Consider the following 57344-nt stretch of genomic DNA (forward strand, 5'->3'; position numbering starts at 1 on the left):
ACATGGTCGCTGCCCGGCGCGATCGCGATCTGGCTGCAGAACAGTTTCTACCTGACTCTGATCGCGATCAATCTGGACATCGGCGCGGTGGGCGAAGTCTCCGCCGCGCGCATGGCGATCATGCCGATCCTGATCGTGACTTCGGGACTGATCCGGTTGGCCCAGGTCAACGCCAGCCGCCGCCTTGCGGGAGAAGGCATAGCTGCCGCGCTGGCCGGAGCGCGCCGCCCGGCACTGCTGTGCCTGCTGGGCGGGGTGGTCGCCAGCCTAGGCTGCCTCATGCTGGGAACCACCGTGCTGGCCCCGTTCGTGCCGCCGAAATTCCCGCATCTGGCGCAGCTGGTATCGGTCTGGCTGCTGTTTGCCGCGGCCACGACGGCGCGCAGCATCTTCACTTCCCTTTACCAGGCGATGGGCCGGTATCGGGAACTGTTCGTATACAACGTGGTGATGCTGCCGTTCGTGGTCGCCGCAATTGCCTATGCGCCGAGGTATCTGGGGCTTCCGGGGGCGATCCTGCCGATGGCCGTGTCGGAGATCGTGCTGATGGCCGTACTCATCCTGCGGGTCGACAAGGCGGACGGCGTAAAAACCGCCGCCGCCTGAAGCCTCAGCGGCCCCATAGCGCCCTGCCGACCACCGCCGAGCGCCGGGTAAGCGCGATCACGGCCATGATAAGGACAAGCGACAGCGCGCAGACGGCGACGGCCAGGGCCAGCCTCGTGCCCAGCGCCGGCGCGTCCGGCCCCAGGAACGGCCGGGCAAGGCGGGGTGCTTCGGCAAAGAAGATGCTTTGGACCAGATAAATTTCCATGGTCACGACGCCGATCCGCTGAAGCATCCGCCCCGGCGAGGTGTTCACCACGCGCCGGGCGATCCAGTCGATGCCGATGGCGGCAAAGACGGTGGCGCATGCCGATCCTGCCAGCATCAGGGCGATCTGGCCGGGAGCGGCCATCGTCTGCAGGTGGTTGTTGTAGATGTAGGTATCGTGAGTCCAGTACCGATAGGCGATCGCCGTGCCCACTGCGCCTAGCGCAAATAGTACCCCCCTGTTGGCGCTGGCGAAGGCCGCAAGGGCAGGCTCGGTGCGCAGCAGCCGTCCGGCGACGAAGTAGGGGAAGATGAAGCCGAACTTGGCGATGCTGTCCGACGCGGTGCCTTGCAGCAGCAGCACCAGGAAAATGGCGGCATAGCCAAGCCTTGGCCGTCGCAGGACGCTTTCGCACAGATAGCAGGCGGCCAGCGAGAAGAAGATCGCCCAGATGAACCAGTAGCGGCTGACCAATATCTCTTTAAGAGCGGTCAGCGGCGCCCGGCTTAGGTCCGCCGTGATCGCCGCGTGGATGCACCAGGCGATCACCACCCATACGATCATCGGCAGAATCAGGGTGACGATCCGCTTCATCACGTCCTGCCGGATCACCGCACGACCGGGTGAGAAGTACCCGCTGTATGCCGCGAACAGCGGCATGTGGAACATGTAGATGAACTTGAACACCGGATCGGACCAGAACTGGCCGCTGCTTGCATACGAAAAATACTGGATGGAATGCCCGAACAGCACCAGGGTGATCAGGATCCCCTTACACGCATCCAGATGGAGCAGGCGGATCCCGGCTTTCTTCGCCATGTCAACGGCGATCGACCGGAGTGTCGGGTCCGCTCCGCCCACAGGCACGTCGACAGTGGTCATCGCAATTCCCCGCTCATTCGTATCCGTTCGACCTGATCGCGTGGCCGGGCCGCGCACATATCGCTAGTTCAGTCCGTTGTGGAGTGTTTATGGTCCGGAATCAATTTACCGCTTCGCTGGCCATGCTAAGGGGTTCAGGTTGAAACCGTATTTTCGCGTAACAGGATGGCCGCGCCATTCATGCATCCGCGCGATTTTCGAAACAGGGAAAATCCGATGGGGTCTTTAGCCCGGCGTGTTCTCGGGCCGGCATATCCGTTCGTCATTCGCACCATGACCAGTGAGCCGGTGCGGGAATTGACGGCGATTGCCGGACTGCCATCCTATATTGCCCGCCGGGGGAAGATGGGCGATGCGCTGTGCATCGACGTCCACCCCCGCATGGGCATGGGCGCCCTGATCGCCAAAGCGCTGCTGTTCCACGAAATGGCTGACCGGGCGGGCCTGAAGCCGGAAATCGTCTCGACCAACTCCCTCTACCTCTCGCCGGGATCGTCGGACGTGCTGGCCGACTATTTCACCGGGCGTCCGACGCAAGTCCGTTCGCGCCCGCTTTCGGGCAAGAGCTACATGTGGGCGCTACGCCACGGAGCGCCCCTGCACATGCCGCTGGACCGTGCAGCGCAGCTGTTCGCGACGCACTTCAACCCGGCCCCCGCCATCGTCGAGCAGGTCGATAAGGTTCTGCAGGGCCGCTCCTCGTTCGATCTCAGCATCCATTTCCGGGGAACCGACAAGGTGCTGGAATCCGGGACGCCCGACATGGACCGGGCACTGCAGCACATCGGCGGGTTCCTGGACGGGACGCGGGGCAAGGACGTTTTCCTCGCCACGGACGACAATGCGTTCCGCCGGGTGCTGACCACGCGCTACCCGCAGCACACCTTCTCCAGCTACGACCTGTCGGTGCTGCCGGACGATACGCCCCGCCATTTCTCGGCCATGTCGGCACGGGACAAGGCGGTGGAATCGCTGGTCAACATCTTCCTGCTGGCGCGCAGTCCAGTCATCGTGCGATCCAGTTCCTACATGTCGGCCATCAGCGTGCTGGCGAATCCGGCGATGAAGACGATCACCCTCAACAAGACGCTGACCGGACGGCAGATCTTCCCCGAGCACGAGATCATCGAGGCGGAGCAGGCCGCAGGCGGGCCGCAACGCTAGCGGCCCGCGCGCGACGGTTCAGGAGCAGGCAGGCTCCGTAGTGGGCTGCGTGGCAGGTTCAGGGGCGGCTTCCACCGGACCGTCCTCGTCTTCCAGCGTCCTGAGAAACTGGTCGAGCCAGTGGCTGACGTCTTCGTCGCGAACGGCGGCCAGCAGCTTGGCATGGCGACGCCGGCGTTCGTCCAGTGGCATGTCGAGAGCGCGCTGGATGGTCTCGGCGACCTGTTCCACCGAATGCGGGTTGACCAGTAGCGCGTCCTTCAGGCGCAGCGCCGCGCCGGCGAACTGCGACAGCACCAGCACGCCGGGGTCTTCCGGGTCCTGTGCGGCGATGTATTCCTTCGCCACCAGGTTCATCCCGTCGCGCAGCGGGGTCACCAGCGCGACGTCCGCCGCGCGGTAGAACCCGGCAAGCTGGTTGCGCGGGTAGCCCCGGTTGACGTAGCGGATCGGCACGAAGTCCACGTCGGCATGGGCGCCGTTGATGTGGCCGGTCTTGCGTTCCAGATCCTCGCGGATCTGCTGGTAGCTGGCCACGTCGCCACGGCTGGGCGGGGCAATCTGCAGCAGAACCACGTTGCCGGTGCGCTCGGGATGGTCGGACAGGAACCGCGCGAAGCTTTCGAAGCGTTCGCCCAGCCCCTTGGAATAGTCCAGCCGGTCCACCCCGATCAGGATCTTGCGACCGCGCACGCTGGCCTTCAGCCGGTCGTGCGCTTCGGCGGCGGCGGGGCTGGCGACGGCTTCGGAAAATTCGGGATAGTCGATGCCGATCGGGAAGGCGCGGGCGACGATGCGGCGGCCTTCGTACTCGATCGTGTTGTCCAGCCCGACCTTCAGGCCCATCTCCTTCTGGACATAGTGCAGGAAGCTCTCCAGCCATTCGGTCGTCTGGAAGCCGATGACGTCGTGCTGCAGCATCGAGGCGACCAGCCGGTCATGGAACGGCAGCGAGGCCAGCAGGCGCGTCGGCGGCCACGGCGTGTGCACGAACAGGCCGATGCGGTTCTGCACCCCCTTGCCCCGCAGGATGGAGGCAAGCGGCAGCAGGTGGTAGTCGTGAATCCACACGATGTCGTCCGGTTCGATCAGCGGGAAAACCGAATCGGCGAACCGTTCGTTCACCCGTTCGTAGCCCTCGCCGAAATTGCGGTCATACTCGGTCAGGTCGATGCGATAGTGAAACAGCGGCCACAGCGTGCGGTTGGCATAGCCGTTATAGTATTCGTCGATGTCCTGCGGTTCGAGGTCGATGGTGGCGGTGGTGACGCCATCGTTGCGCTGCATGTCGAGGTGGCCGGTGAATTCCGCCGTTTCCTGCCCGGACCAGCCGAACCAGATGCCGCCGTGAGTGCGCAGCGCAGAGTTCAGCGCCACGGCAAGCCCCCCTTGCGCACCGGCGGCCCCCGCCGCGCTGGGAACGCTGACGCGGTTGGATATAACGATTAGACGGCCCATGGCTCAGCCCTTCTTGTGCGCCCTGACAGGCCTGAAAGTGCGTGGGCGCGGCCATCCGGCCACGCGCAAAGGCGGGATGCCCCGACGCCGTCAGCGCCAGTCCCGCCACGACCGGGACAGCTGCCCGGCACAATTGATGATACCTACCAGCGAATAGGTCTGCGGAAAGTTCCCCCAAAGTTCGCTGGTTTCGAAATCCATGTCCTCGGAAAGCAGGCCCGACTGGGTGCGGTGGCCCAGCATCGCTTCGAACAGGCGGCGCGCCTCTTCGTCCTGCCCGCTGCGGTGAAGCGCCTCGATCAGCCAGAAGGTGCAGATGTTGAAGGCGGTTTCGGGCAGGCCGAAATCGTCTTCGCTGTCATAGCGCAGCATGTGCTCGCCGCGGCGCAGGGCTTTCTGGACGGCGGCAAGGGTGGAGCGGAAGCGCGGGTCGCCCGGCTCCAGATAGCGCAGTTCCACCATCTGCAGCAGGCTGGCGTCGAGCTGCGATCCGCCGAAGCTGGCGGCGAAGTGACCGCCCGCGTCGTGGCCCTCGACCGAGTGCCATGCACCGGCGTCGATGTTGGCGCGCACGGTGTCGGCACGCTCGCGCCACAGCGCTGCGCGGTCAGGCAGGCCGAGGTAGTCGGCGGCGTTCGCCAGCCTGTCGCACGCGGCCCAGCTCATGACGCTGGAGTAGGTGTGCACGGCGGTGCGGGTGCGCAGTTCCCACAGCCCGGCGTCAGGCTGGTTGTGGGTCTTCCACGCCATTTCGCCCACTTGTTCAAGGCTGCGGAAGTCGTCCTCGTTGGCGATGCGCAGCAGGCGCTGGTCGGAAAACGCCTGTATGGAAGGCAGCACGATCTGGCCGTAGCAGTCGTTCTGCACCTGATAGTAGGCCGCATTGCCTACGCGCACCGGTCCCATGCCACGATAACCGGCAAGGTCGGGCGCTTCCCACTCGATGATCTCCTTGGCCCCGCTGACGGCGTAAAGCGGCTGGACCACGCCGTCCGGCGCATCGGCAACGATGTTGCGCAGATAGGCGAGGTATTTTTCCAGCACGTCCAGCGCGCCCAGGTGGTTGAGCGCCTGCACCGTGTAATAGGCGTCGCGGATCCAGCAATACCGGTAGTCCCAGTTGCGCTGGCTACCCGGCGCCTCGGGGATGGACGTGGTGAGCGCGGCGACGATGGCGCCGGTCTCCTCGTGCTGGCACAGCTTCAGCGTGATCGCCGCGCGGATGACGGCATCCTGCCAGTCGAGCGGGGTGGCAAGGCCGCGCACCCACAGCCGCCAGTAGTTTCCCGTGCGCTGAAGCATCGTTTCCAGATCGTGCTCGACATTGCCGGCAAACGGCTCGTCGGGGCCGAGGAAGAAGTGTAGCGCCTTTTCCAGCCGGAACCAGCGCTCGTCCAGCACGTAGCCGACCGGGGCATCGGTGGTCAGGCGCAGCACGTTGCGCTCCACCAGATAGCGGATGTGGTTGGACCCCTGCGTGATCGGTGCCAGCTTGCTGCCGTAACCGCTCATCGGCGTCAGGATCGTGCGGATGCGCGGCGAACCCGACACCGGGCGCACGATGCGGGCGAAGGCGACCGGGCGGTACATCCGGCCCGACCGCTCGAAGCGGGGCGCGAAGTCGTAGATCTCCACCGCACCGCCGGTAGCGTCCTCCAGCCGGGTGACCAGAATCGGGGTATTGCGCAGGTAGTGCTGGTGCACCGCGACTTGGTTCTCCAGCTCGAAGCGCCAGGTGCCCGCGTCCTGCCCTTCGCCGCGCAGCAGGGCGCAGAACGTCGGGTCGCCATCCACGCGCGGCACGCAGCCCCAGACGATGGCCCCTGCGGTGTCGATAAGCGCGCTCACCTGACAGTTGCCGATGGGCCACAGTTCCAGATTGGTCGGTGCGGGTGAGGTCATGCGTGGATGTCTCCCTTGATCGCAGTATCGAACCCGGCCTTCAGCCAGCCGCGCACATGCGCGACGTCAGGCAGCCGGTAAGTAGCGGCAGTGGCGCGCATCGGGCCGACGAGCACGCCGTGCCCGCCCAGCGCCCGGGCGGCGCGGAACGCGTCTTCGTCGGTCACGTCGTCGCCCAAGAACAGTGGCACGGCGCCCCGGAACGCAGGCAGGCCCATGAACTGCGTCACCGCGCTGCCCTTGTCCGAGCCCGGCATCGCCAGTTCGATCACCTGCTTGCCGTGTTTCAGCGACAGGCCGAAGCGGGCGCCAAGCTCTTCGGCGCAGGCGAGCAGCGGCTCAAGCGCTTCGGGATGATGGCGGTAGTGGACGGCGACGCTGAAGGGCTTGGGCTCCACCAGCAGCCCGCCGTTGTCGCGGGCGCAGCGTTCCAGCGTGGCGACGACCTCGCCGGGCAGTGGCTCGGCCAGCGGCTGCACCCCGGCATCGGCGGAGGGGCGGAACTCGCCCCCGTGCGAACCGGCGACCGCCACGTCCAGCGTGCCGACAAGCCCTTCCAGCGCGGCGATGGAGCGCCCGGTGACGACCGCCAGCCGCCCCTTCAGCGCCCGCGACAGGCCGCTCAGCAGATCGGGCAGGTCATCGGGCACGACGACCGCATCGGGATGGTCGGCGATGTCCACCAGCGTGCCGTCGAAGTCGAGGAACAGGGCCGTTCCCGGCCCGATGGCAAGCGCGGGCGGGGTGGGCAGGTCGTCGACGGAATGGAAAACGGGATATTGGCCGTCGCTTGGGCCGTCGCTGGGATTGGTCATCAATGGTCAGCCTTGCGCCAGGGGTTCGTGCCTTCGGAGGAAGACGTGGGGTAAGGTTGGGGCACATGCTGCGCCGCGATAGCGATCGGGTCAACGAATGGAGCGGCGGGGTGTTCCTGCCCATCGGCGCAACCGCCGTTTCGCCTTGCGCAGCCATGCTTTCCTCCGAAGCCGCCACGCTTTAGGAAAGGGCGATGCCTGCCTTCTACCTGACCTTCCTTGCGGTGCTGCTGTCCGGCATCGGCGCGCGCGATCAGGGCACCATCGCCGGGCTGGCGCAGGCTCAGGGGCGCCGTCCGGCGGTGCTGTTCGTGGCCATAGCGGTGGGCGTAGTGACGGCGGTGCTGGCGGCATGGGCCGCGCACTGGATGCTGTTCCACCTCCCGCCCCCGGCCCGTGCGATATTCGCCGCGATCGCGCTGGCGATGGCAGGCCTCGAATCGCTGGTGATCGTGCGCCGCCGTGCCCCGCGAGAGCCGACCAATTCGCTGGGCGCGCTGGCCGTGGTGCTGCTGGCCGCGCAAGTGACCGACGCGGCGCGCTTCATCGTCTTCGCGCTGGGCGTGGGGCTTGCCGCGCCGATCGTATCGGGCGCGGCGGGGGCGCTGGGCGCAGCCATCCTTGCCGGTTTCGCCTGGGCTTGCCCTGAAGCCGTCACAAGTCCCGGTGCAAGGTGGGTGCGCCGAACCGCCGGGGCGCTGCTCCTTCTGGCGGCGACAGTGACGGCGTTTCGACAATTCGATATTCTGTGATCGAATTTTGCAATCGAACCCATCCTTTCCAAGCGCGTTTCCAGATCGTACTTCCGTTCACAATACGACACACAGAGGGAACAGACATGACTTCGAAGGACAATTCGCAGGCCGCCCTGATCGACAGCCTCAACGGGCTGCTGGCGGACACTTTCGCGCTCTACGTGAAAACCAAGAACTTCCACTGGCATGTGAAGGGCCCGCAGTTCCACGATCTGCACCTGCTGTTCGACGCGCAGGCGACCGAAATCTTTGGCCTGACCGACCTTATCGCGGAGCGCGTGCGCAAGCTGGGCGGCAAGACGCTGACCTCGATCGGCTCGATCGCCGCGAAGAGCACCATCAAGGACGAGGACGATACCTCGCTCGACGCCGCTGCGATGGTCAAGGAACTGTTCCAGGACAACACCGCCTATGTCGCTACGCTGAAGGCGACCAAGGAACTGGCCGGCGAAGCGGGCGACAACGCCACCGACGGCGTGATCGACGACTGGACCGATCAGGCCGAACAGCGTGCCTGGTTCCTGCGCGAGATCATCGCCTGACCGGTTCCGCTTGCGTGTGGGGAGTGCTAGAGCATTCCCCATGCTCAACGTCGAAGTGATCGAAGGCGCCGACGACGCCGCTATCGCCACGTGGTTCGCGGGACGCCTGCGCGCCGCACTGGCCGTCCATACCGAAATCGCGGTCACGGTGCCCGGCGGCTCCACCCCGTTCCCGATCTTCGACCGGCTGGCGGGCCAAGACCTGCCCTGGCCGCGCATCGCCGTCTGGCCGGGGGACGACCGCATCGTCGACGAGGATCACCCAGCCAGCAACGTCGGCAAGATCCGCGCCCGGCTGGAACCCGCCGGCGCCCGGATCGTGCCGCTGACCGAAGATGCGCAGCCGCCGCACTTCGCCATCGCCTGGCTGGGCATGGGCGGCGACGGGCACATCGCCTCGCTGTTTCCCAACACCGATCCGCAGGTGAACGACCGTCTGGCCGTCCGCCGCCTGACGCCCGACCCGCTTCCCCCCGAAGCGCCGTTCGACCGCCTCAGCCTGACCATTCCCTCGCTGCTCGACAGCGACGAGATCGTCTTCGTCATCCGTGGCGCAGACAAGCGCGCGGTGTTCGACGCCGCCGTCAGGGGCGAGCACGATCTGCCCGTCGCCCGCCTGCTCGGCGCGGTTCGCGGCAAAGTGACCTGCTTCTGCTGAACCTGATCCCCGTGCCGCTGCACCGGCTGCTCTATCGGCTGGCACATGCGGCGCGGATCCGGCTGTGGCGGCTGAGGGGCACGCGGGTGCGCGGGGTTCGCGTGCTGGCGCTCGACGACCGGGGGCGTGTGCTGCTGGTGCGCCACTCCTACGGCACGCGCAGCTGGATGCCTCCCGGTGGTGGCCTTGAACCGGGCGAGGATCCGATCGACACCGCCTCGCGCGAATTGCTGGAAGAGGCAGGCTGCCGCCTGCGCGATGCCCGGATCGTTCTGACCAGCGACGAATGGCTGCACGGCGTGCCGAACACGGTCAGCATCGTCGCAGGGCAGGTGGCGGGCGAAGTGCGCATCGACCGGCGCGAGATCGTGGAAGCGGCCTTCTTCGCGCCTGACGCGCTACCGCAGGACATGGCACGCACCCTGCGCGATCACGTCGGGGGCTGGCTGGCCCTTTACACCGGGACCATCGTTCAGAAGTAGATGTCGATGTAGTCCGTCAGGCCGTCGCACCATTCGAATTCGCGCAGGCGGTAGTAGGGCCGGTTCTGCGTCACCGCGAAGCGCCAGGTCTTGGTCCTGTCGCAGTGGCGCCCCTCGTCCGGGGTATCGGTGATGGCGATCCGGCCTTCGAACGTGAAGTAATCTGCGCCGATCTCGGTGATGGTGCCGTCAAGCAGCAGCCGCCCCGGCCCACCCGCCTCGGCCTGCGCCCCGCGCAGGCGCCAGACGCCGCCATCGCGCTTCACGGCAACGGTGCCGCGGGTGTTCCAGTCTATCCACTGCAGCGACAGGCCCTTGTTGGCGGCCAGCCGCTTGGCCGCCCCGGCATCGAGAACGCGGGTCGGTTCGACTGTGCCGGCAGAGGCGGCCATCGTCAGGGTGGCCAGCAGGCCGGCGAGGAGGAGGGAGAGGATGCGCATCGCACGATGCTACGCCGCTTTCGGGCTTCGTGGAAACCCGTGGCGGTGCGCCCGGACGCACAAAGTGGCCGAACCGCGTTGCCACGGCCGACCACTTCGCTTGAATCAGACGGATCCGATCAGGAGATCAGGAACCGTTCGACTTGTCGTCGTCACCGTCGGCAACCAGGTAGATACCCGTGCCGGCAGCTGCAACGCCCAGAACGGCGAGAGCGATGGTGCCGCCCTCGGCCTTGTTCTTCTTGGCAACGGCTGCCGACTTGCGGACGCCGAGGCCATTCACGGACGAGATCTTGCCGACCGAAGCCGACGCAGCGGTGCCGGCCTGAGCCGCCACCGGCGCAGCGACGAGAGCCGCAACGCTGAGGGAGAGAAGAGTCTTCTTAAGCATTCATTGAGTCCTTTCGACGTCGATGAAAGGCGATCCTCGTTGCCACCCCGTTTTCACCTTTGGTGAACTGCAACGCAAACGCTGATGAGGTGATCGCGAGGATCGGGCACTTTTCGTTGCAGTGCACCATGCCTGTAGAAATGCGTAGTCAACCACAAGGGTAAGTGGGACCAGCCGTGCCTCTGCATCGATAGAATGAGCTGCGAACGGGCTGGCGAGAAAAAGTGCGCACGCCAGCTACTTGGCGGGGGAGTTGATCGTATGAAACTGGCGAAAGATCGATAACGCGCGGCCAATCAAAACGATCCGGTCGCAAGTAGAAAATCTGCACCTTGCCAGTTGTCGCGCGTTTCAGCACGCCGGGTAGGTGCCGAAGGCCAAGAAAAACCCCGCCCGGTTCGCACCGGACGGGGTGATTTTCTGCAGCCTTGCGGGCTGGATCAGCTCGCGGCGAGGTTGCGCAGCACGTACTGCAGGATGCCGCCGTTATTGAAGTATTCCACTTCGTTGGCAGTATCGATGCGGCACAGCGCGGTGAAGGTGAAGGTCGAACCGTCGGGACGGGTCACTTCGACTTCCACGTCCTGACGCGGCTTCAGGGTGGCGACACCCTTGATGGTGAAGCTGCAGTCGCCATTGAGCGCGAGGCTGTGGCGGCTCTCGCCTTCCTTGAACTGCAGCGGCAGCACGCCCATGCCGACGAGGTTCGAGCGGTGGATACGCTCAAAGCTTTCGACGATGACGGCGCGCACGCCCAGCAGGTTGGTGCCCTTGGCCGCCCAGTCGCGCGAGGAGCCGGTACCGTATTCCTTGCCGGCGATGACGACCATCGGGGTGCCGTCGGCCTTGTGCTTTTCAGCGACGTCGTAGACCGCGCCCACTTCCTCGCCATAGCGGCTCATGCCGCCTTCGATGCCGGGGACCATTTCGTTCCGGATGCGGATGTTGGCGAAGGTGCCGCGCATCATCACTTCGTGGTGGCCACGGCGCGAGCCGTAGGAGTTGAAATCCGCCTTGGCGACCTGGTGCTCCATCAGCCACTGGCCGGCGGGGCTGTCGGCCTTGATCGAACCGGCCGGCGAGATGTGGTCGGTGGTGATCGAATCGCCCAGGATCAGGAGCGGCTTGGCCTCGATGATGTCGGTCACCGGGGCCGGGGTCATCTCCATGCCCTCGAAGTAGGGCGGGTTGGCGACGTAGGTCGAGCCGGCGCGCCACGAATAGGTTTCCGAACCGACGACGTTGATCGCCTGCCAGTGCTTGTCGCCCTTGTAGACGTCGGCATAGCGGGCCTGGAACATCGGACGGTCCATGCACGAATTCATGGTGTCGTTGACTTCGAGGTTGGTCGGCCAGATGTCCTTGAGGAACACGTCCGTGCCGTCCTTGCTGACGCCGATCGGGGTGGTGGTGAAATCTTCCACCACGGTGCCCTTCAGGGCATAGGCAACGACCAGCGGCGGCGAGGCCAGGAAGTTGGCGCGCACGTCGGGAGAGACGCGGCCCTCGAAGTTGCGGTTGCCCGAGATCACGGCGCTGGCGACCAGGCCGTTCTCGTTGATCGCCTTGCTGATCGGCTCGGCCAGCGGGCCGGAGTTGCCGATGCAGGTGGTGCAGCCGTAACCGACGAGGTTGAAGCCGATGTTGTCGAGGTGCGACTGCAGGCCGGCCTTGTTCAGGTAGTCGGTGACCACCTGCGAACCGGGCGCGAGCGAGGTCTTGACCCAGGGCTTGGGCTTCAGGCCCAGTTCGTCGGCCTTCTTGGCGACGAGGCCGGCAGCGACCAGCACGCTCGGGTTCGAGGTGTTGGTGCAGCTGGTGATCGCTGCGATCATGACGTCGCCGTCACCGATGTCGAAGTCCTTGCCTTCGACGGGGACGCGCTGCGGCGCCTTCTTGTAGGTGGCGGCCATGTCGGCGTTGAACACGTCGTCGACTTCCGGCAGCGCAACCCAGTCCTGCGGGCGCTTGGGACCGGCGAGCGAGGGCACGACGGTCGCCATGTCCAGCTCCAGCGTGCTGGAGAAGATCGGGTCGGCGGCGTTCGCCTCGATCCAGAAGCCCTGCTCCTTGGCGTAGGCTTCGACGAGGGCGATCTGGTCTTCCTCGCGGCCGGTGAGGCGCAGGTAGTCCAGCGTCTTGTCGTCGATGCCGAAGAAGCCGCAGGTCGCGCCGTATTCGGGGGCCATGTTGGCCAGCGTCGCGCGGTCGGCAAGGCTGAGCGAGGCGAGGCCGGGGCCGAAGTATTCGACGAAGCGACCGACGACGCCGTGCTTGCGCAGCATCGAGGTGCAGGTGAGCACGAGGTCGGTGGCGGTGACGCCTTCCTGCAGTTCGCCGGTCAGCTTGAAGCCGACGACTTCGGGGATGAGCATCGAGACGGGCTGGCCAAGCATCGCGGCTTCAGCCTCGATGCCGCCCACGCCCCAGCCCAGCACGCCCAGGCCGTTGACCATGGTGGTGTGGCTGTCGGTGCCGACGCAGGTGTCGGGATAAGCGACCAGCTGGCCGTTCTGGTCCTCGCTCGACCACACGGCCTTGGCGATGTTCTCGAGGTTGACCTGGTGGCAGATGCCGGTGCCCGGGGGAACGGCGTAGAAGTTGGCGAGCGACTTGGAACCCCACTTGAGGAAGTCGTAACGCTCCATGTTGCGCTGGTATTCGATCTCGACGTTCTCTTCGAACGCCTTGGGGTGACCGAATTCGTCAACCATGACCGAGTGGTCGATGACGAGGTTCACGGGGACCAGCGGGTTGATCTTGCTGGTGTCGCCGCCCAGCTTGGCGATCGCGTCGCGCATGGCGGCAAGGTCGACCACGCAGGGAACGCCGGTGAAGTCCTGAAGCAGCACGCGGGCCGGGCGGTACTGGATCTCGTCGCCGGTGACCGGGTTCTTCTGCCAGTCGACCACCGCCTGAACGTGATCGGTCGAAACGGTGAAGCCGCCATCCTCGAAGCGCAGCAGGTTTTCGAGCAGAACCTTCATCGAGAAGGGCAGGCGGGAAATGTCGCCGAGCTTCTCGGAAGCTTTCTTGAGCGAGTAGTAGGCGACGTCCTTGCCGCCGACGGTCATGGTGCTGCGGGTGCCGAGCGAGTCCTGTCCGACCTGAGTCATAGTGGGCGTTATCCCCTTCGTGTGATGCCTCTCGCAGGCTGCCTCGCGGCGCTCCTTTACCGTGCTGCAGTGCGACAGGCGGATTCGTTGCGCCGCCGATGCGCGCTTGTTGGCGCGCCGTCAAGGGGGCGCGGGGGTGGACTTAAGTGTCGTTTTGTGTCCCTCGGGTGCCGATATAGCAACCCACGACGATCAATGCCGCACCCGCGACGACGCCCACCCCCGGCGTCTCGCCGAACACCAGCCAGCCCATCAGCGCGGCCCACAGGAATCCGGTATATTCGATGGGCACCAGCACCTGCGCTTCGGCCCGCGCATAGCCCCAGGACAGGAACAGCAGCGCGATCGTCGCCAGCGCCGCACCGGCTGCCGCCCAGCCCATGCTCACGGCATCGGGCGCGTTCCAGTAGAGCGGCGCGAACAGCGCGAACAGCACCGTGACGTTGAGGTTCTGGAACATCGCGATCTCGACTGGCCCTGCCATCAGCGCCTGCCTGCGCTGCATCACCAGGTTCAGGGCATAGAACACCGCCGAGGCGACGATCGCGGCGGTGCCCCTGACTGCTTCCGCCCCGTATTCGCCCGCTCCGAAACGGTCGGCGCCGATCACCACCATGCCCACCAGGCCCAGCAGCGCCGCCACGATCGCGCGCGGGCGGATCGTCTCTCCCAGCAGGAGCGCGGCGAAGTAGAGCGCGATGATCGGCGCGAAGAACGAGATCGCCATCCCCTCCGCCATCGGGATGCGGACAAGCCCGTAGAAGAACAGCGCCGCCATCACCGAAGTCACGCAGGAGCGCTGGAAATGGAACAGCGCGACCTTGCGCGTGGGGATCGGACGGCCTCCGGCCAGCCACAGCGGCACCGTCAGCAGGGTGCCGAACAGGTTGCGCAGCAGCAGCGCGGTGCCCACTCCCAGCGCCAGCGAAGCCGCCTTCATCGTCGCGTCCATCACGCTGAACGCCGCGATCCCGGCGACGACCGCCAGCACGGGCAGCAGGGGGGAAGGGCGGGCGGCGGCGGTGGTCATCGGTTGCCGCCTGTCGCCCGGCGCAACGTTGTTCGCAAGCAATTCATGCTGACGTCAGGTGGCATGCTTGAAGAAAGACGCGTAAACGGGCACATCCGTTGCGCGCGTCGGCAACTTCGGAAGGCTTCGCGCGTCATCCCCCCAAGAGTTCCAGTTCGGGCAGGTTTCAAAAGTATATGGCGAGTTTCAAGCGGTTCGGTTCCGGCGTCGTCTCGGCGTTGACGCTTCTGGCTGTCGGCGTGCAGCCGGTGGCGGCGCAGAAGATCAAGACGGAAAAGATGCCCGAGGATCTGCTTCCGCCCACCATCGCCGCGCCCTCCGGTACGCCGACGCCGGTGCCGACATCCGGCGCCCGGCCCGCGCGCACCGCGCCCGCTGCGGTGCCGACGCGTGCGCCGACGTCCGCGGCTCCCACCACCATGCCGATGCAGTCGCCCGTCGGCACCCCCCAGGCGGTCTCGTCGCCGGTGGTGCAGGAAGTGGTCGTGACAGAGCCGGTCATGCCCTGGACCGTTGCGGATGCGCAGGCGCTGCTCAGCACCATCGGCTATATCGGCAAGGAGGGCCTTGTGCCCGCCGACTACCAGCCCGCCGCGCTCAAGGCCGCCATCGCCAGAGGTGAAGGCGATGCGCTGGACGCGCTGGCCAGCCGTGTCTTCGCCTGGCTGATCGAGGATCTGCGCGATGGTCGCACGCCGATGACCGCGCGCGTCCAGTGGTTCGCCGTCGATCCCGATCAGGACACGATGCCCACGCAGCAGATCATGGCGCAGGCCCTGTCCGACCACGACGTGCCCGGCGTGGTGGCCAAGCTGGCGCCGACCAACCCGGACTATGCCGCGCTGAAGGACGCGCTGAACGCGACGCCGATGGCGCAGAAGGAGCGCCGCGCGCTGATCCAGGCCAATATGGACCGCTGGCGCTGGCTGGCCCGCGATCTAGGCACGGTCTACCTGATGACCAACGTGCCGGAATTCCAGCTGCGGCTGGTCGTCAAGAACAAGATCCTGCGCACGTACAAGACCGTGGTGGGCAAGCCGGGCCGCACCGCCACCCCGCAGCTGGCCGAGACGGTCAGCGCCGTCGTCTTCAACCCGACGTGGACGGTGCCGCAGTCCATCGTCAAAGGCGAGGGGCTGGGCGCGAAGGTGCTCAACAACCCGAAGTGGGCCGCCGCCAACCACTACAAGGGGTACAAGGCCGAAAACGGGATGATCACCGTCGTCCAGCAGCCGGGGCCGACGAACGCGCTGGGCCTGATGAAGATCGACATGCCCAATCCGCATGCGATCTACCTGCACGATACCCCGTCCAAGTCCTACTTCAACGCCGACGTGCGCGCCTTCAGCCACGGCTGCATCCGCACCGAGCGCGCGGTGGAACTGGGCATGACGATGGCGATCCTGGGTGCGGGCATGTCCGCCACCGACGCCGCCGAACTGTCGCGCGCGGGCGAATACAAGAAGGTCGCGATGACGCGCACCTTCCCGGTCTACCTGACGTACTTCACGTTCGCCCGGTCGATCGACGGTACGCTGAAGTCGTTCGCAGACCTCTACGAACGCGACGCGCCGGTGCTGGCCAGCTTCAAGGCCGCCCGCCAGCTCAAGACCACCCAGCGCGCCAGCGACGAGGCGATCATCCAGCTGGATAATCCTCTCTGATCCGGCCTCTCTGATCCGGTCCGCCTGATCGAAGCTCCACGCCGTCGCACGCCCGCCCTCCCGGACGGCGCGTGCAACGATTTGCCCTCTCGCGCCTTTGACATGGGCGTAGACAGAGGGGGTATCGGCACATGGATCAGGCTTCGGAAGGCAGCGAAAAGTCTCCCCGGACGCTGCAGCTGCGCATCCTGATCGGCTTCGTGCTGGGGCTGGTCTGTGGACTGCTGGCGTACACTTTCGCCCGCGATGCGCGCTGGGTTTCCGCCGTCATCGATTATGGCACGATGCCTGTCGGCCAGATCTTCCTGCGGCTGCTGTTCATGCTGGTGCTGCCGCTGCTGTTCTCGGCGCTGGTCATCGGCATCGCGGAGATGGGAGAGATCCGGGCGCTGCGCAAGGTGGGGCTGGCCACTCTGGCCTATACGCTGGTGGTGTCGGGCATCGCGGTGGCGATCAGCCTGGCGCTGGTGAACCTGCTGCGCCCCGGCAACGGAGTGGACCGGCAGGCCGCGCGCGACCTGCTGGCCCAGAGCGCCGATTCCGCCGGCAGCATCCTCCAATCGTCCAAGGACGCCCCGTCCGGCGTCGACGCCGTACTGGCGCTGGTGCCGTCCAACGTCGTCACCGCGATGAGCGAGAACGACATCCTGGCGGTGATGTTCTTCGCGCTGTTCTTCGGCATCGGGCTGCTGCTCGTATCCAGCAAGCACACCGCCGTGCTCAAGGATTCCATCGAGGGCCTGTTCGAGGTGTCGATGCGGCTGATCGGCATCGTCATCCAGCTGGCGCCGGTCGCGATCTTCTGTTTCATGTTCAACCTCTCGGCGCAGTTCGGCTGGGATCTGCTGGCCAAGCTGGCGGCGTTCGTGGGCGTGGTGCTGCTGGCGCTGGGGCTGCAGATGTTCGGCGTCTATCCGCTGCTTCTGGCCTTCGTCGCCCGGCGCAGCCCGCTGGCGTTCTTTCGCCAGACGCGCGAAGTCAGCATGCTGGCGTTTTCCACTGCCAGCTCCAACGCCACGCTGCCCACATCCCTGCGCGTCGCGGACGAGGAGCTGGGCCTGCCCCGCCGCGTCGCCCGCTTCGTACTGACCATCGGCGCCACCGCCAACCAGAACGGCACCGCCATGTTCGAAGGCGTGACGGTGCTGTTCCTGGCGCAGTTCTTCGGTGTGGAGCTGAGCCTGGGCCAGCAGCTTTACGTGATGCTGATCTGCATCCTGGCCGGCATCGGCACTGCAGGCGTTCCCGCCGGGTCATTGCCGGTGGTGGCGCTGATCATGGGCAGCGTCGGCGTCCCGCCCGAGGGCATAGGGCTGATCATCGGCGTCGACCGCTTCCTCGACATGTGCCGCACGACGCTGAACGTGGTGGGCGACATGGTCTGCGCCACGGTGATCTCGTCCGTGAGCGGGGAGGACGCTTCGCCGTCCGGCGCGACTACTGTCAATGCTGCCGGATGACGTCCAGAAATGCCTCGCCGTAAGCCTCCAGCTTGCGGGTGCCCACGCCGCCCACGGTGCCCAGTTCCGCCAGTGAGGAAGGCCGCGCATTGGCCATGTCGCGCAGGGTGGAATCGTGGAAGATGACGTAAGGGGGCACCCCGGCCTCCTTCGCCAGATCGCGGCGCAGTTCGCGCAGCGCCTCGAACAGCGGATTGCCGACGGGGTTTGCGCCGGTATCGCCGCTGCGCCCGCGCCGCTTGCGCTCGGCCTTGGGCGGGATGACGATGGCGACGTTTGCATCGCCCTTCAGGATCTCGCGGGCGTCGCCGCCCAGCGCCAGCCCGCCGTGCTCGGTCGCAATCAGGCTGCCGCGCGCCTGCAGGGCACGGGCCAGCGCTTTCAGCAGCGGCTTTTCATCCTCGGTCATGATGCCGAAGACGGTCAGCTGGTCGTGCCCGCGCTGCAGCACGCGATCGTCGGACACGCCGGCCAGCACCTTTTCCAGATGCCCCAGCCCATAGGACTGCCCGGTGCGGAATACCGCCGAAAGCAGCTTGCGCGCCAGTTCGGTGACGTCCACCACGCCCACCGGTTCAAGGCAGTTGTCGCAGTTCCCGCAGGTCTGCGGCGGCGTTTCGCCGAAGTGGCGCAGCAGGACACCGCGCCGGCACTCGGCGGTTTCCACCAGCCCGGCCAGCGCGTCCAGCCGCTGCCGCTCGCTCTGCTGGCGGTGCGGCTCGATCTCCGACAGGCGCTGACGGGCGCGGGCGAAATCGTCCGCGCCCCACAGCATCACCGCCACCGAAGGATCGCCATCGCGGCCCGCGCGCCCGGTTTCCTGATAGTATCCCTCGATCGACTTGGGGATTCCCGCATGGGCGACGAAGCGCACGTCGGGCTTGTCGATGCCCATGCCGAAGGCGACCGTCGCCACCATCACCATGTCCTCGCTGGCGACGAAGGCGGCCTGATTGCGCGCGCGCACTTCGGGGGCAAGCCCGGCATGGTACGGCAGGACGCGCCGCCCGGTTTCGCGGGCAAGACTTTCGGCCAGCTGCTCCACGCGGGCGCGGGTGGGCGCATAGATGATGCCGGGGCCGGGGTTTTCCTCCACCACGGCCTTCAGCTGGCGGCCCACGCTTTCGCGGGGGCGGATGGCATAGCGGATGTTCGGACGATCGAACCCGGCGACGATCAGGCCATCCTCCGGGATGCCCAGCTGGGTCAGGATGTCCTTGCGGGTGTGATTGTCCGCCGTCGCCGTCAGCGCCAGCCGCGGCACTTGCGGGAAAGCGTCCAGCAGTGGGCGCAGCAGGCGATAGTCGGGGCGGAAATCGTGCCCCCATTCGGATACGCAGTGCGCCTCGTCGATGGCGAACAGGCCAACGCGCGCGCTTTGCAGCAGTTCGCGGAAATGCGGCTGGCTGGCGCGTTCGGGCGCGATGTAGAGCAGGTCCAGCTGGCCTGCACGAAAGGCGTCCATCGTCGCCCCGCGATCGGTGTCGGCGCTGGTCAGCGTGGCGGCGCGGATGCCGTTGGCGCGGGCCGAGCGCAGCTGGTCGTGCATCAGCGCGATGAGGGGGGAAACGACCACGCAGGTGCCCTGCAGCAGCACGGCGGGCAGCTGGTATGTCAGGGACTTGCCCGCGCCGGTGGGCATGATCGCCAGCGTGGAATGGCCGTGGAGCACGCGGTCCACCACCTGATCCTGCACGCCGCGAAAGCCGGAGAAGCCGAACACGTCGTGCAGCGCCTTCGACACCGCATCGTCGGTGGGCGGCGGCGCGGGCGTCCAGTCCACATCGGGGGCATAGGGATCGATCATGTCGGCGTCGGGTTCGCCGTAGAAGGTCGTCTCGAAAGGCCAGTCGTCGTCGTTCACGGACGCCGTTATGGCAGATCGGCGGGGCGGATGGGAACCGTCCGCCGCCCGATTTCCGCCGTTTTAATCGCGTTTCTCCCACAAGTGCGGGTGTTTCAGCAGCAGCGCCTGCGCCAGGATCAGCGTCTTGGCGTCCGTCAGCGCGCCGGACAGCGTCATGGCGCGCAGATCGTCGAGGCCGATCTCGTGGACGGTGATGTTCTCGTCCTCGTCATGCGCGCCGCCGCCTGCGGCCACGCGGTCGTGGTGGGCGTACTGCGCCAGGTATAGCTGCACCCGCTCGGTAGAGGCGGGGCACAGCGACCACATGTTGGTGACGGGTTCGAGCGCGGCGATGCGCAGCCCCCCTTCCTCGAACGCTTCTTCGACGATGCGGGCCTCGGGCGCGGCGCCGTCGAGGTTGCCGGCGATCGCCTCCAGCACCGGCGGCTCTCCTGCTGCCAGCACGCCCGCGCGTGGCTGGTCGATCAGCATGCACACGCGCCGCACCGGGTCATAAGGCAGCACCGCCACCGCCGATCCATTATCGAGCAGATGGCGCTCCACCATGGTGCCGTCGGGCATCTCCACATCGAGGCGGTAGAACTTGTACCATCCGTCGTAGACGAGGGTGCGGCGGGTGATGCGAGCAACGGTCATGGCGGCAGGGTGGGATCGGCGCAGCTATGTTGCAAGCGCGAATACCACCAGCACGCCACGGGTATTCACTTATCAGCCAGTAGCGATCGGTTCGCGAGGACGATGATACCCATGCGGTGCTGCAAACGATTTAACAGAGTCGGCCCGATTGCGGGAGGCAGCCTTTCAGGATGGAGAGTTCGATGGGTTGCCTGATGCACGACACTTTCGTGAAGACCGAGGAATACCGGCTTGCGTGGCTGAGCGAGATCGAGTTCGCGGAGACGGCGCATGTTCTCAAGATGCTGGCGCGCGAACTGGGGCAGGACACTGCGCCGGCCATAGACGAACTTGCCCGGCGTGGTCTGGACGCGGCGCTGGCAGTGCTGTCGGGCGCGGTGGGCTGGAACGTGTCCGATGCCTACTTGCGCCATCGCGCGCTGTGGCGCGTCGGTCGGGTGTGACGTGATCCTCCCAGCTTGACATTAAGAACCATTTAGGTTATATGCCGCAGCATCCGCCGAACCGAAGGCCTTCGGTTTCAGCGGTGTATCGGGTCGGTGTCGTGGGCGGTGTACGAGCGTCAAGCCGTGGACCACGCCACGAGCGTCCTCCCGGAAACGGTTCACCGGCCATGCGATCCCGTTCCCCGGCTCTTTCCGTGGAACCTCGCCTGCCCACCCAATCTGCCGCGCCGGAGCCTGTACCTTGCGAGGTCCAGCACGGCACAGCAGGCAGGATCGTCGCCGTCCGCGAGCCCGCGCCGACGATCCGAATCGTTTTCCGTCAAGGGTCGAGACGGGGTGTTGGTGGCCACTACCCGTCCGGTCGCATCATGCAGCGCCATGCTCCCTCGCACACCCGCAGGGACGCCCCGACGCCGACCCGATGTTACCCTTCGGTCGAGATCTACCCGGCGTAAGGTCCGCATTCGCCAGCGGACGATTTGGCACATCCGTCGTCCCGGACCTGATCCGGGACCGCTGGCGGTCTTTAGGCGCCAGCTATCGGCACGGCGCCTTTCCGCGATGTAGGCTGTTCACGGGCAGCGGTCCCGGATCAGGTCCGGGACGACGAAGAAGCATTTCGTCACGCTGAACAAGTTCAACGAAATGCAGCGTCTTGGCACGCGGCGCAAAACGTTGCGTCTTCTCACGCGGCTGTCCGTGGCGGGCGCGAAAGACGAAAACGGCCCGCTAGCGACTCGGCGACGCTAGCGGACCGTTTTCAACCGGTATCCCGAAAAAGGGGCCGGATCTGCGAATTACTGCGCTGCCGCTTCCGACGCCTCGGGTGCAGCCTCGCTGGCCCCTTCGGCTGGCGCGGCGGCGGCATCGGCGGCCGGGGCCGCTGCCTCGGCTGCGGGGAGGGGGAGGTTCGACCCCTGCGCATTGAGATAGGCGATGATGTTGGCGCGGTCTTCCGGCTTGGACAGGCCCGCGAAAGTCATCTTGGTGCCGGGCGCGAAGGCCTTGGGGCTCTTCAGCCATTCGTTCAGGCTGTCGAACGTCCAGTTGCCGCCCTTGCTCTTGAGCGCGTCGGAGAAGGCGAAGCCGCCCACGCCCTTGCCGATCGCCTCGCCCACCACGCCGTGCAGGTTGGGGCCGATGCCGTTGGCGCCGCCCTGGTTGATGGTGTGGCATGAGGTGCACTTGGCGAACGTCGCCTCGCCCTTGGCCACGTCGGCACTGGCGAGCATGGTGGCGATCGGCGGTTCGCCGCTGCCGGAACCTTCCTCTGCCACGCCCTCGACAGCATAGCCCGCAGTTTCGGGCGCGTGATGCTTGTCAGCCTGAAAATACATCGAGCTGGCTATCGTCAATCCCAGGCCAACGATGCCTGAAAACAGAGTCCAACCGGCGATTGTATTGAAACGATCGTCCATTCAGCATGCCCCGCGGGTGATTATTAGCTCATCCTGTTGGCCTTGGGGCTTAATCTGCACCTTGGTCCAGCGCAAGTACCGATGAGGAATTCGGCCATTGCAGAACATTGCGACGCCGCCTAATCGCCCGATTCTATGCACGCCTATCCACAGCCCGCCATCGCTCTAGTCGCTGATATGGAGGCCGCCGCCCGGGCAGAGCCCGCGCGCGCCGTGGCGTTTCAGGGTGCGCCGGGCTGTAACGGCCACCGTGCGGCGCTGGAACACGATGCGGATTGCCTGCCGCTGCCGTGCTTTTCGTTCGAGGATGCGCTGGATGCGGTGAAGGAAGGGCGCGCCGACCGCGCGATCATCCCGATCGAGAATTCGCAGCATGGCCGCGTCGCCGACATTCATTTCCTGCTGCCTGAAAGCGGCCTGTCGATCGTGGGCGAGCATTTCACCCCGATCAACCATGCGCTGATGGCGCTTCCCGGCGCAAAGGGCCCGTTCTCTGCGGCTTACAGTCACCCGCAGGCGCTGGGCCAGTCGCGCCATTACCTGCGGGAACGCGGCATCGTGCCGATGGCCTATGCCGACACGGCGGGCGCGGCGGCGCTGGTGCGCGAACAGGCCGATCCCGAAGCCTGCGCCATCGCGCCCCGGCTGGCGGCGCAGCTCTACGGCCTCGACATCGTGGAAGACAATGTGGAGGACGCGGCGGACAACACCACCCGCTTCGTGGTGCTGGCGCGCGAACCGCTCGACCCGTTCGACCTCAAGGATACGCAGGCGATGACGACCTTCATCTTCGAGGTGAAGAACATCGCCGCTGCGCTCTACAAGGCGCTGGGCGGATTCGCCACCAACGGCGTCAACATGACCAAACTGGAAAGCTATCAGATCGGCGCCAGCTTTGCCGCAACCACGTTCTATGCCGACATCGAAGGTGCGCCGGGCGAGGAGCGGATCGACCAGGCGCTGCAGGAACTGGCGTTCCATTGCAAGTACGTGCGCCCGCTTGGCACTTACCGGCAGGCGCGCAAGCGGGGGTAAGCGGGCGCGGTCGTCGGACGGGCGCACAAAAGCCTCCGCATCCGATACAACCGCCGTTTCAACCGCTTGCGCCCTTCGACAACGCATGCAATCCTGCCCGCGTGACGATGGCCGGGGGCAACATTGACGCGGGTTCGGCCGCACCCGCTGCGGACGACTGGAAGGCCGTGCGCGATGCCTCTGACATTCAGTATGCGCCGCTGCCCGCGCCGAAACCGCAGCCGCCTGCCGATATTCCCGAATGGCTGAAAGCGCTGAGCCGCTTCCTCGAATCGATCTTCGAGCCCATCGGCAAGCTGCTGGGCATGTCATGGCCGGTGTTCCAGTGGGTGCTGATCGGCAGCGCGGTGCTGCTGGCGGCGTTCATCCTGTGGCGGCTGGTGATCGAACCCGGCCTTGACGCCTGGCGCAGCCGCCGTCCCAGGGCAGAGGAGGTGCACTGGACCCCCACCCACGCCGAAGCCGTCGCCCTGCTTGAGGATGCAGACCGCCTTGCCGCGGAAGGCCGCTTTGCCGAAGCCGCGCATCTGCTGCTCCAGCGCAGCGTGCGGCAGATCTCCGATGCCCGGCCGGACTGGCTGAACGCGGCCAGCACCGCACGCGAGATCGCCGCGCTGCCGATGCTGCCCGAAACGGGGCGCAGCGCCTTCGACGTGATCGCCCGCCGGGTGGAGCGCGCGTATTTCGCCCTGCGCGATCTCGACGCGGCGGACTGGACCGCCGCCCGCTCCGCCTACGCCCGATTCGCGCAGATAGAGCTGCGGGCATGAACCACAAAAATCAGGGCGTCGCGGTCGGCGCCAACCCCTTTTCGGTGTGGTCGGTGCTGGCGATGGTGATCGTCGGCGGGCTGCTGTTCGTGGCGCTGCTGTGGATGATCGGCACCGGGACCGGAATGGGCAGCGCGAACGACGGCAAGGCCCATGCCGAGGGCAAGGGCCTGAACGGCTATGCGGCGATGGCCGGTTATCTGGAACGCCGCGGCTTCGCGGTGGAGACGACGCGCAATCCCGGCGCGCTGAACCGGCCGGGGCTGCTCGTGCTCACCCCGCCCGCCTACATGAAGGGCGACGAGATCGAGAAGATCGTGCTGGCCCGGCGCTATGTCGGGCCGACGATGGTGATCTCGCCCAAGTGGCTGGCCCTGCCGCCCGCGCGCGACCAGCGCGATAAGGCGAAGAGGGGCTGGGTACGGCTGGAGCCCGGAAGCGGGCTGGAATGGCCGGGCTTCCTTGACCAGCTATCGGTGCAGACAACACCCGTCCCTCGGGCCCAGGCGCGGTGGCGCGGGGCGGGCCTTTCCGGTGCGCTCCCCGACGGGCGCATCGTCATGTCGGGCGCGGGCACCGGCCTCGTGCGGCTGGTCGCCGGGCGGGGAGAGCGGTTGACGCTGGCGGGCTACATGGATGACGGCGGCTTCTATCCGGGGCTGGAGGACATGGCGCTCGACCGCGTGCTGCACTCCGGCGAGGACGAGGAACGCTACCCCGTCGTCCTCGTGTTCGAGCCGGACCTCGTCGACAATTACGGCATGGCGCGGCTTGAAAACGCGCGACTGGCAGAGGCGCTGGTGCGCGCCAGCGGGGTTGAGCCGGGCAATGCCGCCGAAAACACCGTCGTTTTCGACATGACGCTGCCCGGCTATGCGCGCGCGCAGAACCTGCTGACGCTGGCGTTCACCCCGCCGTTCCTGGCCGCCACGCTCTGCCTGCTGCTGGCCGCCATCGTAGTCGGCTGGCGCGCGTTTCTGCGCTTCGGGCCGCCGCTGGTGCCGGAACGCGCCATCGCTTTCGGCAAGCGCGCGCTGGTGAGCAACGCTGCCGGCTTCGTGCGCCGCACCCGCCGCCTGCATCTGCTCGGTCCCCCATACGCAGATCGCGCGCGCGAACGGCTGGCGGCGGCGCTGGCACTGCCTCGCAGCCTTGATGCCGAACATGCCGACGTCGCCATCGACCGGGCGCTTGCCGCCCGCGCACACGATGCCGAACCCTTTTCCGTGATTGCCGCCCGCCTGCGCGCGGCGCGGCGATCGCACGAACTCCTCAAGGCCGCGCGCGACCTCCACGCGCTCGAAAGGATGCTGACCCGATGACCGAGTTTCCAGATGCCCCGGCTGACATGGCGCCCGACATCGCTCCTGGTATCGCAAGTGTAGGTGCGCTGGCACGGGCGATTCGCGCCGAAGTGGCCAAGGGCGTGATCGGCCAGGCCGAGACGGTGGACCACCTGCTGATCGCCCTGATGGCGCGCGGGCACGTGCTGCTTGAAGGGCCTCCGGGCACCGCCAAGACGTTCCTGGCGCAGTGCTTCGCCGCCACGCTGGGGCTGGATTTCGGGCGCATCCAGTTCACCCCGGACCTGATGCCGGGCGATATTCTCGGCTCCAACCTGTTCAACTTCCAGACCAGCCAGTTCACGCTGACGCACGGGCCGATCTTCTGCGACCTGCTGCTGGCGGACGAGATCAACCGCACCCCGCCCAAGACGCAGGCCGCGCTGCTCGAAGCCATGCAGGAACGCCGCGTAACGCTGGACGGCACCGCGCATCCGCTGCCCGCGCACTTCACCGTGGTCGCCACGCAGAACCCGATCGAGAGTCAGGGCGTCTACCCGCTGCCCGAAGCGCAGCTGGACCGCTTCCTGTTCAAGGTGCTGGTCGACTACCCCAGCGCCGAGGAAGAGCGCCGCATCGTCGCCCGCTATGGCGAGAATCGCGGCGCGCCCACCCCGGCCGAAGTGGGCATCACCGCTGTCACCACGCCCGCCGGACTGGAGGCGGTGACGCGCACGGTAGCCTGCGTGAAGCTGGCGGACAGCGTCACCGACTACATCGTACGGCTGGTGCGCGCCACGCGCGAATCGCCTGACCTGTCGAGCGGGGCCTCGCCGCGCGCCGCCGTGCTGCTGGCCGGTGCCGCCCGCGCCCGCGCCGCGCTCGACGGGCGCGACTATGTGGTGCCTGACGACGTGAAGGCGCTGGCGACTTCGGTGCTGCGCCATCGCCTGCTGCTCAGCCCGGCGGCGGAGATCGAGGGCAAGCAGGTCGAGGCGCTGGTCGCCCAGCTGGTCGAACAGACCGAAGCGCCGCGCTGATCGGCGTGAAGGCGCGCGCCTTGTCCTCTTCCTGGGCTCCTGTCGTCCCTACCGCCCGCGCTGCGGTGACGCTGGCGATCATCGCGCCGGTGGCGCTGGTGATCGCGGCGGCCAGCCCGGCGCTGTGGGTGATCGCGCCCGTTGCGGGGCTGGCGGTGCTGGTCACGGTGCTGATCGACGCACTGCTGGCAGGACGCGTCGCGGACTTGCGCGTGATCGTGCCGGGCGACGTCGAAGTGGGCGCGCCGGGAGAGATGGCGGCGCATATCGTCTTGCGCCGGGGCCGCCCATCGCGCGCCGAAGTGGCGCTGGAATGTGACCCGCGCCTTGCGCCCGGCGGCCGGCTGGTGTTCCCACTGACGGGTGGTGATGATGGGTGGCGCGGTTCCGGCGCCTTTACCCCGTCGCGCCGGGGCACGGGCAAGGTCACCCGCGCCTGGCTGCGCTGGACCGGACCGTTGGGGCTGGGCGCGCGGCAACTGGCGGGCACGCTGGACGAAGCGGTGCGTGTATGGCCCAACGTCGCTGCCGTGCGATCGCCCACGCTGCAGACGTTCCTCAAGGATGCGCAGTACGGCCTTCTTGCCCGCCGCATCCGGGGTGAGGGTACGCAGTTCGAATCGCTCGCGGAATACCAGCCCGGCATGGACCGCCGCCGCATCGACTGGAAAAGCTCGGCGCGCCACGTCCACCTCTATGCCAAGGAGTACGAGGTGGAGCGCAACAACCAGATCGTCTTCGCCTTCGACTGCGGGCAGGCGATGTGCGAACCGGTGGCGGGCATGCCCCGGCTGGATCGCGCGGTGTCGGCAGCGCTGGCGACGGCGTTCGTGGCGCTGAAGGGCGGGGACCGGGTTTCGCTGTTCGGCTTTGCCTCGCGCCCCGAAGTGGCGACGCCGTTCATCACCGCCAGCAGCGATTTCCACCGCCTGCAAAGGGCCGCGGCGGGGCTTGAGTACCGCAGCGAGGAACCGAACTTCACACTGGCGCTGGCGACACTGGCCGGGCGGCTGCAGCGCCGGTCGCTGATCGTGATCTTTTCGGACTTTTCCGACCCAACCAGCGCCGAACTGATGATCGAGAGCATCGGGCGGCTGGTGGCGCGCCATGTCGTGCTGTTCGTGACGATGGCGGATGAGGAACTGGAGACGCTGTCCGCCGCCGATCCGGACGACATGGAAGTGCTGTCGATGGCGGTTGCCGCCGACGGGCTGCTGCGCCAGCGTGCGCTCGTCACCCGCCGGCTGCGGCAGATCGGCGTCGACGTGATCGAGGCGCCGTGGCGGCAGATCGGCACCCGGCTAATCGACGCCTACCTTGCCATCAAGCGGACGGGAGCGATCGGATGAACGCGATTTCGAATGCCGCCGTGGAAGGCGCGGCGCTGCGTTCCGACCGCTTCCGGTTGCAGCGCGAGGCCGACTGGCAGCGACTGGAAGCCATCGTCCTGCGCTTGGAAAAGGGCCGTCTGCGCGGCATTTCCGATGAAGACCTGCTGGCGCTGCCCGGCCTGTACCGTACCGTCGCATCCAGCCTGTCGATCGCGCGCGAAACGTCGCTGGACGCGGCGACGCTGGCCTATCTGGAGGCGCTGGTGCAGCGCGCGTGGTACGTCGTCTATGGCCCGCGCTCTTCGCTGTGGGAATGGCTGCGCGGGTTTCTGGGCGGCGGGTGGAGTGCGGCGGTGCGCGCCATCGGCTTCGAGATCGTCGTGGCGCTGCTGGTCATGGTGGCGGGCACGGTGGTCGGCTGGCTGCTCGTATCGCACGATCCGGAATGGTATTTCGCGCTGATGGGCCGCGAAATGGCGGGAGAGCGCGTACCCGGCGCCAGCGCCGAAGTGCTGCGCGGCACGATCTTCGGCCATTCCGAGAAGAACGGGATGAGCGTGTTCGCCGCGCAGCTGTTCAGCAACAACGCGCAAGTCTCGATCCTCGCGTTCGCGCTCGGCTTTGCGCTGGGCATCCCCTCGTTGCTGCTGCTGGTGCACAATCTGGCGGGGCTGGGGGCCATGGGCTGGATCTATTACAAGGCCGGCCTGCTGACCGATTTCGCGGGCTGGATCAGCATTCACGGCACGACTGAACTGTTCGCCATCCTGCTGTCGGGCGCGGCGGGGCTGCATGTCGGGCGGGCCATCGCGTTTCCCGGCAACCGTCCGGTGCTGACGGCGACGGCAGAGGCGGGGCGTCGTTCGGCGCTGGTGATGACAGGCGTGGTGCTGATGCTGGTGGTGGCAGCGCTGCTCGAAGGATTCGCGCGCCAGCTGGTTGACCAGACGCCCGCGCGCTTCGCCGTTGGCGGGTTCATGCTGCTGGCGTGGTGCGCATATTTCTTCGCCTATCGCGGCTCGGCCCTGCGGCGCAGGAGCGCACGATGAAGCGGGCGCGCAGGCCCCGCGTTCCGGGCCGTTCGGCCAAGGAGCGTATCCTCGTCACCCCCGAAGGCATTTCGCTGCCGGTCACCGTCGCCGGGCGCGGGGCGCGGGTGGGGGCGCTGATCCTCGACCTTCTCATCATCCTGGTGCTGATGGGGGTGACGTCCTACGCCCTGTTCACGATTGCTGGTGGCGCCGCCCGGATCGACCGGGTGATGGACGGAAAAGGCGCTGCGGCGCAGGCGCTGCAGTTCCTGTTCATCGTGTGGATCGTGGCGATGTTCCTGTTCCGCAACGCCTATTTTCTGTACTTCGAACTTGGCCCGCGCGGCGCCACGCCGGGCAAGCGGATGACCGGCATCCGCATCGCCGCGCGCGATGGCGGGCGCCTGACCGCCGAGATGGTGATCGCCCGCAACCTGCTGCGCGACATAGAAATGTTCCTGCCGATCCCGCTTATCGCCATGGCGGGCGCGGACAGCGGAATGGCGTGGCTGGCGGCGGCAGGGTGGCTGGCGATCTTCCTGCTGTTCCCGTTCTTCAATCGGGATGCGCTGCGCGCGGGCGACGTGATCGCGGGAAGCTGGGTGCTGGAACGGCCCCGGCAGAAGCTGCAGGCGGCGATGACGGCGGTCGAGGAGACAGGCGAAGCCGCGGCCGCTGCGGACCGCTTCACGTTCCGCTTCGAGGACGCCGAACTGGCGGTCTATGGTGAGTTCGAGCTGAAGGCGCTGGAGCGCGTCCTGCGCGAGGATCGCGCGGATGCCATCGAAACGGTGTACCAGACGATCGCCGAAAAGATCGGCCGCAGCGATGGCTGGGGCGCGGAGCAGCGGTTCCTGTCCGATTACTACACCCAGTTGCGGGCCCGGCTGGAAGCGGGCATGCGGATGGGCCGCCGCAAGGCCGACAAGCATTCGGGGGCAAGCGCGTGAACCTCACTATCCGGCCCGACGATCTTTCCGGCCCGGCGATCCTGGCCCTGCTGCACTTCCACCTCGACGAAATGCACCTCTGGTCGCCGCCCGAAAGCGTCCATGCCATGCCCGCCGAACGGCTGCGGCAAAGCGATGTCGCGTTCTTTTCCGCCTGGGACGGAGAGGTGCTGGCCGGCTGCGGCGCCATCAAGCATCTGGACGACGCGCACGGTGAGCTGAAATCGATGCGCGCTGCGCCTGAATATCGCGGGCGGGGCGTGGGCAAGGCGATCCTTGCGCACCTTCTGGATGAAGCTCGTTCGCGCGGCTACGTCCGCGTCAGCCTGGAAACCGGACGGCCCGAACCGTTCCAGCCCGCGCACGGGCTTTACCGCGCGAACGGGTTCGTGGAATGCCCGCCGTTCGGGGACTATGTCGCTGACGATTTCTCTATGTGCATGACGAAAGAACTGTGATGGACCTGCGCACCGCCACCCCTGACGATGCCACCGCGCTGGCAAAGCTGGGGCACGACAGTTTCGTTGCCAAGTTCGGCTATCTCTACACGCCCGAAGACCTCGCCTTCTTCCTCTCCACCGCGCACAGCAGGGACAAGGTGGCGGGCGAGATCGCCGACCCCAACATGCGCGTTATGCTGGCCGAGCAGGACGGCGTGCTGTTAGGCTACTGCAAGCTGGTGATGCTCTGCGGCTGGCCCGAGCACGCGCAGGGGCAGCGCGCCGTCGAACTCAAGCAGCTCTACACCGCGCCCGAGGCGACCGGGCAGGGTATCGGCAGCGTGCTGATGGACTGGGCACTGGGCGAGGCCGCGGCTTTCGGCGCGGACGAAGTGCAGTTGTCGGTCTACGCCCACAACTCCGGCGCGCAGAAGTTCTACGCGCGATACGGGTTCGCCAAGGTGGCGAACATCCATTTCATGGTGGGCCAGCAGCGCGACGAAGAGTTCCTGTTCGCACGAGTGATCTGACGCGGCTGCTGCGCCGGCGGCGACCTCAGAACCACTTCAACCGTCGCAGCAGCAGCAGTTCGACGGCCAGGATCGTGCCGCACAGGCCGGTGATGATCCAGAAGCCGTGCGACCCCGGTTGCGCCAGCGGAATGTCGCCGACGTTTATGCCCAGCAGGCCGGTGATGAAGGTGAGGGGCAGGAACACGCCCGCCACCACCGCCAGCACGTACTGCGTGCGCTGGGTGTTGGCCGCGGCGCGGGCGCGGATGTCGTCCTGCAGGACGAGGGCCGATTCCTTGCTGATGTCGAGGTCGTCGAGATAGCGGCGCAGGCGGGCTATGGATTCGGCGATCTCGCGCCGGTCGTGATCCTCGAACCAGCCGGGCGCGCCGTTGGCGATGGCGGTGAGCGCTTCGTGCTGGGGCGACATGTGCCGCTTCAGGGCCAGGCTCTGGCGGCGGATCGTGGCAATTTTATCCAGCGTCTGGTCGGAATAGGTGTCGGCAGTCTCGTCCTCCAACTCGTCGATCATGGCGTTCATGTCGACGATGGCGTGGCTCATGCGGTCGATCAGGTGCTCGGTCAGAGCGGTGATGAGCGCGCCCGCGTCTTCCGGCCCATCGCCGTGGTCGAGCGAATCGGCGACAAGGCGCGGCGTCTGCAACGGCGCGCGGCGCAGGGTGACCACGCGGTTGCCGTCGCTCCACAGTTGCAGCGAAAGCATGTCTTCCGGATCGGCGCCGGGGTTGAAGTTGATCCCGCGCAGCGTCGCCACCAGCGCCTGCCCTTCGCGAAAGGCGCGGGGGCGGTTGGCGTCGCTGGTCAGGAGCTCGGCGGTGGGTTCGGGCACAGCGCAGTGGGTTTCCAGCCAGACCTGCACGCCGGGATGCGTGCGCAGCAGGTGGATCCACAGCACTTCGCTTTCGATGCCCGGCTTCCAGCGCTGCGCCTCCTTCCAGTCCACGGCCCGCGCGCCGCCCCGCCCGTCCAGCACGCGACCGAACAGCAGGGGCAGTTCGCAATGATCGTCGTCGGTGATGCGCGCGGGCTGGCTGTCGGGGGTCATTGCGCTTCAATGCCCTAAATCATGCAAGGCTGCCAGCAGGCCACGCAAAGCGACTTCAAACCGCCGCCGGGAACGCCTATAGGGGGGCATGTCCTCTGTACGTCCCTGGCGCGATATCGAGCGCCGCAAGAGCCGCCAGATCATGGTTGGCAGTGTCCCCGTCGGCGGCGATGCGCCGATCACGGTCCAGACCATGACCAACACCCTGACGTCCGACGCCAAGGCGACGATTGAACAGATCCGCCGCTGCGAGGATGCCGGGGCGGATCTGATCCGCGTCTCGTGCCCCGACGTGGAAAGCACGGCGGCGTTCCGGGAAATCGTGCGTGAATCCCGCGTGCCTCTGATCGCGGACATCCATTTTCACTACAAGCGCGCGCTGGAAGCGGCGGATGCGGGCGCGGCGTGCCTGCGCATCAACCCCGGCAACATCGGCTCCGCAGATCGCGTGGCCGAAGTGGTGCGGGCTGCCAAGGCCAACGGCTGCGCGATCCGCATCGGCGTGAACGCTGGCAGCCTCGAGCGGCACCTGCTGGAAAAGTACGGCGAGCCGTGCCCGGAGGCGCTGGTGGAATCGGCGCTCGATCACATCAAGCTGCTGCAGGACCATGACTTCCACGAATACAAGGTGGCCGTGAAAGCCAGCGACGTGTTCCTGGCGGTGGCCGCCTATCAGGGGCTGGCCGATGCGGTGGACTGCCCCCTGCACCTTGGCATCACCGAGGCGGGCGGGCTGATCGGCGGCACGGTGAAGTCCTCCATCGGGATGGGCATGCTGTTGTGGTCGGGCATCGGGGACACCTTGCGCGTCTCGCTTTCCGCCGAGCCGGAAGAGGAAGTGCGCGTCGGGTTCGAGATGCTGAAAGCGCTGGGCCTGCGCACCCGCGGCGTGCGCGTGGTATCGTGCCCCAGCTGCGCCCGGCAGGGCTTCGACGTGATCCGCACGGTGGAAGCGCTGGAAGAACGCCTGCAGCATATCAAGACGCCGCTTTCGCTGTCGGTGCTGGGCTGCGTGGTCAACGGACCGGGCGAGGCGCGCGAAACCGACATCGGCCTTACCGGCGGCGGCAACGGCAAGCACATGGTCTACCTGTCCGGCGTTACCGATCACACGGTGCAGAGCGAGACGATGCTCGACCACATCGTGGCGCTGGTGGAAGCCAAGGCGGCGGAAATCGAAGCCGCCAACGCCGCACAGGAAGCCGTCGCGGCGGAATAGGAAGGGTCAGGGGCTGCGGCGCAACGCCGCCTTGATCGCCAGCGCCGCGAAGCCCAGCACCAGCCCCCAGAACGCCGCGCCCAGGTGCAGCAGCGTTAGACCCGAAGCGGCAGTCAGGAACGTGACGATCGCGGCATCGCGCTCGTCCACGGTGCGCAGCGAGGTCTCTATCGAGCCGACCAGCGCCGGGATTAGCGCCACGCCGGTCAGCGCCGCGATCACCGAATGCGGCAGCGCCAGGAAGAAACGTACCAGCAGCGGCGAGAATGCCGCCAGCAGCACGTAGAACCCCGCATAGAGCACGCCCACGGTCCAGCGACGGTTCCGGTCGGGATGGGCGTCCTCTCCGGTGCAGATCGCGGCGGAGATCGCGGCGAGGTTGACGGCATGGGCACCGAACGGGGCCATGACCAGCGATGCCAGCCCGACGCCGCCCAGAAGCGGGCGCGGGGCAGGGCGATAGTCGGCAGTGCGCAACACGACCAGCCCCGGCAGGTTCTGCGCCACCAGCGTCACCAGGAACAGCGGCACACCGATGCCAAGGATGATGCTGGGTTCGAACGTGGGCAGCGTTGGCGTCAGGTGGCCGAAGGTCGCTCCCGGCGGAAGGGCGGCAAGGTCGCCGCGCAGGATCGGCAGGCCTGCACCCACGGCAAGGACCAGAAGCAGCGCATAAAGCGGCAGGCGCTGGCGCGCGGCGAGGAACACCACGAGCACGGCAGCGACCAGCAGCGGATCGGTGCCGGCGACCTTGAACAGCCCAAGGCAGAACGGCAGCAGCACGCCCGCCAGCATCGCCGATGCGACGGATGCGGGAATGCGCTCCGCCAGCTTTCCCAGCGCGGGTACAACCCCCAGGCAGATCGTCAGCAGTGCGGCCACCATGAAAGCACCGATGGCGGCGGACCATGGAGTGCCCGGTGCGGTCGTTGCCAGCAGCGCCGCGCCGGGCGTGGACCACGCCAGCACGATCGGGATGCGCAGACGGAAGGAGAGGATGGCCCCGGCTCCGGCAATGCCCAGGCACAGCGCAGTCACGGCTGATCCCGCCTGCGCGACCGATGCGCCCAGCGCCTGTGTCGCCTGAACGATCAGCGCCACCGTTGCGCCGAAGCCGATCATCGCGCCGACGAATGCGGAGGTCCAGGACTGCAGGGGTGGAAGCGCGCGTATCATGCCGCCCGCCTAGCGGCTCGCCCGCCGTAATGCAAAAGCCCCGCCGGATCGCTTCGACGGGGCTTTCGCTGACTTAAAGGAACGCGCTTAGAAGTGCGCGATCACGCCGGCCATCGGACGGATGCTGTCGAAGTCGTAGGTGTCGACTTCGAAGCGCAGGCGCACGCCGCTGTTGCCGGTGATGCCGCCCAGACCGATGTCCTTGGGGCCGACTTCGACGCCGACGCCGTAGATCCAGTCCTTCTGGTCGGAATAGGCGCGCTTGCCGTTGACCCACTCGTAACCGCCGGTTGCGTAGATCATGCCGCTGTCGCCAGCGCGGGCGCCGATGCGGCCCTTGACGCCGTATTCCCAATCGATGTCGCCGAAGCCCTTGGCGACGTTGCCTTCCACGCCGACGAACGCCGGACCGATCGGAACGTTGACGCCGGCAACGCCCTGGATCAGCGCGCCGTTCATCTTGCCACCGCGCGGGCTGCCGAACTCGCTGCGCTTGTCGTAGCTGTCGTAGCCGCCCATGATGCCGACGTAGGGCTCAATGCCGAAGGCGGGCGTGCCGTCAGGCGCGGTTGCTTCGGTGGTCGTCGTGTCCGCGTCCTGCGCGAAGCCGATGGTGGGGACGGCGGCGATCAGGGCAGCCGCGCAAAGTGCAATCTTCTTCATAGTCTAACTCCATCAGAGCGTGCCGGGGGGAAGGCGCCGCCGTTTGTCTTTGCCGAGGGATCGCAAGTCGCGGCATCGGTGCCGGGTCCATCAGGACAGGCACGCGGCACCGCTTGTGCCGGGTCAACGAGGTCTGTGTGCTTTGGGGTTGAAGGGATGGGCGCCGTGTCCTCACGCCTTAGATCCGCCGTAGCGGGACGTGCCCATGTTCTCGATCAACAACAGTTCGTTTGTGTCAGCTACCTTCGATCATCTCGTGAGGGGAAACCCGGAGCCGGGAGGCTGGTTCCGCGCCCTTGGTCGATGGCGACGGAACTGTGACATTTATGCTACGGAACATGGTAGCAAAAAGCCCCGCCGGATCGCTCCGACGGGGCCTTTTCATTTACCCTGAGGCGGTGAGGCTTATTCGGCGTCGTCACCCTTGATCAGGTAATCGCCTGCATCGGCGTCGGTGCCGTGGGTCTCGCCCTCGACCGCTGCCAGCGGGCTGTCACCCAGATCGTCGGCCGCGTTGCGCAGCAGTTCGGCCTTGTGCTCTTCCTCTGCCGTGTTGGCGAGGATCATGGCTTCCTGCACGCGGCGGGTTGCTGCACGCAGCGCCGCGTCACGGCTGGAGGCCGCCACGCGGACGCGGTTCATGCCCGCACCCGTACCGGCCGGGATCAGACGGCCGACGATGACGTTCTCCTTGAGACCGATCAGCGAGTCCTTCTTGCCCTCGACCGCCGCCTGCGTGAGCACTCGGGTGGTTTCCTGGAACGACGCGGCAGAGATGAACGAACGGGTCTGCAGCGAGGCCTTGGTGATGCCCAGCAGCACCGGCTTGCCGACGGCGGGGCGCTTGCCCTCCGGCAGCTTGCCGTTGATCTCGGCCATTTCCTCGTAGTCGACCTGCTCGGCCGCGAGCAGCGTGGTGTCGCCGCCGTCGGTGATCTCGACCTTCTGCAGCATCTGGCGAACGATCACCTCGATGTGCTTGTCGTTGATCTTCACGCCCTGCAGTCGGTAGACTTCCTGGATTTCCGCAACCAGGTATTCCGCCAGCGCTTCCACGCCGAGGACTTCCAGGATGTCGTGCGGATCGGGCGAGCCCGAAACCAGATTGTCGCCCTTCTTGACCCAGTCGCCTTCCTGAACGTCGACGACCTTCGACTTCGGGATCAGGTACTCAACCGGATCACCCTCTTCCGGGATGATCGCGATCTTGCGCTTGGCCTTGTAGTCACGGACGAATTCGACGCGGCCCGAGACCTTGGCGATGACCGCATTGTCCTTCGGCTTGCGGGCCTCGAACAGTTCGGCAACGCGCGGCAGACCACCGGTGATGTCGCGGGTCTTGGCGGCTTCGCGGCTGGCACGTGCGACGATGTCGCCCGCTTCGACCGCCTGGCCGTCTTCGACCGAGAGCGTGGTGCCCGGAGCCAGCATGTAGCGGGCCGATTCGCCGCTCGCGTCGTCGAGAAGGGTGATGCGCGGACGCAGGTCTTCCTTCTTCTTGGCGCGGGCCGTCGAACGGTCCTCGGTGACGACGCGGCTGGTCATGCCGGTAGCGTCATCGACGTGCTCGGTCAGGGTGCGGGTGTCGATCAGGTCCTGATACTTCACGATACCGGAAGTTTCAGTGATGATCGGCAGCGTGAACGGATCCCACTCGGCCAAACGTTCGCCCTGCTCGACCTTCGAACCGTTCTTGTGCAGCAGCACTGTACCGTAAGGCACGCGGTGCAGAGCGCGTTCGCGACCTTCGGTGTCGAACAGCACGATCTCGCCGTTGCGCGCCAGCGAGAGCAGGCGACCACGCTTGTCCACGATCGTCGGGATGTCGCGATATTCGACATGGCCCGCACTGATCGCTTCGAGGTGCGAGGTTTCGTTCAGCTGCGCCGCACCGCCGATGTGGAAGGTACGCATGGTCAGCTGCGTGCCCGGTTCACCGATCGACTGCGCCGCGATGACGCCCACGGCTTCACCGATATTCACCGGCGTACCGCGAGCGAGGTCACGACCGTAGCAGGTGCCGCAGACGCCCTGGGTCGCTTCGCAGATCAGCGGCGAACGGATGCGTGCCGACTGCAGGCCGGTCACTTCGATCGCAGCTACGGCGGCTTCGTCGAGGAGCTGGCCCTTGGTCGCGATGACGTTGCCTTCCTTGTCGACGATGTCCTCGGCCAGGGTACGGCCCAGGATACGCTCGGCAAGCGAGGCGATCACCGAACCGCCCTGCACGATCGAGCGCATTTCCAGCGCACGGTCGGTGCCGCAGTCATCGACGACGACGACGCAGTCCTGCGACACGTCAACCAGACGGCGGGTCAGGTAGCCCGAGTTCGCCGTCTTGAGCGCCGTATCCGCCAGGCCCTTACGAGCACCGTGGGTCGAGTTGAAGTATTCAAGAACGGTCAGACCTTCCTTGAAGTTCGAGATGATCGGCGTTTCGATGATCTCGCCCGACGGCTTGGCCATGAGGCCGCGCATACCGGCAAGCTGCTTCATCTGCGCCGGGCTACCACGCGCACCCGAGTGGCTCATCATGTAGATCGAGTTGATCTGTGCCATGCGGCCGGTTTCGGGGTCGATCGGCTGGGCCTTGATCTCGTCCATCATGGCGTTCGCCACCTGATCGCCGCAGCGGCTCCAGGCGTCGATCACCTTGTTGTACTTCTCCTGCTGGGTGATGAGGCCGTCCTGGTACTGCTGCTCGTAGTCGGCAACCAGTTCCTTGGTCTCGTTCACCAGGGCTTCCTTCGAGTCCGGGATGATCATGTCATCCTTGCCGAAGGAGATGCCCGCCTTGAACGCGTTGCGGAAGCCGAGCGACATGATCGCGTCGGCGAACAGCACCGTGTCCTTCTGGCCGGTGTGACGGTACACCTGGTCGATGACGTCACCGATTTCCTTCTTCGTGAGAAGGCGGTTGACGACGTCGAAGGGCACCGTGTGCGACTTGGGCAGGCATTCGCCCAGCAGCATGCGGCCCGGCGTGGTCTCGAAGCGCTTCATGTACTGCTGACCGTTCTCGTCGGTCTGCGGCACGCGGGCCTCGATCTTCGAGTGCAGGGTCACGGCACCGACGTGCAGCGCCTGGTGCACTTCGGCCATGTCCGCGAACTTCATGCCTTCGCCCGGCTCGCCGTCGCGGTCGAGCGACAGGTAGTACAGGCCGAGGATCATGTCCTGCGAAGGCACGATGATCGGCTTGCCGTTTGCGGGCGAGAGGATGTTGTTGGTCGACATCATCAGCACGCGCGCTTCCAGCTGGGCTTCCAGCGAGAGCGGAACGTGGACGGCCATCTGGTCACCGTCGAAGTCGGCGTTAAAGGCCGAGCAGACGAGCGGGTGCAGCTGGATTGCCTTGCCTTCGATGAGGACCGGCTCGAACGCCTGGATGCCCAGACGGTGCAGCGTGGGCGCGCGGTTCAGCATGACCGGGTGCTCGCGAATGACTTCGTCGAGGATGTCCCAGACTTCCTTGCGCTCCTTCTCGACCCACTTCTTGGCCTGCTTCAGGGTCATCGACAGACCCTTGGCGTCCAGACGGGCGTAGATGAACGGCTTGAACAGCTCGAGCGCCATCTTCTTGGGCAGGCCGCACTGGTGCAGCTTGAGTTCCGGACCGGTCACGATGACCGAGCGGCCCGAGTAGTCGACGCGCTTGCCGAGCAGGTTCTGACGGAAGCGGCCCTGCTTGCCCTTGAGCATGTCGGACAGCGACTTCAGCGGACGCTTGTTGGCGCCGGTGATGACGCGGCCACGGCGGCCGTTGTCGAACAGGGCGTCGACCGCTTCCTGCAGCATGCGCTTTTCGTTGCGCACGATGATGTCCGGCGCGCGCAGTTCGATCAGGCGCTTCAGACGGTTGTTGCGGTTGATGACGCGGCGATACAGGTCGTTGAGGTCCGAGGTCGCGAAGCGGCCACCGTCCAGCGGCACCAGCGGGCGCAGTTCGGGCGGGATGACCGGCACGACGTCAAGGATCATCCATTCGGGGCGGTTGCCCGAATCGATGAACGATTCCACGACCTTGAGGCGCTTGATGATCTTCTTGGGCTTGAGTTCCGACTTGGTCGTCTCAAGTTCCTGCAGAAGGTCGGCGCGTTCCTGCTCGAGGTCGAGCGCGATCAGCATCTGCTTCACGGCTTCGGCGCCGATGCCGGCCGAGAAGGCATCTTCGCCATACTCGTCCTGCGCGTCGAGCATCTCGTCTTCGGTCAGCAGCTGGTACTTCTCGAGCGGGGTCAGGCCCGGCTCGATGACGATGTAGCTTTCGAAGTACAGGACGCGCTCAAGCAGCTTGAGCTGCATGTCGAGCAGCAGGCCGATGCGCGAAGGCAGCGACTTCAGGAACCAGATGTGCGCGACCGGGGCGGCCAGCTCGATGTGGCCCATGCGCTCGCGGCGCACCTTGGTCACGGTGACTTCGACGCCGCACTTTTCGCAGACGACGCCCTTGTACTTCATGCGCTTGTACTTGCCGCACAGGCACTCGTAGTCCTTCACGGGGCCGAAGATGCGCGCGCAGAACAGGCCGTCACGCTCGGGCTTGAACGTGCGGTAGTTGATGGTTTCCGGCTTCTTGATCTCGCCGAAGGACCAGGAGCGGATACGCTCGGGGCTCGCCAGTCCGATCTGGATCTGGTCGAACGTCTCGGGCTTGGCCATCTGGTTCGTGAACTTGGTCAGGTCGTTCATAGTTCAATCCCTCTGGGGGTGAATTCTTGTCTCTGGGCGGTGGAGGGGAGGGCGGAGCCGAAGCCCCGCCCGCGCATCCTTACTCCGCCGCCAGGGCCACGCCGTCGTCGTCCTCGGCATCGTCGTGGCTGGTCAGTTCGACGTTGAGGCCCAGCGAGCGCATTTCCTTGACGAGCACGTTGAAGCTCTCGGGAATGCCGGCCTCGAAGGTGTCGTCGCCCTTGACGATCGCTTCGTAGACCTTGGTGCGTCCGACCACGTCGTCCGACTTCACCGTCAGCATTTCCTGCAGGGTATACGCCGCGCCGTAGGCCTGGAGCGCCCAGACCTCCATCTCACCGAAGCGCTGGCCACCGAACTGCGCCTTGCCGCCCAGCGGCTGCTGAGTGACGAGCGAGTAAGGGCCGATGGAACGTGCGTGGATCTTGTCGTCGACAAGGTGGTGCAGCTTCAGCACGTACTTCATGCCCACCGTAACCTTGCGGTCGAAGCGGTCGCCGGTGCGGCCGTCGTACAGGTCCACCTGACCCGATTCGTCCAGCCCGGCCAGCTTCAGCATGGCCGAAACGTCCGCTTCCACCGCGCCGTCGAACACCGGCGAACCCATCGGCACGCCCTTGCGGACGGAGTCGGCGAATTCGACGATCTGGTCGTCCGTGCGCTCGGCGATGTCTGCGGCGTAGTTGTCGCCGTAGATCTCGGTGAGCAGTTCACGAACGGCCTCGGGCGGCTGCCCTGCGACCGGGTTCGGGTTGGCCACGCGCCATGCATCCAGAGCATCGCCGATGCGCTTGCCCAGACCGCGTGCGGCCCAGCCAAGGTGCGTTTCGAAGATCTGGCCCACGTTCATGCGCGAAGGCACGCCCAGCGGGTTCATGACAAAGTCGACGGGGGTGCCGTCTTCCAGGAAGGGCATGTCTTCCAGCGGCAGGATGCGGCTGATGATACCCTTGTTGCCGTGGCGGCCGGCCATCTTGTCGCCCGGCTGCAGCTTGCGCTTCACCGCAACGAAGACCTTGACCATCTTGAGCACGCCCGGAGCCAGCTCGTCGCCGCGCTCCAGCTTCTCCTTGCGATCCTCGAACTTCTCCTGGATCGCCTTGACGGTCAGGTCGTACTGGGTCTTGACCGCTTCGAGCTGCGACTGGACGTGGTCGTCGGCGACCGCGAACTTCCACCACTCGTGACGCTCAACCTCGTCCAGCACCTCGTCGGTGATCTCGACGCCCTTCTTGAGGCCCTTGGGCGCGGCAGTCGCGACCTGGCCGAGGAGCATGTCCTTCAGACGGTTGTAGGTGGCGCGGTTGAGGATGGCACGTTCGTCCTCACGGTCCTTGGCGAGGCGTTCGATTTCCTCGTTCTGGATCGCGCGGGTACGGTCGTCGACCTCGATGCCGTGGCGGTTGAAGACGCGCACGTCGACGATGGTGCCCGAAACGCCCGGCGGCAGGCGCAGCGAGGTGTCGCGAACGTCCGAAGCCTTCTCACCGAAGATGGCGCGCAGCAGCTTTTCTTCCGGCGTCATCGGGCTTTCGCCCTTCGGCGTGATCTTGCCGACGAGGATGTCACCCGGGTGCACTTCGGCGCCCACATAGACGATGCCCGCTTCGTCGAGGTTGCGCAGGGCTTCCTCGCCGACGTTCGGGATGTCGCGGGTGATGTCTTCCGGCCCAAGCTTGGTGTCGCGGGCCATCACTTCGAACTCGTCGATGTGGATCGACGTGAACACGTCGTCCTTCACGATGCGTTCGGAGATGAGGATGGAGTCCTCGTAGTTGTAGCCGTTCCAGGGCATGAACGCGACGAGCACGTTGCGGCCCAGCGCCAGTTCACCGAATTCGGTCGAGGGACCGTCGGCGATGATCGTGCCGGCTTCGACCAGCTCGCCCACCTTCACCAGCGGACGCTGGTTGATGCAGGTGGACTGGTTCGAACGCTCGAACTTCTGGAGGCGATAGATGTCGACGCCCGACTTGCCGGGTTCGATGTCGCCCGACGCGCGGATGACGATACGGGTGGCGTCCACTTGGTCGACGATGCCGGCGCGCAGGGCCGAGATCGCGGCGCCCGAATCGCGGGCCACGGTCTCTTCCATGCCGGTGCCGACGTAAGGCGCATCGGCCTTAACGAGCGGCACGGCCTGACGCTGCATGTTCGAGCCCATGAGAGCGCGGTTGGCGTCGTCGTTTTCCAGGAACGGAATGAGCGAGGCGGCAACCGAGACGAGCTGCTTGGGCGAAACGTCCATCAGCGTGATCTGGTCGCGCGGGCTCATCACGAATTCGCCGTTCTGGCGAGCCGAGACGAGTTCCTCGACGAACGAGCCGTCACCGTTCAGTTCGGCCGAAGCCTGCGCGACGGTGTGCTTCTGCTCTTCCATCGCCGACAGGTAGACGACGTCCTTCGTTACCTTGCCGTCGTTCACCTTGCGGTACGGGGTTTCGATGAAGCCGTACTTGTTGACGCGGGCGAAGGTCGACAGCGAGTTGATCAGACCGATGTTCGGGCCTTCCGGCGTTTCGATCGGGCAGATGCGGCCGTAGTGGGTCGGGTGAACGTCGCGGACTTCGAAGCCGGCGCGCTCACGGGTCAGACCGCCCGGCCCAAGTGCCGAAACGCGGCGCTTGTGGGTGACTTCCGAGAGCGGGTTGGTCTGGTCCATGAACTGCGAGAGCTGCGAGGAGCCGAAGAACTCGCGGACGGCCGCCACGGCGGGCTTGGCGTTGATGAGATCGTTCGGCATGACCGTCGACACGTCCACCGACGACATGCGCTCCTTCACGGCGCGCTCCATGCGCAGCAGGCCGACGCGGTACTGGTTTTCCAGCAGCTCGCCCACCGAACGCACGCGGCGGTTGCCGAGGTTGTCGATGTCGTCGATCTCGCCCTTGCCGTCCTTCAGGCCGACAAGTTCCTTCACCACGGCGAGGATGTCCTCGACGCGCAGGGTGGTGACGGTATCCTCGGCGTCGAGACCGAGGCGCATGTTCATCTTGACGCGGCCCACGGCCGAGAGGTCGTAGCGGTCGGCGTCGAAGAACAGGCCGTCGAACAGGGCTTCGGCGGTTTCCTTCGTCGGCGGTTCGCCCGGACGCATGACCTTGTAGATCGCTTCCAGACCCATGTCGCGACCTTCGGCCTTGTCGGCCTTCATGGTGTTGCGAATCCAGGGACCGGTGTTGACTTCGTCGATGTCGAGCAGGTCGATCTGGTCGAAGCCCGCGGCGTCGAGCGCCTCAAGGTTCTCTGGCGTCACTTCGTCGCCGGCTTCGATGTAGATGCGGCCCGTCGACTCGTCGATCAGGTCCCTGGCGGAATAGCGGCCGAAGATTTCCTCGGTCGGCAGCAGCAGTTCCTCAAGACCGTCCTTCTGCGCCTTGTTGGCGGCGCGGGGGCTGATCTTGGTGCCGGCGGGGAACACGACTTCGCCCGACTTGGCATCGACGATGTCGAAGGTCGGCTTCGCACCGCGCCAAGCCTCGGTGGCGTACGGCAGCTGCCAGCCGCCGGTGCCGCGCTTCCACGACATGGTGGCGTAGAAGTGCTGGAGGATCTGCTCGCTGTCGAGGCCCAGCGCATAGAGCAGCGAGGTGACGGGCAGCTTGCGCTTGCGGTCGATGCGGACGTTGACGATGTCCTTGGCGTCGAATTCGAAGTCGAGCCAGGAACCGCGGTACGGGATCACGCGGGCAGCGAAGAGGTACTTGCCCGAAGCGTGGGTCTTGCCGCGGTCATGGTCGAACAGGACGCCCGGCGAACGGTGCATCTGCGACACGATGACGCGCTCGGTGCCGTTGATGAAGAAGGTGCCGTTCTCCGTCATCAGGGGCATGTCGCCCATGTAGACGTCCTGCTCCTTGATATCGAGGACCGAACGGGTTTCGGTTTCGGCGTCCACCTCGAACACGATCAGGCGCAGCGTGACCTTCATCGGCGCGGCGTAGGTGATGCCGCGCTGGCGGCATTCGGTCACGTCGTACTTGGGTTCTTCCAGCTCGTAGTGAACGAAGTCCAGCTCGCTGGTGCCCGCGAAGTCGCGGATCGGGAACACCGAGCGCAGGGTCTTCTCCAGGCCCGAGACATAGCCGATCGACGGGTCGGAGCGGAGGAACTGTTCGTAGCTCTCACGCTGGACTTCGATCAGGTTGGGCATCTGGACGACTTCGTGGATGTCGCCGAAGATTTTGCGGATGCGCTTCTTCGCAGTGCGCACCAGCGGGGTGGTGTCGATGGGCTTGGTGGCCATGAGCTGGTCTTTGCCTCTTCGTGTGAGGGCCGAGTCGCAAGGGACGCGGCCTTCGTAAAAATTCGTCGTCGCGAGTGACGGTACCTGCCCGAAAGCAGGCCATCCGGAAACGCAGTAAAGGCCGCCAGGCACGCGAATTTCCGGGATCGGAAACCCATGCGGCCTGCAGCCTTCCACGTCGGATGAAATCCCGACCGCTTCCTTCCCGGGCGTGTCCCCGCGCATGGACCCGCCTTGCTCGAAGCGATCGAGCGAGGCCGCCATATAGGAGCCGGGGTGTCTGGTGTCAAACGAGTGCCGCTGAAAACCGCTGTTAATCTGGCGTAAATCAGCCTAATTGACCCTAAACAGGGCTAGCATCGGTTCGTCGCAAACTTATATTCGCCCTGCCTTGGATTTTGCAGGTGCGAACGGACCTTGGCCATGCGGCACGCATTGTTTCCGGTATGAGAAACATTGCTGTCCCCCGCTCGCCCGGCGCCCTGACCGCGATTTCCGCCGTCCTCGCGCTCTCTGCAATCCCCGCTGTCGCGCAGGACGTGCAGCCTTCGACGGCGCCCGTACAGTCCCTGCAGCAAGGCGCTGCCGCTGCACCTGCGACGCCGACGGTGACGCTGCCGCCCGAAGCCACGGCGCCCATGAACGTGCCGATCGACACGACGACGAGCGCCGGAGCCACGTCAACGGCACCAGCGCCCACATCTGCCGCCCCGCCGACGGTCGTGCTGCCGGATGTCGCCCCGCCGACGGCGCCCGCAGAAGCGGTTCGTGAGCCGGCCACTCCGCGTCCTGCCACCCAAGCCGCCGCGCCTGCGCGACCGGAACCGGTCCGAGCTGAACCGGCTCCCATTCGCCCAACCGTCCCGACGGCGCAGAACGGCGGCACCGCTACCGACGGCACGCTGGCGCAGGGTTCGGTGCCGCCTGCTGCGCCGGCCCCGGCTCGCGCCGATCCCGCTCCGGCTGCCACGGCTGCGCAACCTGCGCCTGCAACCGATCGTGGAGACGGGTTCCCCGTCGCCGAGGTTGCCGGCATTCTCGCCGCACTTGGCGTGGCGGGGCTGGGCATCGCTGCCATGCGCCGCCGCCGGGATCCGGTTTATGAGGAGGCGGACCATGCCGCTGTCCCGCTTGAGCCGGTGCCAGCGCCAGCCCCTGTTACGGAAGTCGCCGCGCCGGTCATCGCTGAACCTGCGCCCTTCCGCCGCAACTCCGTGATCGCGGGCAATTCCGCCACCGCGATTCTCGCCGCGTCGCCGCTGCCGCAAACGGCGGAGGAACGCTACGAACTGCTCGATGCGATGGCTGCGGCCGCGCCGGATGAAGGCAACCCGTTCACGTCGCGCAAGGGCCGCCTGCGCCGGGCGCGCCTGCAGTTGCAGCATCGCGAGAGCGAGGAAGCGAACGGTCGCACGGGCGGCTTCGATTTCCGTACCTACAAGCCCACGCGCCGCACTCCCGAAAGCGTCGCCCCGGCACGCCAGCGGGAATATACGCAAGCCTGAACCCCGGTGGTCACGCCCGGCGCTCAGGCGCTGTGGAGGGGGCGGTTCCTGCCAGGAGCCGCCCCTTTCGCGTGCCCCTATTGCCTGACCGCGCCCTGCACCCCTAAATCGCGCGCCAGCCAACCGGGACCACCGCAAGCATGACCACCATAAAAGCAGGGCGGCCCTTCGGCGCCCGCGATCCGCATGAACCAAACCGCGTCTCCACCCCGCTGGAATTGCTGTTCGACCTTGTCATCGTGATCGCAGTCGCCAGTTCCGCCGAGGGGCTGCACCACGCCGTCGCGGCGGGCCATGCGGTCACCGGGCTGGCGACGTTTGCGATGGCGTTCTTCGCGACGTGGTGGGCGTGGATGAACTTCACCTGGTTCGCCTCCGCCTACGACAACGACGGGCCGGTCTACCGCCTGATCACCTGCGTCATCATGGCGGGCGCACTGGCAGTGGCGGCAGGCGTGCCGCGCGTTTTCGCGGGCGGGCAGCTGACGCTGGTGATCGTCGGCTACATCGTCATGCGGATATGCATGGTGGCGTTCTGGCTGATTGCAGCACACAGCGACCCGCGCCATCGCGGCACGGCGGTGAGTTATGCGGTCGGCATCGCGGTGGTGCAGCTCTACTGGACTATGGCGCTGCTGGTGTTCAGGCCGACCGGCCTTGGCACGGTGGCGGGGCTGTTCATGCTGGGCGCGCTGATGGAGATGGCGGTGCCGCTGCTGGCCGAGGCGCGCGGCAAGACGCCCTGGCACCACCACCACGTCGCAGAGCGGCACAGCCTGTTCGTCATCATCGTGCTGGGCGAAGTGCTCCTCGCCAGCGCGGCTGCGTTCACGTACGCCGATGCCCCTAGCGGACACCCCGCACAGTTGGTCATCCTTGCCCTGTCGGCGCTGGCGATCACCTTTGCGATGTGGTGGCTCTATTTCTCGCAGGAGGGGCCGCTGGATGAGGCGCGTTTCGCCAGTTCGTTCAACTGGAGCTATGCCCATGCGCTGATCTACGCCGGCGGTGCGGCGACGGGGGCGGGCTTTGCCGTTGCCATCGACAATGCGGCAGGGCAGGGACATCACGCGCCTGAACTGGCGAGCAACCTTGCCGTCGCCGTGCCTCTTGCGATCTACATGGTCGCGTTGTGGTTCGTGCGCGACCGACTGGTGCTGAAGGGTCCCTGGCGGCACGGGCTGCCGGTTTTTGCGGCGGCGGTGATCGCGGCGGGCCACATCGGCCACTGGGCGCTGCCGACGATGGCGTTCCTCACCGTCCTTGCCGTCATCGCGCGCAGCCAGGTTCAGTGCCGGCAGGCTTGACTTCGGAGCGGCGATCCGCCATTGGCCCGCTCCGACTGATGGGGTGATTCCCGTCTGTCATCCGTCCAAGACCGCTGCTGAGGGTTTCCCTCTTAATCTGCAGCCTAGACGGGGACAAGGAAATCACCCGGCCCGCACTCCTTCGGAAGCGTGGCGCCACATCCGTGCCAAGGCACGGATAACTCCTTCCCCTTCGACGGACTCGCCCGAGGTGCTTTTGCGCCCCGGACAATACGTAGCCGGCTACGAGGGGTTCGCCTTTCGTGGCCATTGTGAAGGAGTAAGGCATGGATCGTTCGCAGAAAGCCGATTCGGTTGCCCAGCTCAACGCAGTCTTTTCCGAGGCCGGCGCGGTGGTCATCACCCGCAACCTCGGCATGTCGGTGGCCCAGTCCACCGCCCTGCGCGGAAAGATTCGTGATGCCGGTGCGACCTACAAGGTTGCGAAGAACCGTCTTGCCAAGCTTGCCATCGCGGACACCGACTACGTCGGTATCGGCGACTTCCTGACCGGCCCGACGGCCATCGCCACCTCGGTGGACCCCGTCGCAGCTGCAAAGGCCGTCGTCGACTTCGCCAAGACGACCGACAAGATCGAAATCGTCGGCGGCGCGATGGGTTCGCAGGTTCTGAACGCGGACGGTGTCAAGGCTCTCGCCTCGATGCCCTCGCTCGACGAACTGCGTGCCAAGCTCATCGGCCTCGTTCAGGCTCCGGCGACCAAGATCGCCCAGCTGCAGACCGCTCCGGCGGCCAAGCTGGCGCGCGTCTTCGCTGCCTACGCCGACAAGGCTGCCTGAGCACTCGCTTAAGCAGAACGTTTCTTACGATTTATTCCGCCGCCGGGCATGAGGCCCACGGTGGACCACAGATCAGGAGTTATAATCATGGCCGATATCGCCAAGCTTGTTGAAGAACTGTCGCAGCTCACCGTTCTGGAAGCCGCTGACCTCGCCAAGGCTCTCGAAGAAGCATGGGGCGTTTCCGCCGCTGCCGCTGTTGCCGTGGCTGCTGCCCCGGCTGGCGACGCTGGCGCCGCTGCTGAAGAGAAGACCGAATTCGACGTGATCCTCACCGGCGACGGTGGCAAGAAGATCAACGTCATCAAGGAAGTCCGCGCCATCACCGGCCTGGGCCTCGCTGAAGCCAAGGCGCTCGTCGAAGGCGCTCCGAAGCCCGTCAAGGAAGGCGCTTCGAAGGCTGAAGCCGAAGAAATCAAGAAGAAGATCGAAGAAGCCGGCGGCACCGTCGAGCTCAAGTAATCTTCTTCCCGGTGCCCTGCCGAACCGGCATGGGATCGAGTTGATAGGGAAGGGCGGTGCCGCAGGGTGCCGCCCTTTTCGTTTGCGCATCGTGTAATCGTGCGTTCAGCTTTCCGGGGGCAGCTTCGGTCGGGCAAAGGGTCGAGTCCCGAACATCCTGATCCGCAAGGAGAGCCCCCCAATGCGAATGCCTTCGAAACGATACCTGGTCGGCGCCGCCGTGCTGACCTTGCTGGGTGCAGGAGCGGCACAGGCCGCCGGCACGCAGCTTCACACTATGCAGGTCGATGCGCCGGACGGCTCCGTCGTGCATGTCCAGTACACCGGCGATGTCGCCCCACGGATTCAGTTCGTGCCCGCCGATGCGATGGCTCCGGCAGCCGCGGTACCGATCATCGCCGATCCCTTCGCGCACATGGCGCAGATTTCCGCGATGATGGACGCGCAGATGGATGCGATGATGCAGCACGCCGCGCTCATGCAGCAGCAGGCGGCGCAGCTGCAGCAGCACGCTGTAGCGACCGGTGCGGGCGGGGCGGCGCCGAACTATACCGTTGCCGGCAACCTGCCGCAGGGCGTGCAGGTGAGCTACTATTCATCCAGCACCGACGCCAATGGCTGTACGCGGTCCACGTCCTACAACTCGAACGGTTCGGGCGCGCAGCCCAAGGTGACCGAAGTTGCCTCGGACGGCTGCGACGCCGCCAAGGCCCCGGTTCAGGCCATTCCCGCCAAGGCGCAAGCCCCGGTGGAGCAGGCACCCCCGCCCGGCCACAAGGTCTGATATGGCAGCATTCGACGCGGCGTCCCCCGGTCCCCTGGGATGCCCACACAAGGGGCCCCGTGCAGCGATGCACGGGGCCCTTCCCGTAAGTTACTTCAGCGTTTCGAGATAGTCGATGATGGCCTTGCGCTTGTCGGCATCCCGCACCGGGAGGACCATCTTCGTGCCGGGGACCATCTTCATCGGCGCCTGCAGCCAGGTGTCCAGGCTTTGGCGATCCCAGGTGATGTCCGAGTTCTTCAGCGCCGGGCTGAAGGCGTAACCCGCCACCGCGCCCGCCTTCGATCCGACGATGCCGTGCAGCGTCGGGCCGATGCCGTTCTGCCCGGCCTGCGTCGAATGGCACGAACGGCAGGTGGCGAAGGCCATCGGCGCGGGGTCCGCGATCGCGGCTGACGGAGCGGCCTGGCTGGGCGTATCCTTGGCCGAGGGTGCCTGCTGGTCGGGGGCATTGCCTCCGCAGCCCGCCGCCGCTGCGGCGGCGCAGAGGGCAAGGATGGTCGCTGTCCGGGTCATGGTGCCTCTTTCCTGTGTCCGCCCCGCGGTAGAGCACAGCAGGCCCGTGTCAAAGCGCAGGGGACGAAAATTGCTTTCCCTTCGCCAGCCCAGCATCTATCGCGCCCCCAAATGCGGGAGAGCACCACCAACCATCCGTTTCGCGCCGAACTGGGCGCCACCCTGCGACTTGCGGGGCCTCTGGCGCTGGCGAACATGCTGCAGATGGCGGTCTTCGCCGTCGATGTGATCTTCGTGGCGCGGCTCGGGCAGGAATCGCTGGCGGCATCGAGCCTTGCCGTGGCGATCATCGCGGTGGTCATGATGGGCCTCAACGGCGTCACCGGCGCGGTTGCCCCGCTGATCGCGGCGGAAGTGGGCCGCAGGCGCAATTCGGTGCGCGAAGTGCGCCGCTCCGTCCGCATGGCGCTGTGGCTGGCTGTGGGGCTGGGAATGCTGGCGGTGGCGATCTGTTTTTTCGGTGAGCGGATCATGCTGCTGACCGGCCAGAACCCTCGCATTTCCGCACTGTCGGGGCACTTCATCCGGGTGGTGTCGCTGGCACTGATCCCGATGGCGATTGCCAACGTGCTGCGCACGTTCGTGTCCGCGCTGGGGCGCCCGGTCTTCGCCACGGTGATTACCGCGCTGTCGATCCTGATCAATGCACTGGGCAACTATGCGCTGGTTTTCGGCAATCTGGGAATGCCCGCGCTGGGCCTGACCGGTTCGGCGCTGGCCAGCACCATCACCACGACGACCACCGTGCTGGCCTATGTCATCGCTATCCGCAGCGACCGGACCTTGCGCCGCTACCACATCTTCGGCAGGTTCTGGCGGCCCGAGTGGCAGCGCCTGCAGCAGATGCTGCGGCTGGGCCTGCCGATCTCGGCCACGCTGATCGCGGAGGGCGGGCTGTTTTCCGGCGCGGCGTTCCTGATGGGGCTGGTCGGAGAAACCGAACTGGCCGCCCACACCGTGGCCCTGCAGATCGCCGCCTTCGCGTTTCAGGTGCCGTTCGGCATCGGGCAGGCGGCGACGATCCGCGTTGGCTACCACTACGGCGCCGGGAACCGCGCCGCCATCGGCCATGCGGGCTGGGCGGCGCTGACCATCGGCATCGCCTTCGTCGGCCTGTCCGCGCTTGCGATGCTGACGATACCGCGGACAATCATCGCCGCCTATGTCGACGTGTCGGACCCCGTAAATGCAGGCATGGTCGTGCTGGCTGTGCAGTACCTGTTCGTGGCGGCGATCTTCCAGCTGACCGACGGTATCCAGGCCATCGCCGCGGGCGTCCTGCGGGGGATACAGGACACCCGCATCCCCGCCGTCATCGCCATTGTCGGCTATTGGCTGGCAGGGTTCGCGACGTCGGTGATGCTGGGCCTGTTCACGCCGCTGAAGGGCGTGGGCGTGTGGATCGGCCTTGCCGTCGGGCTGACGGTGGCCGCAGCGCTGCTGCTGGCGCGCTGGCACTGGCGCGGCCGGTTCGGCCTTGTTCCAGATCATCGCGGGCCTATCTCTGGGCCCATGAGCGCGCTGTCATAAAGCGATCATCTTGGCGGCGCACCAATTGTTCGCGAGGATGACGGGCGCCGAATTTTTTCTGTCGTATGCCCATTGACGACCTCCCGGAGCCGGACCATATCTCGGCCGTTGGCACTCTCCTTTGTTGAGTGCCAATCCCAATTTTTGTTCGTTGGATTCTAGGGAGACACCCCAATGACTTTCCGCCCGCTGCACGACCGTGTTCTCGTGCGCCGCGTCGAAGCCGAGGAAAAGACCGCCGGCGGCATCATCATCCCCGACAGCGCCAAGGAAAAGCCCGCTGAAGGCGAAATCGTCTCTGTCGGTTCCGGCGCCCGCGCTGAAAACGGTACCGTGACCCCGCTCGACGTCAAGGTCGGCGATCGCGTGCTGTTCGGCAAGTGGTCGGGCACCGAAGTCAAGGTTGGCGGCGAAGACCTGCTGATCATGAAGGAATCGGACATCCTCGGCGTGATCGGCTGATCTGCCTGAGTATCCGGACCACAACCTGATTTACTGAAGGAATTCTACAATGGCAGCCAAGGACGTAAAGTTCGGCCGCGACGCCCGCGAGCGCATCCTCGCCGGTGTCGACACCCTCGCCAATGCCGTCAAGGTGACCCTGGGCCCCAAGGGCCGCAACGTCGTCATCGAGAAGAGCTTCGGCGCGCCCCGCATCACCAAGGACGGTGTTTCGGTCGCCAAGGAAATCGAACTCAAGGACAAGTACGAGAACCTCGGCGCGCAGATGCTGCGCGAAGTGGCCTCGAAGGCCAACGACAAGGCCGGTGACGGCACCACCACCGCGACCGTTCTTGCCCAGGCGATCGTTCGCGAAGGCCTGAAGTCGGTTGCCGCCGGCATCAACCCGATGGACCTGAAGCGCGGCATCGACCTCGCTGTCGTCAAGGTCGTCGAGAACCTCAAGAGCCGTTCGACCCCGGTTGCCGGTTCCTCGGAAATCGCCCAGGTCGGCGTGATCTCGGCCAACGGTGACACCGAAGTAGGCGAGAAGATCGCCGAGGCCATGGAAAAGGTCGGCAAGGAAGGCGTCATCACCGTCGAGGAGGCCAAGGGTCTCGAATTCGAACTCGACGTCGTCGAAGGCATGCAGTTCGACCGCGGCTACCTGTCGCCCTACTTCGTCACCAACCCCGAGAAGATGACGGTCGAACTCGAAAACCCGTACATCCTCATCCACGAAAAGAAGCTGTCGTCGCTGCAGTCGCTGCTTCCGATCCTGGAAGCGGTTGTCCAGTCGGGCCGCCCGCTCCTCATCATCGCAGAAGACATCGAGGGTGAGGCTCTGGCCACGCTCGTCGTCAACAAGCTGCGTGGCGGCCTGAAGATCGCTGCCGTCAAGGCACCGGGCTTCGGCGACCGTCGCAAGGCCATGCTGGGCGACATCGCCACGCTGACCGCCGGCGAGATGATCTCCGAAGACCTCGGCATCAAGCTTGAGACCGTGACCCTGGGCATGCTTGGCCAGGCCAAGAAGGTCACCATCGACAAGGACAACACCACGATCGTCGACGGCAACGGTTCCGCCGAGGACATCAAGGGCCGCGTCGAGCAGATCCGTGCGCAGATCGAAGTCACCACTTCGGACTACGACCGCGAGAAGCTGCAGGAGCGCCTTGCGAAGCTGGCCGGCGGCGTTGCCGTCATCAAGGTCGGCGGTGCGACCGAAGTCGAGGTGAAGGAGCGCAAGGACCGCGTCGACGACGCGCTGCACGCGACCCGCGCAGCCGTTGAAGAAGGCATCGTCCCCGGCGGCGGCACCGCGCTGCTCTACGCAACGCGCGCTCTCGACGGCCTGACCGGCGCCAACGAAGACCAGACCCGCGGCATCGACATCGTGCGTCGCGCCATCACCGCTCCGGTGAAGCAGATCGCCGAAAACGCCGGCAACGACGGCGCCGTCGTCGCGGGCAAGCTGCTTGACCAGTCGGACGAAAACATCGGCTTCAACGCGGCCACCGACGTCTACGAGAACCTGAAGGCCGCCGGCGTCATCGACCCGACCAAGGTCGTGCGCACCGCGCTGCAGGACGCCTCGTCGGTCGCCGGCCTGCTCATCACGACCGAAGCCGGTATCGTCGAGCGCGCCGAAGACAAGCCCGCAATGCCGGCGATGCCCGGCGGCATGGGCGGCATGGGCGACATGGGCTTCTGATGAAGCCCTGACCCAGCGTCAGACAATGAAGGGCCGGGAGAGCGATCTCCCGGCCCTTTCGTTTTGCCGGGTCATGTAGAGACTTGGCCAACCTACCTGCCCTTGCGCGAACACATCGTTCATCTGCGTGAAAGGAAAGTGCGGGTTTCGGAAATCGCCGCAAGTCCGATGCGGTTCGTCGCTGGACTCTGGCGTTTCGTCGCGCGTGCGTTAACCGATTGGGAATATGGACGACATTAGGGTGTGGGCTGCATGACCGGGGCAGACCGACTTTTCGCACGGTGCCGTTACGGTGCCGGACGCTTTCTTGCCGCTGTGGCGCTGGTCGCCGGGCTGGCATCGCCGCATGCGGTGCACGCCAGCCAGATCGATCCGCAGGACCGCCCAAGTGAGCAGGTCGGCAAGGTTCAGGACAGTTTCGATGATCTGTTCGGCACCGAGAAGCGCGGGCCTCGCACCTACAATTCGCCGTTCGGCCAGCAATTGGCCGCTGTCGCCAATGCATCGCATGGCCGCATCGGCGTTGCGGCGATGGACCTCACCACCGGCCGCATGGTCGACGTGCTGGGCGACCAGCGGTTCCCGATGGCCAGCACCAGCAAGATCGCCATTGCCGCAACTTTCCTCGAAGGCGTCGACAAGGGCAAGTGGAGCCTGTCCAGCGAGTTCCCGCTGATGGTGCCGGTCGGCTCTGCGCCGTTCTCCAGCGCCGTGGCTCCGGTGCGTCCGGGCGAATACATGACTGCCTCGCGCCTCATCGAACTGATGATCACAAGGTCCAACAATTACGCCACTGACGCGCTGCTCAAGGTCGTGGGCGGTCCCAAGGCGGTGAACGCCTGGGTAGAACGTGCGGGTATCGACGACTGGCACATCGACCGCGACATCGCCACGCTGGTGCGGGACGACGGTGCCATCGATCCGGCCCGCGTCATCGATAAGCGTGATAGCGCCACGCCCAAGGCGATGGTCCATCTGCTGGCCGGGATCTATCAGGGCAAGTGGCTCAGCCCCTCCAGCCGCAATGTCCTGATGGGCGCGATGAGCCGCTGCCTTACAGGGCGCCGCCGCATCCCGGCGGGCCTGCCTGCGGAAGTCAAGGTTTCGCACAAGACCGGCTCGCTGAACAATACATCGAGCGACGTGGGCATCATCCAGACGCCGGACGGGCACGTCTTTGCCGTGGCCATCTACGTCACCGGGCAGGGCGGACGGCCGGGCCGTGAAACCCGTATCGCCAGCATCGCCCGCACGATCTACAATGGCTATCTGGCGGAAGGCCCGAACTATCCTCGCACGGCCCTGTCCAACTGACGGACGGATGGGATCGGCTTGACGACACAAAAAAGGGGCCTTCGCGGCCCCTTTTCCGTTTTGGCGATCCGAACGCGATCAGTTGGTGTTCGGGTTGCCGTCGGTATGATCGTCGAGTTCCTTGGCGACGTCGTTCGCGGCCTTCTCGGCGTCGGCGGCGATGTCGTCGGTGGTCTTCTCGGCGCTCTTGGCAGCGTCCTTGGCGGCGTCTGCAGTGTCGTTCGCGGCTTCGGAAGCCTTGGCCCCGGCGTTGCCGAGGGCGTCGCCCACGTCGGTGGCGGTGTCGGAAATGTCGTCACCGGCCGACGATGCGGCGGCTTCGGTGGCGTCCTGGGTCTTTTCCGAGCAGGCGGCCAGCGACATGGCGGCAGCGGCTGCTGCGGCGGCAAAAACGATCTTGCGCATAAAAATGTATCCCTCTTTCTGCGAGTTACCCCGTCGGCGCGGACGCCGCGTGAGCCTCCTTCGGTGGGCTCAGGCCCGTGGGTAGAAGGCGCAGCGCGGCGTATCAAGCGCCGGGCGAAAACTCCTGCGGACAGGGACGGTTCCTGCGCAATCGAGAAATGACGGCGCCGCCTGTCGCTGCTAGGCATGCCGACATGGATTCCAAGCAGCACCTCTATCTCGTCGATGGCTCGGCCTACATCTTCCGCGCCTATCACCGCCTGCCGCCACTCACCAACCCGGAAGGGACGCCGGTTGGCGCGGTCTACGGCTACACGACGATGCTGTGGAAGCTGGCCGAGGATCTGAACAAGGCGGACGGGCCGACTCATCTGGCGGTGATTCTCGATGCCGGTTCGATCTCGTTCCGCAACGACATCTACAGCGACTACAAGGCTAACCGCCCGCCGCCGCCCGAAGACCTGGTCCCGCAGTTCCCCCTGATCCGCGAGGCGACGCGCGCCTTCTCGCTGCCCTGCATCGAGGAGCAGGGGCTTGAGGCGGACGACCTTATCGCCTCCTACGCCCGCGAAGCGACGCGGCGGGGTTGGGACGTGACGATCGTATCGTCCGACAAGGATCTGATGCAGTTGGTGGGCAAGTGCGCGGCCCCGCATGACGGCCACGAGGGCGGCTGCATCGACATGCTGGACACCATGAAGAACCAGCGGATCGACATTCCCGAAGTGGTCGAGAAGTTCGGTGTGCCGCCCGAAAAGGTTGGCGACGTGCTGGCGCTGATGGGCGACGCGGTGGACAATGTGCCCGGCGTCTACGGCGTCGGGCCCAAGACCGCGACCAAGCTTATTCAGGACTACGGCGACCTTGAATCGGCGCTAGCCGCCGCGCCTTCGATGAAGAAGTCCAAGCTGCAGGAACGCCTGATCGAGCAGGCCGAGCAGGCGCGCCTGTCCAAGGTGCTGGTGACGCTGAAGGAGGACTGCGCCCTGCCGATGGCGCTCGACGACTTCAAGCTGGACGCCATTCCGCCCGCGCCGCTGGCCGCATTCCTGTCTACGCATGGCTTCACCAGCCTGCTGAAGCGCCTCGACACCGGCCACGGCAGCCCGGAGCGTGCGACGCAGCTTCACCCTGCCAAGGCGACGACCGCCGCTGCCAGCCCGCTGGAAGGCGCCGCCCGCCAGGCCCTGCCGGAATGGCCCGCGATCGACCGCGATGCCTATCGGTGCGTGACTACCGAGGCCGAGCTGGACGAATGGATCGCCCGTGCCGCCGCCGCGCGCGTCGTCGCCATCGACACCGAGACCTCGATGCTCGATTCGATGCGCGCCGATCTGGCGGGCATCAGCCTTGCGGTGGGCGCCAACCAGGCCTGCTACATCCCGCTGGGCCACGGCGGTTCCGACATGTTCGCCGAAAAGCCGCAGCAGGTGCCGCTCGACGTCGCCGTGGCCCGGCTGAAACCGCTGCTGGAAAGCGATGCAGTGCTCAAGGTGGGGCAGAACATCAAGTACGACCTCAACGTGCTGGCTCGCCACGGCATAGATGTGCACCCCATCGACGACACCATGATCGTCAGCTTCTGCCTCGATGCGGGCCGTTCACTCGACGGGATCGGTGGCGGCCACGGCATGGACGAGCTGGCGCAGCGGCACCTTTCCCACACCACGCTGACGTTCAAGGACATCTGCGGGACCGGAAAGAAGGCAATACCCTTCGGCGAAGTCCCGCTCGATCGCGCCACCCAGTACGCCGCCGAGGACGCGGACGTCACCTGGCGGCTGCACAGCGCGCTCAAGCCGCGCCTGTCGTACGAGGGCGGCACCCGCATCTACGAACGCGTCGATCGACCGCTGATCCCTGTCGTTGCGCAGATGGAGCGCCACGGCATCAAGGTGGACCGCGAAAAGCTGGCGGGCCTTTCCAGCCAGTTCGCAGAAGCGATCGGCACGCTGGAGGCCGACATCTTCGCCACCGTCGGGCAGGAATTCACCATCGGCAGCCCCAAGCAGCTGGGTGACATCCTGTTCGAGAAGCTGGGTTACAAGGGCGGTAAGAAGGGCAAGAGCGGCCAGTATTCCACCGACCAGTCGGTGCTGGAGGGGCTGGCCGGGCAGGGTGCGGAAGTGGCGACCAAGGTGCTGGAATGGCGTCAGCTGTCCAAGCTGCGCTCAACCTACACCGAGGCGCTGCAGGCGGCGATCAACCCGGCGACGGGCCGCGTCCACACCAGCTACAGCCTGGTCGGCGCGCAGACCGGGCGTCTGTCCTCCACCGACCCGAACCTTCAGAACATCCCGATCCGGACCGAGATCGGCCGCCAGATCCGCCACTGCTTCGTGGCGGAGCCGGGCAACGTCCTGCTCGCCGCCGACTATTCGCAGATCGAACTGCGCCTTGCAGCGCACATGGCCGACGTGCCCAGCCTCAAGGAAGCATTCGCCGCCGGAGAGGACATTCACGCCCGCACGGCGATGGAAATGTTCGGCACGGTGGACCGCGACACGCGTGGGCGGGCCAAGACCATCAACTTCGCGATCCTCTACGGCATCTCCCGCTGGGGCCTTGGCGGTCGGCTGGGCGTGCCGGCGGACGAGGCGCAGGCGATGATCGACCGCTATTTCGAGCGGTTCCCCGGCATCCAGCGCTACATCCACGAAACGCTGGAGGGGGTGCGCGCCAAGGGCTATTCGGAGACGCTGTTCGGCCGCAAGACGTGGTTCCCGCGCATTGCCTCCAAGAACCAGGCCGAGCGGCAGGGGTCCGAACGCGCCGCGATCAATGCGCCGATCCAGGGCACCAGTGCGGATATCATCAAGCGGGCCATGGCGCGGATGAACCCGGCGCTGGCCGAGGCGGGGCTGGGCCATGTCCGCATGCTGCTGCAGGTGCACGACGAACTCGTCTTCGAACTGCCCGAGGGGGATGTGGCGGCGGCCAGCCCGGTGATCGAGCGGGTCATGGCTGGGGCGGCGCTGCCGGCGGTGACGCTGGACGTGCCGCTGGGCATCGAGATCGGCTTCGGCGAAAGTTGGGGTGCCGCGCACTGAGCAGGCACGTGGGATAAGTATCGGTCCTTAGGCGCTGCTTATTCCCAGCACGTTGACAGACGGCTTCTCGGCGCGCTGCCCCAATCGCGCGACCGGCAGAGAAACTGCTGCACTGCAGCACC

General features: G+C 66.1%; 47 protein-coding genes (1 of these 47 running past the window's edge). 29 read left to right on the top strand and 18 right to left on the bottom strand.

The features are described 5' to 3' along the window. Nucleotides 1-606: the end of a lipopolysaccharide biosynthesis protein gene (locus GGR40_RS14265; RefSeq protein ID WP_429276917.1), read on the top strand. It extends 654 nt beyond the left edge of the window; the window shows 606 of its 1260 coding nt (coding positions 655-1260); its start codon lies off the left edge, out of view; it ends in the stop codon at nucleotides 604-606. A gap of 4 nt (nucleotides 607-610) precedes the next feature. On the opposite strand, the gene GGR40_RS14270 is transcribed toward GGR40_RS14265, so the two are convergent. After that, nucleotides 611-1696, bottom strand: a complete 1086-nt coding sequence (locus GGR40_RS14270) for an acyltransferase family protein (protein WP_429276918.1) — start codon at nucleotides 1694-1696, stop codon at nucleotides 611-613. Between the two features lie 273 nt (nucleotides 1697-1969). Here GGR40_RS14270 and GGR40_RS14275 point away from each other — a divergent pair, with 273 nt between their 5' ends. After that, nucleotides 1970-2860 carry a hypothetical protein gene (locus tag GGR40_RS14275; protein WP_429276919.1) on the top strand — a complete coding sequence of 297 codons (891 nt, stop codon included), beginning with the start codon at nucleotides 1970-1972 and terminating at the stop codon, nucleotides 2858-2860. An 18-nt stretch (nucleotides 2861-2878) separates the two neighbouring features. On the opposite strand, the gene otsA is transcribed toward GGR40_RS14275, so the two are convergent. From otsA to otsB, 3 genes are all read right to left on the bottom strand, one after another. Then, the gene (gene otsA, locus GGR40_RS14280; RefSeq protein WP_429276920.1) at nucleotides 2879-4318 is read right to left on the bottom strand and encodes an alpha,alpha-trehalose-phosphate synthase (UDP-forming); all 1440 of its coding nucleotides are present in this window, start codon (nucleotides 4316-4318) and stop codon (nucleotides 2879-2881) included. A gap of 90 nt (nucleotides 4319-4408) precedes the next feature. Continuing rightward, complete coding sequence (locus tag GGR40_RS14285) at nucleotides 4409-6220, bottom strand: glycoside hydrolase family 15 protein (protein ID WP_429276921.1); 1812 nt, start codon at nucleotides 6218-6220, stop codon at nucleotides 4409-4411. Then, on the bottom strand, nucleotides 6217-7035 hold the full coding sequence (gene otsB, locus GGR40_RS14290) for a trehalose-phosphatase (protein ID WP_429276922.1): 819 nt from the start codon (nucleotides 7033-7035) through the stop codon (nucleotides 6217-6219). The genes GGR40_RS14285 and otsB overlap by 4 nt, the downstream gene beginning before the upstream one ends. 194 nt (nucleotides 7036-7229) lie before the next feature. Here otsB and GGR40_RS14295 point away from each other — a divergent pair, with 194 nt between their 5' ends. The 4 genes from GGR40_RS14295 (at nucleotide 7230) to GGR40_RS14310 (ending at nucleotide 9472) form a co-directional block, all read left to right on the top strand. After that, nucleotides 7230-7787 carry a hypothetical protein gene (locus GGR40_RS14295; protein ID WP_429276923.1) on the top strand — a complete coding sequence of 186 codons (558 nt, stop codon included), beginning with the start codon at nucleotides 7230-7232 and terminating at the stop codon, nucleotides 7785-7787. A gap of 86 nt (nucleotides 7788-7873) precedes the next feature. Then, entirely contained in the window at nucleotides 7874-8332 is a 459-nt protein-coding gene (locus GGR40_RS14300; RefSeq protein ID WP_429276924.1) for a Dps family protein, read from the top strand. 40 nt (nucleotides 8333-8372) lie between these two features. After that, nucleotides 8373-8990, top strand: a complete 618-nt coding sequence (locus GGR40_RS14305) for a 6-phosphogluconolactonase (RefSeq protein WP_429276925.1) — start codon at nucleotides 8373-8375, stop codon at nucleotides 8988-8990. An 11-nt stretch (nucleotides 8991-9001) separates the two neighbouring features. Continuing rightward, nucleotides 9002-9472 (top strand): NUDIX domain-containing protein, encoded by a 471-nt coding sequence (locus tag GGR40_RS14310; RefSeq protein ID WP_429276926.1) that lies wholly within the window; start codon nucleotides 9002-9004, stop codon nucleotides 9470-9472. Here the strand turns inward: GGR40_RS14310 and GGR40_RS14315 are convergent. The 4 genes from GGR40_RS14315 to GGR40_RS14330 all read right to left on the bottom strand — a co-directional run bounded on the left by GGR40_RS14315 (nucleotide 9463) and on the right by GGR40_RS14330 (nucleotide 14449). Beyond that, the gene (locus GGR40_RS14315) at nucleotides 9463-9912 is read right to left on the bottom strand and encodes a hypothetical protein (RefSeq protein ID WP_429276927.1); all 450 of its coding nucleotides are present in this window, start codon (nucleotides 9910-9912) and stop codon (nucleotides 9463-9465) included. The genes GGR40_RS14310 and GGR40_RS14315 overlap by 10 nt on opposite strands. A 127-nt stretch (nucleotides 9913-10039) precedes the next feature. Continuing rightward, complete coding sequence (locus GGR40_RS14320; RefSeq protein WP_429276928.1) at nucleotides 10040-10303, bottom strand: hypothetical protein; 264 nt, start codon at nucleotides 10301-10303, stop codon at nucleotides 10040-10042. A 440-nt stretch (nucleotides 10304-10743) separates the two neighbouring features. Beyond that, nucleotides 10744-13419 carry an aconitate hydratase AcnA gene (gene acnA, locus GGR40_RS14325; protein WP_429276929.1) on the bottom strand — a complete coding sequence of 892 codons (2676 nt, stop codon included), beginning with the start codon at nucleotides 13417-13419 and terminating at the stop codon, nucleotides 10744-10746. 142 nt (nucleotides 13420-13561) lie between these two features. Further along, the gene (locus tag GGR40_RS14330) at nucleotides 13562-14449 is read right to left on the bottom strand and encodes a DMT family transporter (RefSeq protein WP_429276930.1); all 888 of its coding nucleotides are present in this window, start codon (nucleotides 14447-14449) and stop codon (nucleotides 13562-13564) included. Nucleotides 14450-14625: 176 nt separating this feature from the next. Between GGR40_RS14330 and GGR40_RS14335 the strand changes: the two genes are divergently transcribed. Together GGR40_RS14335 and GGR40_RS14340 are read left to right on the top strand one after the other, a co-directional pair. After that, the gene (locus GGR40_RS14335) at nucleotides 14626-16113 is read left to right on the top strand and encodes a L,D-transpeptidase family protein (protein WP_429276931.1); all 1488 of its coding nucleotides are present in this window, start codon (nucleotides 14626-14628) and stop codon (nucleotides 16111-16113) included. Nucleotides 16114-16244: 131 nt separating this feature from the next. Next, nucleotides 16245-17573: a dicarboxylate/amino acid:cation symporter gene (locus GGR40_RS14340; RefSeq protein ID WP_429276932.1), complete on the top strand. Its 1329-nt coding sequence runs from the start codon at nucleotides 16245-16247 to the stop codon at nucleotides 17571-17573. Here GGR40_RS14340 and recQ read toward each other — a convergent pair. Beyond that, nucleotides 17557-19437, bottom strand: coding sequence for a DNA helicase RecQ (gene recQ, locus GGR40_RS14345; RefSeq protein ID WP_429276933.1), 1881 nt, complete (start codon nucleotides 19435-19437; stop codon nucleotides 17557-17559). The genes GGR40_RS14340 and recQ overlap by 17 nt on opposite strands. Before the next feature lie 63 nt (nucleotides 19438-19500). Next, nucleotides 19501-20076, bottom strand: a complete 576-nt coding sequence (locus tag GGR40_RS14350) for an NUDIX hydrolase (protein ID WP_429276934.1) — start codon at nucleotides 20074-20076, stop codon at nucleotides 19501-19503. Nucleotides 20077-20258: 182 nt separating this feature from the next. Here GGR40_RS14350 and GGR40_RS14355 point away from each other — a divergent pair, with 182 nt between their 5' ends. After that, nucleotides 20259-20519: a hypothetical protein gene (locus GGR40_RS14355; protein ID WP_429276935.1), complete on the top strand. Its 261-nt coding sequence runs from the start codon at nucleotides 20259-20261 to the stop codon at nucleotides 20517-20519. 800 nt (nucleotides 20520-21319) lie between these two features. Here the strand turns inward: GGR40_RS14355 and GGR40_RS14360 are convergent. Next, nucleotides 21320-21940 carry a c-type cytochrome gene (locus tag GGR40_RS14360; RefSeq protein WP_429276936.1) on the bottom strand — a complete coding sequence of 207 codons (621 nt, stop codon included), beginning with the start codon at nucleotides 21938-21940 and terminating at the stop codon, nucleotides 21320-21322. A gap of 135 nt (nucleotides 21941-22075) precedes the next feature. On the opposite strand from GGR40_RS14360, the gene GGR40_RS14365 reads away from it, so the two are divergent. From GGR40_RS14365 to GGR40_RS14405, 9 genes are all read left to right on the top strand, one after another. Further along, complete coding sequence (locus GGR40_RS14365) at nucleotides 22076-22975, top strand: prephenate dehydratase (protein WP_429276937.1); 900 nt, start codon at nucleotides 22076-22078, stop codon at nucleotides 22973-22975. Nucleotides 22976-23082: 107 nt separating this feature from the next. Then, nucleotides 23083-23745 carry a hypothetical protein gene (locus GGR40_RS14370; RefSeq protein WP_429277019.1) on the top strand — a complete coding sequence of 221 codons (663 nt, stop codon included), beginning with the start codon at nucleotides 23083-23085 and terminating at the stop codon, nucleotides 23743-23745. Then, nucleotides 23742-25067 (top strand): DUF4350 domain-containing protein, encoded by a 1326-nt coding sequence (locus GGR40_RS14375; RefSeq protein ID WP_429276938.1) that lies wholly within the window; start codon nucleotides 23742-23744, stop codon nucleotides 25065-25067. Before GGR40_RS14370 ends, GGR40_RS14375 begins: the two co-directional genes overlap by 4 nt. Nucleotides 25068-25093: 26 nt before the next feature. Continuing rightward, on the top strand, nucleotides 25094-26068 hold the full coding sequence (locus tag GGR40_RS14380) for an AAA family ATPase (RefSeq protein ID WP_429277020.1): 975 nt from the start codon (nucleotides 25094-25096) through the stop codon (nucleotides 26066-26068). A 20-nt stretch (nucleotides 26069-26088) separates the two neighbouring features. Further along, nucleotides 26089-27417 (top strand): DUF58 domain-containing protein, encoded by a 1329-nt coding sequence (locus tag GGR40_RS14385; RefSeq protein WP_429276939.1) that lies wholly within the window; start codon nucleotides 26089-26091, stop codon nucleotides 27415-27417. Continuing rightward, nucleotides 27414-28448 carry a stage II sporulation protein M gene (locus GGR40_RS14390; protein ID WP_429276940.1) on the top strand — a complete coding sequence of 345 codons (1035 nt, stop codon included), beginning with the start codon at nucleotides 27414-27416 and terminating at the stop codon, nucleotides 28446-28448. Before GGR40_RS14385 ends, GGR40_RS14390 begins: the two co-directional genes overlap by 4 nt. After that, nucleotides 28445-29380, top strand: coding sequence for an RDD family protein (locus GGR40_RS14395; RefSeq protein ID WP_429276941.1), 936 nt, complete (start codon nucleotides 28445-28447; stop codon nucleotides 29378-29380). The genes GGR40_RS14390 and GGR40_RS14395 overlap by 4 nt, the downstream gene beginning before the upstream one ends. Then, nucleotides 29377-29838, top strand: a complete 462-nt coding sequence (locus GGR40_RS14400) for a GNAT family N-acetyltransferase (RefSeq protein ID WP_429276942.1) — start codon at nucleotides 29377-29379, stop codon at nucleotides 29836-29838. The genes GGR40_RS14395 and GGR40_RS14400 overlap by 4 nt, the downstream gene beginning before the upstream one ends. Then, nucleotides 29838-30350: a GNAT family N-acetyltransferase gene (locus GGR40_RS14405; protein ID WP_429276943.1), complete on the top strand. Its 513-nt coding sequence runs from the start codon at nucleotides 29838-29840 to the stop codon at nucleotides 30348-30350. The genes GGR40_RS14400 and GGR40_RS14405 overlap by 1 nt, the downstream gene beginning before the upstream one ends. 25 nt (nucleotides 30351-30375) lie before the next feature. Here the strand turns inward: GGR40_RS14405 and GGR40_RS14410 are convergent, their stop codons facing one another. Then, nucleotides 30376-31398: a zinc transporter ZntB gene (locus GGR40_RS14410; protein ID WP_429276944.1), complete on the bottom strand. Its 1023-nt coding sequence runs from the start codon at nucleotides 31396-31398 to the stop codon at nucleotides 30376-30378. An 88-nt stretch (nucleotides 31399-31486) separates the two neighbouring features. On the opposite strand from GGR40_RS14410, the gene ispG reads away from it, so the two are divergent. Beyond that, the gene (gene ispG / locus GGR40_RS14415) at nucleotides 31487-32617 is read left to right on the top strand and encodes a flavodoxin-dependent (E)-4-hydroxy-3-methylbut-2-enyl-diphosphate synthase (protein ID WP_429276945.1); all 1131 of its coding nucleotides are present in this window, start codon (nucleotides 31487-31489) and stop codon (nucleotides 32615-32617) included. Nucleotides 32618-32623: 6 nt separating this feature from the next. Here ispG and GGR40_RS14420 read toward each other — a convergent pair whose 3' ends face one another. The 4 genes from GGR40_RS14420 to rpoB form a co-directional block, all read right to left on the bottom strand. Then, a complete protein-coding gene (locus GGR40_RS14420) occupies nucleotides 32624-33793 on the bottom strand; it encodes a benzoate/H(+) symporter BenE family transporter (RefSeq protein ID WP_429276946.1) in 1170 nt (389 codons plus the stop codon). Between the two features lie 87 nt (nucleotides 33794-33880). Then, nucleotides 33881-34456 carry an opacity protein gene (locus GGR40_RS14425; RefSeq protein WP_429276947.1) on the bottom strand — a complete coding sequence of 192 codons (576 nt, stop codon included), beginning with the start codon at nucleotides 34454-34456 and terminating at the stop codon, nucleotides 33881-33883. A 405-nt stretch (nucleotides 34457-34861) separates the two neighbouring features. Continuing rightward, nucleotides 34862-39148 carry a DNA-directed RNA polymerase subunit beta' gene (rpoC, locus tag GGR40_RS14430; RefSeq protein WP_429276948.1) on the bottom strand — a complete coding sequence of 1429 codons (4287 nt, stop codon included), beginning with the start codon at nucleotides 39146-39148 and terminating at the stop codon, nucleotides 34862-34864. A 79-nt stretch (nucleotides 39149-39227) separates the two neighbouring features. Then, nucleotides 39228-43394 (bottom strand): DNA-directed RNA polymerase subunit beta, encoded by a 4167-nt coding sequence (rpoB, locus tag GGR40_RS14435; protein ID WP_429276949.1) that lies wholly within the window; start codon nucleotides 43392-43394, stop codon nucleotides 39228-39230. Between the two features lie 446 nt (nucleotides 43395-43840). Between rpoB and GGR40_RS14440 the strand changes: the two genes are divergently transcribed. The 5 genes from GGR40_RS14440 to GGR40_RS14460 all read left to right on the top strand — a co-directional run bounded on the left by GGR40_RS14440 (nucleotide 43841) and on the right by GGR40_RS14460 (nucleotide 48252). After that, complete coding sequence (locus GGR40_RS14440) at nucleotides 43841-44899, top strand: hypothetical protein (RefSeq protein ID WP_429276950.1); 1059 nt, start codon at nucleotides 43841-43843, stop codon at nucleotides 44897-44899. A gap of 140 nt (nucleotides 44900-45039) precedes the next feature. Next, the gene (locus GGR40_RS14445) at nucleotides 45040-46206 is read left to right on the top strand and encodes a low temperature requirement protein A (RefSeq protein ID WP_429276951.1); all 1167 of its coding nucleotides are present in this window, start codon (nucleotides 45040-45042) and stop codon (nucleotides 46204-46206) included. A gap of 287 nt (nucleotides 46207-46493) precedes the next feature. Then, nucleotides 46494-47006 carry a 50S ribosomal protein L10 gene (rplJ, locus tag GGR40_RS14450; protein ID WP_429276952.1) on the top strand — a complete coding sequence of 171 codons (513 nt, stop codon included), beginning with the start codon at nucleotides 46494-46496 and terminating at the stop codon, nucleotides 47004-47006. Between the two features lie 87 nt (nucleotides 47007-47093). Next, nucleotides 47094-47468 carry a 50S ribosomal protein L7/L12 gene (rplL, locus tag GGR40_RS14455; RefSeq protein WP_429276953.1) on the top strand — a complete coding sequence of 125 codons (375 nt, stop codon included), beginning with the start codon at nucleotides 47094-47096 and terminating at the stop codon, nucleotides 47466-47468. Between the two features lie 181 nt (nucleotides 47469-47649). Beyond that, nucleotides 47650-48252: a hypothetical protein gene (locus tag GGR40_RS14460; protein ID WP_429276954.1), complete on the top strand. Its 603-nt coding sequence runs from the start codon at nucleotides 47650-47652 to the stop codon at nucleotides 48250-48252. A gap of 90 nt (nucleotides 48253-48342) precedes the next feature. Here the strand turns inward: GGR40_RS14460 and GGR40_RS14465 are convergent, their stop codons facing one another. Beyond that, complete coding sequence (locus tag GGR40_RS14465; RefSeq protein WP_429276955.1) at nucleotides 48343-48768, bottom strand: c-type cytochrome; 426 nt, start codon at nucleotides 48766-48768, stop codon at nucleotides 48343-48345. Between the two features lie 111 nt (nucleotides 48769-48879). Here GGR40_RS14465 and GGR40_RS14470 point away from each other — a divergent pair, with 111 nt between their 5' ends. From GGR40_RS14470 to GGR40_RS14485, 4 genes are all read left to right on the top strand, one after another. After that, nucleotides 48880-50298, top strand: a complete 1419-nt coding sequence (locus GGR40_RS14470; protein WP_429276956.1) for an MATE family efflux transporter — start codon at nucleotides 48880-48882, stop codon at nucleotides 50296-50298. 174 nt (nucleotides 50299-50472) lie between these two features. Continuing rightward, entirely contained in the window at nucleotides 50473-50760 is a 288-nt protein-coding gene (gene groES / locus GGR40_RS14475) for a co-chaperone GroES (RefSeq protein ID WP_429276957.1), read from the top strand. Nucleotides 50761-50809: 49 nt separating this feature from the next. Further along, nucleotides 50810-52453, top strand: coding sequence for a chaperonin GroEL (gene groL, locus GGR40_RS14480; protein WP_429276958.1), 1644 nt, complete (start codon nucleotides 50810-50812; stop codon nucleotides 52451-52453). Between the two features lie 252 nt (nucleotides 52454-52705). Then, nucleotides 52706-53767 carry a serine hydrolase gene (locus tag GGR40_RS14485; protein WP_429276959.1) on the top strand — a complete coding sequence of 354 codons (1062 nt, stop codon included), beginning with the start codon at nucleotides 52706-52708 and terminating at the stop codon, nucleotides 53765-53767. A gap of 78 nt (nucleotides 53768-53845) precedes the next feature. Here the strand turns inward: GGR40_RS14485 and GGR40_RS14490 are convergent, their stop codons facing one another. After that, nucleotides 53846-54172, bottom strand: coding sequence for a hypothetical protein (locus GGR40_RS14490; RefSeq protein WP_429276960.1), 327 nt, complete (start codon nucleotides 54170-54172; stop codon nucleotides 53846-53848). A gap of 194 nt (nucleotides 54173-54366) precedes the next feature. Between GGR40_RS14490 and polA the strand changes: the two genes are divergently transcribed. Beyond that, nucleotides 54367-57222, top strand: coding sequence for a DNA polymerase I (gene polA, locus GGR40_RS14495; RefSeq protein ID WP_429276961.1), 2856 nt, complete (start codon nucleotides 54367-54369; stop codon nucleotides 57220-57222). Nucleotides 57223-57344: the final 122 nt, after the last annotated feature.

The organism is Novosphingobium gossypii (assembly GCF_050433305.1).
Taxonomy (GTDB): domain Bacteria; phylum Pseudomonadota; class Alphaproteobacteria; order Sphingomonadales; family Sphingomonadaceae; genus Novosphingobium; species Novosphingobium gossypii.

Excerpts from the sequence above, each read along its gene's own strand:
- GGR40_RS14270 (WP_429276918.1), bottom strand. The coding sequence starts at position 1,696 with ATGACCACTGTCGACGTGCCTGTGGGCGGAGCGGACCCGACACTCCGG.
- GGR40_RS14275 (WP_429276919.1), top strand. The coding sequence starts at position 1,970 with ATGACCAGTGAGCCGGTGCGGGAATTGACGGCGATTGCCGGACTGCCA.
- otsA (WP_429276920.1), bottom strand. The coding sequence starts at position 4,318 with ATGGGCCGTCTAATCGTTATATCCAACCGCGTCAGCGTTCCCAGCGCG.
- GGR40_RS14285 (WP_429276921.1), bottom strand. The coding sequence starts at position 6,220 with ATGACCTCACCCGCACCGACCAATCTGGAACTGTGGCCCATCGGCAAC.
- otsB (WP_429276922.1), bottom strand. The coding sequence starts at position 7,035 with ATGACCAATCCCAGCGACGGCCCAAGCGACGGCCAATATCCCGTTTTC.
- GGR40_RS14295 (WP_429276923.1), top strand. The coding sequence starts at position 7,230 with ATGCCTGCCTTCTACCTGACCTTCCTTGCGGTGCTGCTGTCCGGCATC.
- GGR40_RS14300 (WP_429276924.1), top strand. The coding sequence starts at position 7,874 with ATGACTTCGAAGGACAATTCGCAGGCCGCCCTGATCGACAGCCTCAAC.
- GGR40_RS14305 (WP_429276925.1), top strand. The coding sequence starts at position 8,373 with ATGCTCAACGTCGAAGTGATCGAAGGCGCCGACGACGCCGCTATCGCC.
- GGR40_RS14315 (WP_429276927.1), bottom strand. The coding sequence starts at position 9,912 with ATGCGCATCCTCTCCCTCCTCCTCGCCGGCCTGCTGGCCACCCTGACG.
- GGR40_RS14320 (WP_429276928.1), bottom strand. The coding sequence starts at position 10,303 with ATGCTTAAGAAGACTCTTCTCTCCCTCAGCGTTGCGGCTCTCGTCGCT.
- acnA (WP_429276929.1), bottom strand. The coding sequence starts at position 13,419 with ATGACTCAGGTCGGACAGGACTCGCTCGGCACCCGCAGCACCATGACC.
- GGR40_RS14330 (WP_429276930.1), bottom strand. The coding sequence starts at position 14,449 with ATGACCACCGCCGCCGCCCGCCCTTCCCCCCTGCTGCCCGTGCTGGCG.
- GGR40_RS14335 (WP_429276931.1), top strand. The coding sequence starts at position 14,626 with ATGGCGAGTTTCAAGCGGTTCGGTTCCGGCGTCGTCTCGGCGTTGACG.
- GGR40_RS14340 (WP_429276932.1), top strand. The coding sequence starts at position 16,245 with ATGGATCAGGCTTCGGAAGGCAGCGAAAAGTCTCCCCGGACGCTGCAG.
- GGR40_RS14350 (WP_429276934.1), bottom strand. The coding sequence starts at position 20,076 with ATGACCGTTGCTCGCATCACCCGCCGCACCCTCGTCTACGACGGATGG.
- GGR40_RS14355 (WP_429276935.1), top strand. The coding sequence starts at position 20,259 with ATGGGTTGCCTGATGCACGACACTTTCGTGAAGACCGAGGAATACCGG.
- GGR40_RS14360 (WP_429276936.1), bottom strand. The coding sequence starts at position 21,940 with ATGGACGATCGTTTCAATACAATCGCCGGTTGGACTCTGTTTTCAGGC.
- GGR40_RS14365 (WP_429276937.1), top strand. The coding sequence starts at position 22,076 with ATGCACGCCTATCCACAGCCCGCCATCGCTCTAGTCGCTGATATGGAG.
- GGR40_RS14370 (WP_429277019.1), top strand. The coding sequence starts at position 23,083 with ATGGCCGGGGGCAACATTGACGCGGGTTCGGCCGCACCCGCTGCGGAC.
- GGR40_RS14375 (WP_429276938.1), top strand. The coding sequence starts at position 23,742 with ATGAACCACAAAAATCAGGGCGTCGCGGTCGGCGCCAACCCCTTTTCG.
- GGR40_RS14380 (WP_429277020.1), top strand. The coding sequence starts at position 25,094 with ATGGCGCCCGACATCGCTCCTGGTATCGCAAGTGTAGGTGCGCTGGCA.
- GGR40_RS14390 (WP_429276940.1), top strand. The coding sequence starts at position 27,414 with ATGAACGCGATTTCGAATGCCGCCGTGGAAGGCGCGGCGCTGCGTTCC.
- GGR40_RS14395 (WP_429276941.1), top strand. The coding sequence starts at position 28,445 with ATGAAGCGGGCGCGCAGGCCCCGCGTTCCGGGCCGTTCGGCCAAGGAG.
- GGR40_RS14405 (WP_429276943.1), top strand. The coding sequence starts at position 29,838 with ATGGACCTGCGCACCGCCACCCCTGACGATGCCACCGCGCTGGCAAAG.
- GGR40_RS14410 (WP_429276944.1), bottom strand. The coding sequence starts at position 31,398 with ATGACCCCCGACAGCCAGCCCGCGCGCATCACCGACGACGATCATTGC.
- ispG (WP_429276945.1), top strand. The coding sequence starts at position 31,487 with ATGTCCTCTGTACGTCCCTGGCGCGATATCGAGCGCCGCAAGAGCCGC.
- GGR40_RS14420 (WP_429276946.1), bottom strand. The coding sequence starts at position 33,793 with ATGATACGCGCGCTTCCACCCCTGCAGTCCTGGACCTCCGCATTCGTC.
- GGR40_RS14425 (WP_429276947.1), bottom strand. The coding sequence starts at position 34,456 with ATGAAGAAGATTGCACTTTGCGCGGCTGCCCTGATCGCCGCCGTCCCC.
- rpoC (WP_429276948.1), bottom strand. The coding sequence starts at position 39,148 with ATGAACGACCTGACCAAGTTCACGAACCAGATGGCCAAGCCCGAGACG.
- rpoB (WP_429276949.1), bottom strand. The coding sequence starts at position 43,394 with ATGGCCACCAAGCCCATCGACACCACCCCGCTGGTGCGCACTGCGAAG.
- GGR40_RS14440 (WP_429276950.1), top strand. The coding sequence starts at position 43,841 with ATGAGAAACATTGCTGTCCCCCGCTCGCCCGGCGCCCTGACCGCGATT.
- GGR40_RS14445 (WP_429276951.1), top strand. The coding sequence starts at position 45,040 with ATGACCACCATAAAAGCAGGGCGGCCCTTCGGCGCCCGCGATCCGCAT.
- rplJ (WP_429276952.1), top strand. The coding sequence starts at position 46,494 with ATGGATCGTTCGCAGAAAGCCGATTCGGTTGCCCAGCTCAACGCAGTC.
- rplL (WP_429276953.1), top strand. The coding sequence starts at position 47,094 with ATGGCCGATATCGCCAAGCTTGTTGAAGAACTGTCGCAGCTCACCGTT.
- GGR40_RS14460 (WP_429276954.1), top strand. The coding sequence starts at position 47,650 with ATGCGAATGCCTTCGAAACGATACCTGGTCGGCGCCGCCGTGCTGACC.
- GGR40_RS14465 (WP_429276955.1), bottom strand. The coding sequence starts at position 48,768 with ATGACCCGGACAGCGACCATCCTTGCCCTCTGCGCCGCCGCAGCGGCG.
- GGR40_RS14470 (WP_429276956.1), top strand. The coding sequence starts at position 48,880 with ATGCGGGAGAGCACCACCAACCATCCGTTTCGCGCCGAACTGGGCGCC.
- groES (WP_429276957.1), top strand. The coding sequence starts at position 50,473 with ATGACTTTCCGCCCGCTGCACGACCGTGTTCTCGTGCGCCGCGTCGAA.
- groL (WP_429276958.1), top strand. The coding sequence starts at position 50,810 with ATGGCAGCCAAGGACGTAAAGTTCGGCCGCGACGCCCGCGAGCGCATC.
- GGR40_RS14485 (WP_429276959.1), top strand. The coding sequence starts at position 52,706 with ATGACCGGGGCAGACCGACTTTTCGCACGGTGCCGTTACGGTGCCGGA.
- GGR40_RS14490 (WP_429276960.1), bottom strand. The coding sequence starts at position 54,172 with ATGCGCAAGATCGTTTTTGCCGCCGCAGCAGCCGCTGCCGCCATGTCG.
- polA (WP_429276961.1), top strand. The coding sequence starts at position 54,367 with ATGGATTCCAAGCAGCACCTCTATCTCGTCGATGGCTCGGCCTACATC.